The following is a 57,671-nucleotide window of genomic DNA, read 5'->3' on the forward strand; positions in this document are numbered from 1 at the left end:
CACACCGGGAACACTCTCGACCACCGGCTCGTAATAGCGCTTCTGACACTGGATCACCGTCTCCTTGAGCCGGCGGACGTATCGACGCGCTGAACGCTCCGAGACCTTCAACCCCGGGTCCTTCTGCTGCAGCTTGTACAGCACCTTCGCCGCGCTCAGATTTGGAAACTGCCGAAGCAAGGTCACAATATAATCTCGATAGGCGTCCAGCTGCTTGCACCGTTCCCGGTGGCTTTGCTTCACCTCAATGGCCGCCTCATCCATGCGCAGATATTTCCTGACCGTGTTGCGGGATAGGCCCAGCTGGCGTGCGATGGCCCGAATCTTCTTCTCGTAAGTAGAATGGGTTAGGTGCCGGCGTCCGGGAGCCGATGTCCTTGCTCATTTTTCTTAGGTTCTGGAATCCTCCGTGATAAGGGGTGGGGCGATCCGGGGAGGGAAAGAACGGTTGAGGGCCCCTTCCGGAAGTGGCCGTAAAGGATCCAGAGGAGTGGACTGGGAAAGAGCAGGGGGATCTTCATGACGCAGGCGGGGGTGCCGGCGGGGGATTTTGTGGCCATCGACTTCGAGACAGCGGACCACGGGCGGGACAGCGCCTGCGCGGTGGCCCTGGTGCGGGTGGAGGGCGGGCGGATCGCGGCCCGGGCCTTTCGTCTCATCCGGCCGCCGCGACGGGTCTTCCGATTCACGCACATCCACGGCATCCGCTGGGAGGACGTTCGCCGGGAGCCCACCTTCGGGGAGGTGTGGCCCGATCTGGAGCCCATGCTCGCCGGGGCGAGTTTCCTCGCGGCCCACAACGCTCCCTTCGACAGGGGGGTGCTTTCCGAGTGCTGCCGGTCCCACGGACTGGCGCCGCCCCCGCTTCCCTTCGTCTGCACGGTGCAGCTGGCGCGGCGGGTGTGGCGGCTTCGCCCGGCCAACCTTCCGGCCGTTTGCCGCCATCTGGACATTCCCCTTCGCCACCACGACGCGGCTTCCGACGCGGAAGCCTGCGCCCGCATCGTCCTGTGCGCCCGGGCCGCCCAGGGGTAGCTGCTGCGGCCAGGGTTCGCCCGTCCGGGCAGGCGGGAGTCCAAAAGATCCTCTCGAGCTGGACAGGTTTTTCATGCTGTGGTCCTGACGGGCGGGCGTAAAGCCCGCCCCTACAAGTACGGGTCGGGATTTTGCGTAGGGGCGGGGTTTATCCCCGCCCGTCTGGACTGCCCGCGGCCTCAAGGATCGTGACTGCCGGTTTTGAAAAAGGGGGGGAGACAATCCCCTTGAGAGGGAAGTTGTGAGATATGCGGCGGGCGGGTGAACTTTTCCGTGACATCCGCTGCGCAAATTGCTATAGGAGGCGCTTGCGCGGCCGCCGTGCCGGCCGTTCGGAAGGATACAAAAAGGCAGGAGAGATCAAAGGAGGAAAGACCATGCCGTCCAATACGCACAAGACCCGCCTGATCCGAAAGAAGAAGGACCGCCCCAACAAGGAGAACCAGAAGGCGGACCAGAAGCGCATGAAGAAGAACCTGGAAGTGCTGGCCAAGGCCGCCGAGAAGTAGCCTGGCGCCCCGGTCGCCCTGTGAGCTTGGGGAGGGCGAGACGCCGGGCCGGCGCCTCCCCTTACAGCTCGATCACCTTCACCATGTTGGTGGTGCCCGGAACCCCGATGGGCACTCCCGCCGTCAGAACGATCCTGTTTCCCTTCCTCGCGATTCCCTGTTCCAACACCCAGCGACGGGCCATGTCGTACATGGAGTCCGTGTCTTCATAGGTGGGCACCAGCACCGGGGTCACCCCCCACGAAAGGGACAGCTGCCGAAAGGTGCTCAGGGTGTGGGTGAACCCCAGGATGGGGCTCTGAGGCCGAAGGCGGCTCACGAGCCGTGCCGTGCTCCCCGAAGAGGTGGAGGCCACGATGGCGGCGGCTTCCAGCGCGGCCGCCAGGTCCACCACGGCATGGCTGATGGCCGCCGCCGTTCCCGGAAGGTGCGACGACAGGGTCTCCATGCGCCGGTCGTTTTCAAAAAGATAACTTTCCGTGGCCACGGCGATCCGATCCAGAACCCGCACGGACTCCACGGGATAGGCTCCCATGGCCGTTTCGTCGGAAAGCATCACCGCATCGGTGCCGTCCAGGATGGCGTTGGCCACATCGGTGGTTTCCGCCCGGGTGGGACGCGGGCTGGAGATCATGGACCGGAGCATCTGGGTGGCCGTGATGACCGGCTTGGCCGCCTCGCGGGCGCTGCGGATGATGCGCTTCTGGATGATGGGCACCTCGTGAAGCGGCGTCTCCACGCCCAGATCGCCCCGGGCCACCATGACCCCGTCCACGGCCTGGAGAATGGCGTCGAAGCGCTGCAGGGCCTGGGGCTTTTCGATCTTGGCGATGCAGAGCGGCCGCTGGGGGCTTTCCTGGAGCATGGCGATCACGGGCGCCACGTCCCGTTCGTGGCGCACGAAGGAAAGGGCCACGAAATCCACCCCTTTCCCCAGCCCGAAGGTGAGGTCCGCCTTGTCCTTTTCCGTAAAGGCGGGAACCCGCAGCGTGCTGGAAGGAAGGTTCACCCCCTTGTGGGAATGGATCTTGCCGCCCACCAGCACCTGGCAGACCAGCTCCTGGGAGCTTTTGGACACCACGCTGAGTTCCACCAGGCCGTCGGCCAGGAGGATGCGATCCCCTTCGTTCACGTCTTCCGTGAGATGGGGATAGTTGACGGGAAGCCGCTCGTCGCTCGTCTCTTCCCCGGCGAAGAGCCGCACCGTCTCGCCGGCCGTCAGGGTGCGTTCCCGTTCGGCCAACGTCCCCAGGCGGATCTTGGGGCCTCCCAGGTCCTGCAGGATCCCGATCTCCCGGCCTTCCTCCTCCGCCACGCGGCGGATGAGGTCGATCATGCGCCCGTGTCCCTCATGGTCGCCATGGGAGAAGTTGAGCCGGGCCACGTCCATGCCGGCCCGGATCAGTTCACGGATCCGGTCTTCCGAATCGCACGCCGGGCCGATGGTGCAAACGATTTTGGTGCGTCTTTCCCGTATCATCGAATCACCACGCAAATGAGGTCCATGACGTTGGTTCGGGTGGGGCCGGTCCGAAGGAGCCCTCCCGTCCTTTCGAAAAACCCATAGGCATCGTTTCGATCCAAGTAGTGGCGGGGCTCGATCCCGAGCCTCCGGGCTTCGGCCGCGGTGGTTCCGTCGGCGAAGGCGCCCGCGGCATCCGTGGGCCCGTCCGTTCCGTCGGTTCCGGCGCTCAGGACGCAGATGCGGTCCCAGCCTTCCAGGGCCAGGGCGCACGCCAGGGCGAGTTCCTGATTGCGTCCGCCCTTGCCGTCGCCGCGGAGGGTCACCGTGGTTTCCCCGCCGAAGAGAAGGCACGCCGGCGGTTTCACCGGTCGACCCGTGGCAGCGCACTCCTTGGCGATGGCGGCCACGGCCTTGGCCGCTTCCCGCGCTTCCCCTTCCAGGCGGGACGTGAGGACAAGGCCCTTGTAGCCCCGGCGTTCGGCTTCATCCTTGGCCGCCAGGAGGGCCATGAGGTTGTTTCCCACGATGAGGTTTTCCACCCGGTCGAAGACAGGGTCGCCCGGCTTGGGGGTTTCCGGGCGGCCCCCGTCCCGGCCTTCCCGGAGAACGGAGACGACCCGGGGCGGCGCCTGGTCCAGAAGGCGGTACCGTTCCAGGATGTCCAGGCAGTCCTGGAAGGTGGTGGGATCGGGAGCGGTGGGGCCCGAGGCGATCACGTCCAGGGGGTCTCCGATCACATCGGAGAGGATGAGCGAAAAGGTGCGGGCCGGATGGGCGGCGCGGGCCAGCCCTCCGCCCTTGATCCGCGAAAGGTGCTTTCGGATGGCGTTGATTTCCTGGATGGTGGCCCCGCAGGCCAGAAGGAGGCGGGTCACGTCCTGCTTTTCCTGCAGGGTGAGCGGCGGGACGGGCGCGGGCGTAAGCGCGCTTCCCCCGCCGGAAAAGGCGGCCAGGACCAGGTCCTTTTCACCGGCCTTTTCGGCCACCTCCAGCAATCTTCGAGTGGCCGCCACGCCGGCCTGGTCGGGAACGGGATGGGCGGCTTCCATCACCTGCACCTTCCGAAGCGGCAGGCCGTGTCCCGTCTTGACCGTGACCGCCCCTTCCCGGATGCGGTCCTCCAGAAGGTCTTCCAGGGCCTTGGCCATGGGCGCCGTGCCCTTGCCGGCCCCCACCACGTAGACGTGGCGGACCGCGTCCAGATCCACGGACCGGCTCCCCAGCCGAAGCTCCGAGCCGTCTCGCTTCACGTGGCGAAGCACCGCGGCTTCCGGATCCACGGCCGCCAGGCCCGCCCGAAAGATGGCTTCCAGGTCTTTGCGGGGATTGTCCACGTTCAGCCTCGATCTCTGAAGTCAGAACGGAAGTGGGGGTGCATTCCGTCCGTTAGTCGGCAATTCGACCATCACGTACGGCATCAATATAGTCCATACAGTATTCGTCCCGGCCGAGCAACATGTTGGAGGTGATCAGCGTGGCCATGAGCGATGCGTCCAGTGGATCCAGAATGGCCGCGTCCAGACCCGCGGCCATCATTAAAGAAAGGAAGGCGCGGTTGACGGCCCGCCGTTTGGGAAGCCCGAACGACACGTTGGAAAGGCCGCAGACCGTGTGCACCCCCTCTAGTTCGGTCATGATCTTCCGCACGGCGGTGATGGCCTGCGGTCCGTGCTCGGTGCGGGTGCTCACCGGCTGAACCAGGGGATCGATGTAGATGCGGTGACGGGGCATTCCGATGCCTTCCAGCTTCTCCACCAGTTGACGAGCCCTGTCCAGCACCTCGTCGGCGTCTTTGGGAAGGCCGGAATCGTCCATGCACAGGGCCACCACGCCGCAATCCTTCCCTCGGAGAAAAGGGATCAGGTTGTTCAGCCGCTCCTTTTCCAAACTGATGGAATTGATCAGGGGAGGCCGTTCGACCCGCTCATAGGCCGCCTCCAGGACCCTCGGGTCCGGGCTGTCCAGGCACAAGGGGATGGAAACCTCCTCCTGGATCACATCCAGCAGCCATTCCATGTCTTCCCGTTCACGGCCGACACGGGCCCCTGCGTTCACGTCGATATAGTGGGCTCCGGCGTCCTGTTGCCGCTTCACGTCGGCTTGGATGAAGGCGGCGTCCCTTGCTTCCACCGCCTGGCGTACAGGCTTTCGTGTGGTGTTGATCCGTTCTCCGATGACTGTAAACATTTTTTTCTCCGTTTCACCGCCTCCTGCGCTCGGCCGAATGCCCCCGGCTCTTGCGGGCTGTGCTAAAAAAATTCGCCCGGAAGGGAATGCCTTCCTGCTTTGAGCCTCAACTGAGCGGTTCTTCCTTCGGCTGTCTTTTACACCCTGTGATTAGCGGGCGGGGATAAACCCCGCCCCTACCCAATAGGTCCGTCTGCTTTTGTAGGGGCGGGCTTTACGCCCGCCCGCCAGATCCTCACGATGGAAAGGGATCGCCCGATTTGGGTTCGGGCCCGTGGGGGGCGATCCTCAGGCCACCTCCACCAGCTTCTTGCACAGGGCCACGGCCTGGGCCGCGTCGGCTCCATACCCGTCCGCCCCGATCCGCAGGGCGAAGGCTTCGTCCACCGGCGCCCCGCCCACGATCACCTTCACCTGATCGCGCAGTCCCTCCGCCTCGAGAGTTTCAATGACCCTTTTCATTTCCGGCATGGTGGTGGTGAGAAGCGCCGAAAGTCCCAGGATCTGAGGACGGCTTTCCCGGACCTTCTCCACCAGGGCCTCCACCGTCACGTCCACCCCCAGGTCCATGACCTGAAAGCCGGCTCCCTCCAGCATCATGACCACCAGGTTTTTTCCTATGTCGTGAATGTCTCCCTTGACCGTGCAGATCAGCACGGTGCCGCGCGAAACGTTCTGGCTCGCCGTGAGCAGCGGCTTGATAAGGGACAGGCCCTTCTTCATGGCCATGGCCGAAGCCAACATCTCGGGAACGAAGATCTCCTGGGCGGTGAAGCGCCTTCCCACTTCGTCCATGGCGTCGATCATGGCCTCATGGATGAGCCGGTCCAGAGGAACGCCCGCCTCGATCGCCCGTTGGATCGGGGCCTCCACTTCCTTGGGACGGCCGGAGATGATGACGGAACGGATCTCTTGAAAGAGTTCGTGCATCTTTCTTCCTCCATGGGTTCGCGTTGTTCCCGCGGGATGGGTTTTCAGTATCCTTCGTGGGCGGCCGCCACGATGGCTTTCAGGTTTTCCAGGGGAGTTGCCAAAGGAACGGCGCATTCCGGAGCGATGATGTGGACTCCCGATGCAATGGCGTACCGGGCCTGTTTGTAGACGTCCTCAGGCGTTCCCTGGTAGAGCGTCTGGGGGTTGTTGATGTTTCCGATAAGTGAGATGAGGTGACCCACTCGCGCGACGGCGTCCTTGGCGTCCACTTGCCATTCCATGTGGTAGGCGTCCACGCCCGAGGCGGCGAAGAGCTCCAGTCGGTCGGAACAGTTGCCGCACACATGCAGGATAACCGGCCCGTGGATCTGAGACGTCAGCTCCCGGTGGAGCGGCAGAAGAAACTTTTCGTACTGCGCGGGGCTCACCAGATTGCCGGTGGCGTGATCGGCCAGGACCACCGCATCGGCGCCGGCCTGGAACATGGCGTTGGCGAACCGAATGGGTACCGGCATGAGTTGGCGCAGCATGCGATGCACCACTTCGTCCTCGCCCAATCCGATCTGCAGGAGGAAATTCTGGGTTCCCGCCATGTGATAGGCCAAGGTCCAAGGGCCCATCACCTTGCCGATGATGGCCGCGCGCCCGCCCACGTGCCTTCGCAGGATGGAGATGGCGTCCAAAACCACCCGCATGGACGGCCTTTCCAGCAGATTTTCGGGGATGTGGATGGGTGAGAAGTCTTCGTAGGGGAAGTTTTTGGCGTCCGGCATGGCGTTCCGGTTCCCCCAATCCACCTGGCAGCCCAGGGCGGCCGCCTCCTGGTGAACGGAAAACTCCGGCATCACTGCATCGAATCCCACCACCTCATGGCCTGCCAGTGCCAGTTCGGCCATGGCCTGCGCGTTGAGGTGGGCCTCCGGAAAGCCGACTCCGACCCGATCCATTAGTTCGTGGCAGACGATGGACGTGGGATTGGCCACGGGGGGACGGGATCCTTTGCGGCCGTTGAAAAGCGCGGACATGAACAGACTATAGCTCGATTCCTTCACGGTTGATCCTCCAGGTTTTGATCCACGAGAGTTCGGTTACTGCACGTAGCCCAGCATGCGAGGCACCCACAGGGTCAGGGCGGGGACGTAGGTGAGCAGGAGCAGGACGGCCAGTTCCACCAAGAGGAAGGGCAGGGTGGCCTTCACGACCTGTTCCATCTTGAGCCGGGTGATGCCGCAGACGGTGAAGATGCACTGGCCCAGCGGAGGCGTGATGAGCCCGATGTTCAAGTTCACCAACATGATCAGGGCGAAGTGGAGCGGGTGGATCCCGGCGGACTGGGCGATGGGGGCCAAGATGGGGGCCAGGAGCACGATGGAGGCGGAAATCTCCATGAACATCCCCACGATGAGCAGCAACACGTTCATGAGCAGGAGCAGCAAGTAGGGATTGTCCGAGACGCTCAAAAAGGCCTCGGCCAGCATCTCCGGGATGCGCTGGTAGGCCAGAAGCCATCCCATGATGTTGGCGCTTCCAATGATGAGCAGAACCACCGAGCTGGTGATGGCGGTCCGCTTGAGCATGAGCGGAAAATCGCTCCATTTGAGCGTTCGGAAAAAGAACATGCCCGTCACGATACCGTAAACTACGGCCACGGCCGCCGCTTCCGTGGGAGTGAAGACCCCGGTGAGGATGCCGCCCAAGATGATGATGGGGATCATGAGCCCCACCAGGGCATTCTTGGCTTCCAGGGCGATCTCTCGGAGTCCCGCGCGTTCCCTTCGGCCGTAGCCCCGCTTGCGGGCGAAGACGTAGCTTACCGCCATGAGGGCCAACCCGATGAGAAGTCCGGGGACGAATCCCGATGCGAAGAGCGCGGCGATGGATTCCTTCATGGTGACGCCGTAGATCACCATGACGATGCTCGGAGGGATGATGGGCCCGATGATGGACGAGGAGATGGTCACCGCGGCACTGAAGTCCTCCTCGTACTTTTCCTTGGTCATGGCCGGAATCAGGATGGTGCCCAGGGCGGCGGTGTCCGCCACGGCGGCACCGGTGATGCCGGCGAAGAAGATGCTGGAGACGATGTTCACATGGGCCAGGGCTCCCCGGATATGCCCCACCAGCACGTTGGCGAAACGAATGAGCACCTGGGTGATCTGGGACTTGTTCATGATTTCGCCGGCGAGGATAAAGAACGGAATGGCCATGAGGGAAAACATGCTCATGCCCTGGAAAACCATCTGCGGCACCAGTCGCAGGAACATGGGATTGTCCAGGGTGAACAAACCCGCCAGCGAGGCCAGGCCCAGACAGAAGGCGATGGGAACGCCCAGCGCCATGGTGGAAAAGAAGACACCGGTCACAATGGCAATCGTCATGAGAGTCACCTTTGCGGGGGAAAGGGCCTATTCATCCATGTAACAGCACGCATCCTCGACCAGCGTCTGCCGTCCCGCCGCGGCGAGCGCAATCTGAACCGCCAGCTGGCAGATGCAGGCGGCCGAACCGACCAGAAGGCCGAAATAGGGCCAGGACATGGGGATCATGAGGGCCGGGGAACGCTGGGCGTGTGCGAAGAGGGCCAGGGCGTATCCTTGACGCAGGAGCAGGACCAGAAAGGCCGACATCATGAGGTTGTTCAGCATCTGAATCCAGCGGCTGTGGCGGTTCAAAAAGCCCAACTTCTCCACCACATAGGACACCCCCACGTGACGGCCGCGCCGGATGCCCATGGCCGCCCCCAGCATGGCGAACCACACCATCATGAAGGTGGAAAGCTCTTCGGACCATTCCAAAGGGGCGTTGAAAACGTAGCGGAAGATGACGGCCACGAAGACCACCGCCGTCATGAAGGCTCCGAGAACGACACAGATCCATCCGGTGAGACGGTCCAGCCAAAACCCGAAACGCTCCACCGCATCGAAAACCGCTTTTCCAGTCATGGCTTCTGTCCTCGAAAAGGTTGAAGGGTGCGGTCGAAAGGGGCGGTGCCTCCGGGATGACCGGAGGCACCCGGGCTCCGGGGACTATCGGAATTCCCACTTCTGCTCCACTTCGGTCGTGGCCGCCATGAGCCGGTCGATCCAGGGTTCGGAGCCCTTGACGTTTTCCTTCAGCCACTGGATCACCACCGGCTGGGAAAGCTTGCGGAATTCCGCCAGCTGTTCGCCGGTCGGGGTGTAAACCTCCATGCCCGCCTGTTGGATCTTTTCGAGGCCCACGGCATCCTGGAGCCTGGAAACACCGCGTCCCACGGTGGTGGCCGCGCGGCCGGCATCGAGCACCACCCGCTGGTATTCGGGGGGAAGGGATTTGAACCAGGCGTCGTTCAGGAACATGAAGCTGGTGCTGTAAACGTGGCCGTCCAAGGTGAGGTATTTCTGCACTTCATAGAGTTTGCCGGATACGATGACGCCCACGGGGTTTTCCTGTCCGTCTACCACCCCGGTCTGGAGCGCCGAATAGACTTCCGACCACGAAATGGGGGCGGCGGCGGCTCCCAGGGCCTTGACCATGGCCATATGGGCCGGAACCTGCATGGTGCGGAACTTCATCCCCTTCATGTCCTCGGGGCTGCGGATCGGGTGCCGGCTGTTGGTGAAGTTACGAAAGGCGCCCCGGCCCGTGGCCACCACACGAAGGCCCGTGGTCTTTCGCAGGTCCTCGAAAAGCTCCTGGCCGAAAGGCCCGTCCATGACGGCCCACCCCACGCTTTCCGTGGCGAAGAGGTAGGGAATGCTGAAGACCTGAATCATGGGATAGAAAGTAGGAACGGTCCCCTCGGCAATGATGCAGCCCTGGATGACGCCCATCTGAGTGGATTCCATCATCTGACGTTCCTTGCCCAGGGTGCTGGACGGATGGATCTCCACCTTGATGGCGCCGTTGGTGCGGGCTTCCACGATGGATTTGAAGACCACCGCCATGGGGTGCTCAATGGTGTTCTGAATGTCGGGCGGCTCGAAGTGGCCGAGGGTCAGCACGATGGGCTTGTTCTCGGAGGCCGCCGTTGCGGTCGCTGCGCTCGCAAGGACGAACGCGATCAAAAGGCACACTACCAGTAAGGGGTTCCTGCGCATCTTTTCCTCCATGTCGCTGCTGCCGTGTTGGTTCCAACCGACATGGGCTCGGTTGGACTCCCATATGGGACCGGCGCCTGCGCCGGTCCCCCTCCGGGACGATCCATATCAAGGGTGTGCTGCCAAAACCTGTGGGTGCGTTTTTCACCTCCCTTCCCTCGAGGATGGTGTTCGCAGGCCCCGAACCTTCCGGAGGACCAGGGAGGCTTCTAACGCAACTCCAAGCCTACGCTCGGATCTCCAGGTCGAACCGGTAGTGCCTGCGAACGGCGGCAACGATGTCGTTGAGGTGCTCCAGCATCTCCCTTTCGGCACCCTCCACGTCCCGTGCCGCCACGGCATCGAGGATGCGGCGGTGATAGGCCAAGGCCCGTTCCACGGCCCCCTCGGTGCGCGAAAAATCCTTCAAAAACTGCAGGTTCAGATCCCGGATGGTGTCCACGATCCGTGCGAAGATGCGGTTTCGGGACACCACGGCCAGATAGTGGTGGAAGGCGAAGTCCTCGCGGGAAAAGGAGTCGATGTCGCCCCGCTTGGCCGCTTCCATGGCAGCCTCCCACAATTGCTCCAGATGAGCCGCATCGGTTTGCGTGCAGCGCCTGGCCGCCAACCGCACGATCACCAGTTCCAGGTGGTAGCGGCACTCGATGAGCTCCCGGGTCGAGGTCTCGTCGATGTGCAGGCTGTAGAGCATGGGCTTGAGGATCTGACTGGGATCGGGCTTGGTGACGAAGGTGCCGCGCCCCTGATCGATGCGGACCAGTCCCAACGAGGCCAGCTTGCTTTGGGCTTCACGGATAACCGTCCGGGACACGTTGTATTCCCGTGCCAAAACATCCTGGGGCGGCAGGCGTTCCTCGGAGGCAAAGCGTCCCGAAAGGATGTCGCTCCGCATCTGCTCGAAGACCTGTTCCGCCAATTTGGATCGGGGAGTGGGCATGGGCTCCTCCATTCATCATACGTATGACGTATGATGTCTTATGAGTTGAGGTTCGTCAAACGAAAAATCACACCCGGGCCCGAAGCCCTTCGACCGTGCGCAGGAAGGCGGCCGAAGGGCTCCGGGCCGAAACCACGGCAGCACCGCCATGGTAGCGGGTTCCTGGGTCTTGTGGAAGGCGTAGGGCAAAGGTGTTGTCAGCGAAAAGGGCGCGGGCTATGGTGCGGAAAAATCCATCCCTGTGTGTCCATGCCGAAATGGTCCTGAAAACGTGAGGGATTTTCGATGCTCGAAGAAGGCGTGATCCAGGATTTGATCGACGGTGTTCCCATGCTCCCCGACACCGTCTACCGTGTGATGGACATGATGCAGGACCCCCAGGCGGATCCAAGGAGGCTCGCTAGGATCGTTCAAGAGGACCCGGGCCTGGCGCTCCAGACCCTGCACCTGTGCAATTCCCCCTTCTATTCCCTTCCCGTGGAGGTGACCTCCATCGAGCACGCCGTCCGCCTGCTGGGGATCTCCACCGTGTGCGGCCTGGTGATGGCCGCCCACTTTCACGGGCTGGTGAGCCGCTACACAGGGCCCGCGGCGGAGGTCTGGCTTAAAGGGGCGCGCCGACATTTTCTGGAAGTGGCGGAATGCTGCCGCTTTCTCGTGCGCTCGGCCGGCGCTCCGCAAGCCCAATCGGATGCCTTCACGGTGGGCCTGTTGCACGACATCGGAAAACTGGTCTTGGCGCAGCTCGGGGCCCGGGAGGCCAGGGCCGTGCAGGAGGCGGTGATGCAAGGGGATCTGGCCCTCGTGGATGTCGAGATGGAGGTCCTGGGGACCGATCATGCCCAGGTGGGGGCGCGCCTGGCGGACCGATGGGAGCTGCCCTGGGAGATCGTGGACGTGGTTCGCCACCATCACCTCCCGGAACGAAGCGAGCTGACTCTCGCCTACTTCACGTTCCTGGCGGATGTCCTCTGCCATGCGGGAAAGGACCGCGAGGGGCTGTCCCGGGTGTTGGACAGAATTCGGGTGGAAAAGTGGATCGAAGCTCAGTGCGGGCTGGAGTGGGACGACCTGGAGGATTTGGCCTCCCAGTGGTGGGCGTTGCCGGTGTCCGGAAGTCGCGGCTAGGGTCGCGGGGGTGGCCGGTTGCCCGTGGCTGCTGGGCTTCAGCCTTGCAGGTGCGTGCCCCCTCAAAGCATTGAGAGTTCGCGAAAAATCGCCTGATCCATCCTGGGTTCGGAGGCCCCTTTTCGCAGCCTTGAAGGGCTGCGCTACGGCGTAAAAAGACCGCCCGCAAACGGGCCCGAAAGTCTCTTTCCGTGGAGAGCGGACCTTACGCCCGCATGGGAGGGATGCCAGCCGCCGCCCGCATTTCCGAGACGAACGCAATTAGGGGCGCCATTCCGGGCCCCTATCCGGATGCCGCCTCAGCGGTCTCCGGCTCCTCCAATCTCCCCTGCAGGAAGAGCCGAACGTGTTCGGGCAGTGCCGCCGCCTTCTTTTCCAAAGCCGGGCGCACGTGGTTTTCCGTGAGGCTTTCCACCGTCCTGTGGGGAATTCTCAGAATCTTCAGATAGTCCGTAGTGAAAGGGGTCCTGGCAACTTCCTCGGCGTTCCCCTCAATGAGCTTGGCGCATTGATGGGCCGCATGAAGCACGGCGATGCCACGTCGCACATCCTCCGGGAGATTCTCCGGAGGGCTGAATTCCGCATATTCCTGCATTTCCACCGTGCGGCATACATTTTCCGGAATGTTCCATTCGCTCAACAGCATGGCCCCGATCTTCGCGGAGTCCAGAATGTCGATGAGCACCGAGAGTTTCGGATTCTGTCGCTTGAGCAGGAGGATCACGCTCTTTCCGATGTCGTGAAGCAGGGCGAGCGTGCTCATCACCGACGCCTGCTGGCGGTCGGTCAAGAGGCCTATTTCGTAAGCAATGTGGGAAATGACCACCGAATGGTTGTGGAGTTTTCGGAAAGGGGGCGTGTTGGGCATGGTGCGCCGGAGGCCCTCGGAGACGACCAGCTGGTAGACCTGATTGAAGCCGAGGAGGATGACCGCATGCTGGAAGTCGGAGATCCTCTTTTGCCAGTTGTAGTAGGAGGAATTGACCCGTTTCAGCACGGCGCTCACCAGGGATGGATCGTCCTTGGCCAGTGATGCCACCTGTTTGGCCGATACGTTTTCGTCCAAGAGCATCTGGGTCAGTTTGCTGGCGTACATGGGCAGCTGCGGCACCTTCTTCAGCATCCCCACGATGAGGTCGGATTGCGTGTAATCCTGGGTTCGCTGAACCAGGCTGTGCCGGACATAGCGGCTCAGGTGATCGCAGCGGGCCGCCAGCAGCGCCTCCGTTTCCTCGCTGCGCAGGAGGCGGCGCACGTGGGTGTCGTTCAGTTTCTTGGCCAAGTGGAGATGGAGGCCGTTGTCCAGGGCACGGAGCATGGATTCGCTGAAGACGAGGACAATGGTCGGTCGGGCCGCCACCGCCGAGGTCAATCGGTGGCCGGGACTGAGCAAGGGGGCGTCGCAAACGGCGTCGCCGGGATGAAGGACGGCCACTTCGTGAAGGGTCCCGCGGGCGCGTCGCACCAACCGAAGCCGGCCCTTAAGAAGGACTGCCAGAGAGTGGCCTTGTTCTCCTTCGCGAAAGAGGAATTCGCCGGTGTCCAGGGTTCGCACCTGGCCCATGTTGTACAGACCGATGAATTCCTTTTCGTCCAGACCTTTAAATGCCGCCCGTACATCCGCGTTGGTCAGCGTGTTCGGCGATCCGTCCATGCGCATATTGCCTTTCCTTGTGGACTTGGCTGGGGTTGTCTACCTCGGTAGAAGATTCGGCAGGTCTCGGGAAAAGGATGAATGAAAATTGACATGACCCGGAGATCGCACTACTTTTCGGAGCTTCGGTGCCGGGGTGGTGCCGGCTTATGGAAAAATGTTGATCCGTGTTCGGAACGAAAGGTGTGCTGGAAATGGATCGGGAAAAAAAAGTAGCCGTTCTGGCAGGGGATGGGATCGGGCCGGAAATCATGGCCGAGGCTGTCAAGGTCCTCAAGGCGGCGGAAGCCGCCTTCGGGTTCCGCTTGAAATATGAATACGCCGACGTGGGTGGGTGCGCCATCGACTGCCACGGCCATGCCCTGCCCCCGGAAACGCTGGCGCTGTGCGAAGCGAGTGACGCGATCCTCTTTGGGGCGGTGGGAGGCCCCAAGTGGGAATGCCTGCCGCCGGACCAGCAGCCCGAGCGGGCCGCACTCCTTCCCCTTCGAAAACACTTCGACCTCTTCTGCAACCTGCGGCCGTCCCGAGTGTTTCCAGCCCTGGTGGAAGCCAGTCCGCTTCGTCCTGATATCGTGGGCGACGGGTTCGACATCCTGTGCATCCGGGAACTCACCAGCGGCATCTATTTCGGCCGGCCCAAAGGCAGGGAAGGGCAGGGGGCCGACGAACGGGCTTTCGACACCATGAGCTACACCCGCCGGGAGATCGAACGCATTGCGCGGAAGGCCTTCGAGATCGCCCGCCTTCGAAGGAAAAAGGTGACCTCCATCGACAAGGCCAACGTGCTCACCACCATGGTGCTCTGGCGGCAGGTGGTGACCGAGGTGAGCCGGGACTATCCCGACGTTCAGTTGAACCACATGTACATCGACAACGCATCCATGCAGCTCATCCGGGATCCCCACCAGTTCGATGTGTTGCTGTGCGGCAACATGTTCGGGGACATCCTTTCCGACCAGTGCGCCATGATGACCGGGTCCATGGGATTGCTGGCTTCGGCGAGCATCAACGAATCCAACTTCGGGCTCTACGAACCCGCGGGCGGTTCCGCTCCGGACATCGCCGGAAAGGGGATCGCCAATCCCATCGCCCAGATCTTGTCGGCGGCCATGATGTTACGCCACAGCTTCGGCCTTGAGGCCGCGGCCCTGGCCATCGAGAGGGCCGTGGAGGAGACCATCGCGGCGGGCGTCCTGACCCGCGACATCGCCCGGGATCCCCGGAAGGCCGTGGGAACCGCCCAGATGGGCGACGCGGTGGCCTCACGCATACGCGCGTAGACAGGGATAGAGGGATACGGGGCAGAGGGATATGGGATAAAGGGGTAAGGGGTAGAGGGCGGAGCACGACGAACAGACAATGCGCCTCCCCCCTTTAACCTTTTCCCTTTCACCTTATCCCATATCCCCTACCCCATATCCCTCACATGGCCTACGCATGATTTCGCAGCTTCAGTTCCACCGGATGGGGATTCAGGTAAACCTGGCGCTTGAGATAAGGCTGGTCGTATTTTCTCACGAAGTGGTTGATGAGGGTGATGGGAACGATGAGGGGGTAGAGTCCCTTACGGTAGGCTTCGATGATCTCCCGAAGTTCGGCCTTTTCGTCAGCCGTCAGCTGTTTCTTGAAATAGCCCATGAGGTGGTAGAGCACGTTGGCGTTCTTGGCGGCGGTGGCCTTGAGTTTCAGGGCCTCCGTCATCAGGCCTTCGTAAGCGTCGTAGAGCTCCCGGAGGTCCATCTTCCTGCCTTCGGCCACCAGCTTGCCCAAGGCCCGGTAGTGCTTGGGGCTGTGGGCCATGTAAAGGAGCTTGTGGTCGGTGTGGAAATCCACCAGGCGCCCCAGGCTCCTGCCCCCTTCCAGGTGCTCCTTCCAGCGTTTGAAGTGAAAGATCCGTTCCACGAAGTTTTCCCTCAAGACCGCATCGTGCAGCCGGCCTTCCTCTTCCACCGGAAGGCGGGGAAAGGCCTTCATGAAAAGGCCGGCGAAGATGCCCACGCCGATCTTCCGCGGCATGCCCTTGGTATCGAAGATCTTCACCCGCTCCATGCCGCTGCTGGGCGAGTTGCTCTTGAAGACGAACCCGCAGAGGTTTTCCCCCTTGAGCTCCTCCAGGCGCTTTTGGGCCCAGCGCACCATCTGTTCCGTCAGATCCCGCCGGGTGCGGGTGGTGATCAGCCTGGGATTCTCGGGATCGCCTTCCAGGTGCATGGATTCCCGGGGAATGCCCATGCCGCATTCCACCTCCGGGCAGACCGGGACGAACTCCACGTAGGCCCCCAGGATGTCCGTGAGGTACCGGTCGTGCTTGTGGCTGCCGTCGTAGCGCACCGGCTCTCCCAGCAGGCAAGCGCTCGCGCCCAGCCGGATCTTGTTCGCGGGCATTTAGAATCCTCCCTCCACGCTCATGCCGCCTTCCTGGGAGAAGGTACTGCCCACCTCCCCCAGACCCACCAGCATCAAGGCAAAGATGACTTCCCGCTCTTCCGCTTCCTCGCGGTAGCCGAAACGAAGCCCCCAACATCCGTGGCGGTAGGCCAAGCTGTAGGTCTGCTCGAAGACCTCCTGCTTGTCGAAGGAATAGTCGTAGTAGGAGGAAAAGGTCAGGTTGGGAAGGATCTTCAGGTGAAAGGACGCGATGAGCTCATCGATGGTGGTGTCCTGCCGGTAACGGTAGGTGAGGCGCAGGGCGTCGTCCCGGTCCGAGCGGAACCCCAGCGACAGATCGTGCAGGGTGGGGGTCTGGTCGTGGGGCGAATAGAGGAGGTCGTAGGAAAGGGTCACGTACCGGCCCGGGGTTAAGTCCACTTCCATGTCGATATCGGAAAACCGTTCGCCCGCCTTGGTTTCGATGAGGGGGTCCGTCACGTCCTCGTCCAGGAGGTACGCCTGTGAGACTTTCAACCGGGCCCATTCCCGGTAGGTGCTGTAGGGTTCCCCCTCTTCCGGCTGCACCTCCTTCTTGACGACCCAAAAGGAGGAAAACCCGTATCGGATGGCGTGTTGTTTGCTGATCCGGTCCACGCCGTCGAAGCTCGGGAGATCGTCTTGATCCACGTCCGGCACCAGGGTGTAGAGGACTTCGGGTCGGATCACGTGCTGGACGGCTGTGGAAGGAAAGCGATAAACCCGCTCCAGCCGACTGGAAGCTTCCAGTTGGAAGTCGGGTACCCAGCGGGATTGGAAGGACGACCTGTCTTCATCCTGCCAGTCCACCTGGTAGAAGGTGGCGCGCAGGCCCGCCGACGGTTCCACGGCCAGGTACGGCCACACCTGGAGGGGGGCGTGGAGACGGGGCAGGAAGTCGGCGCGCACTCCCGTGTCGCCTTCCGGGCGCCAGTAGTTCACCGCCGAAGAGTCCACGCTGTAGTAAAGCGGCCAGGAACCCATGGGGGACGGCACCACGGACGCGCGCAACTGCGGCAGTTGCTGCAGGGTCGTTTCGTCCAGGGCCCGGTTGAGCTGGTCCCAGTAGTGGACGTCCAGGCTGGCCACGGCCGATTCTCCCCGCTTGAGGAGGTAGAGGCTGGATTCCCGAGCCGTGACCGTCTCGTCGTTCAGAAGCTCCCTTCGGCTGACTCTTCGAAAAGTCCGGTTGGTGGATTCCAAGGCCGCGGATCCCGACTGGAATTCCTTCAAGAAGTTCTTGTCGCTTACGAAGTCCAGATCCAGGTACCCCTCCACGCCGTAGGGAAGCTCCAGGCTGTGGCGGGCCCGCAGCCAGTAGCGCTCCTTTCCCTGGTATGTGTAACCGTGATCGGCCAGATCCTGCTCGTCGGCCTGGTCCTGGAGGTAGTGGAAGAGCCAGGCTCCCCGCCCCAGGGAGTTGTGGTGGATCTGGTATTCCACCCCTCCCAAAAGGCCTCTCTTTTCCAGATAGTTGGCGTAGAAAGTCAGGTCCATGTCGGGCCGGAACGCCCAGAAATAAGGCTGTTCATAGTAGGTGCCGTGCAGGTTGCTGGAGCCGAAGGTGGGAAGGAGAAATCCTGACTGCCGGTCGCGGTTCACGGGAAAATAGGCAAAAGGCGTGTAGAAGACGGGGATTTTCCACAGACGCAGCGTGCTGTGCTTGGCCCAGCCCATGCCGTTGACCTTAACGTCCAGATCCCGGCAGGAGATGGACCAGTCGGGTGAGGCCGGGTCGCACGTGGTGATCACTCCCTGGGCCACGTGGTATTGGGACGGGCCTCTCTTGGAGATGTTCCTTCCGGTCAGGTAGAAGCCGTTATCGGAAAAGTAGACGGTGCCGCCGTCCACCCAGCCCGTTTCCGTGTCCAGGTTCCAGATCACCCTTTGGCCGGTGAGCCAGTCGGCCCCGTAGCGGATGCGCACGTTTCCCTGGAGCGTGGCCTGCCGCTCGGAGAGGTTCACCTGGGCCCACTCGGAGGTGATAAGGCGGTCTCCCGACGCGATGCGGACGTTTCCTTCCGCCTCGTAGGTTCTTGTCTTGGCGTCGTAGGTGAGCCTGTCGGCCTGGATCGTCCAAGGCGTTTCGCCGTCTCCCAGGAACCCCGCTCCCGATTCCGTGCCGTCCAGGAGCGACTGGGCGGGAAGGGGCCCGGCCAAGACAAGGGTCCCGAAGAGGAGGGCGACGAACAACCTCCAGCGAAAAACATGGGCGCGGTCTTTTTTCATGGGACGTCAAGCCAACAGTTGATCGTGCAGTTGGAAGGGTTCTCCGTAGAGCTCCTTCACCTCGCCGACGAAATAGAGCGATCCCGTAATGCAGATGAGATCTTCCGGGGTGGCCATGTCCTTGGCTTGGGCGATGGCGTCCGCGGGGTTGGGAACCACGTAGTGGCGCTGGATGTAGGGCTTGGCCAGCCGGCGGAGTAGTTCCGGATCGGCGGCGCGTCCGTACCGCGGGCGCGTGAAGAAGACCGTTTCCGCCAGGGGAAGCAGCCGCCGAAAGATTCCGCGGATGTCCTTGTCCGCCATGATCCCCATGACCAGATGGAGTTTCCGGTATCGGAAAAGGTGAGTCAAGGAGGTTCTCAGGGATTCGGCACCATTGGGGTTGTGGGCGCCGTCCACCATGACGATGGGATCCCGTTCCAGGATCTCCATCCGACCCGGCCAGTGCACGCCGGTCAGCCCTTCCCGCACGCGTTCCGGGTCCAGGCGGAGGACCCCTTGTCCTTCCAGGAGTTCCAAAACGGCCAAGGCCAGGGCCGCGTTGGTGTGTTGATGTTCTCCAAGGAGTCCGAGGGGGAGATTGGCCCAGCGGTGGTGAAGGCCGTGATAGGAAAAGTTTTGGGGGCCGTTGCGCCGCACCCGAAAATGGGTGCCCAACCGGTACAGAGGGGCACGTTTCTTGAGACATCGGGTCTTCAGGGTGCTTTGCACCACCGGCTGACGGGCTCCCGTGACCACCGGCGTGCGCTCCTTGATGATGCCCGCCTTTTCCCGGGCCACGGCCGACAGGGTGGATCCCAGGAACTCTTGGTGGTCCAAGGCCACGTTGGTGATCACCGACACCCTGGGCTCCAGAACGTTGGTGGCGTCCAGACGACCGCCCATCCCCGTCTCCACCACCGCCCAGTCGACCCCTTCCGCGGCGAAAAGCTGGAAGGCCATGGCCGTCACCGCCTCGAAAAAGGTGGGTAGCTGGTCGCCGTCCACCACGTCCATCACGTCCTGAAAGGCGCGAAAGACCTTGTCGGCGGAGACTTCCCTGTCGTCGATTCGAAACCGTTCCGTGAAACGAACTAAATGGGGCGAAGTGTAGAGCCCCACCCGGAACCCGTGGCGATGGAGGATGGCGGAAAGCATGGCGGCCGTGGAGCCTTTACCGTTGGTACCGGCGATGTGGATGGCGGAAAAGGCGCCGTGGGGATCTCCCAGGCGCGCGAGAAGCCGTTCCGTTCGGTTCAGCCCGAACTTGATGCCCATCTTTTGAAGGCTGAATAAGAACTGAACCGCCTTATCGTAATCGTCCACCGACTGTCCCCCCTCCTGGAAAGAAAACGGGCCGCCTCGGAGTATCTTCCGCCGAGCCTTCTACCACAGGCGAGAGGGAAAATGAAAGGGGGTCGCCATCCGAGTCCAGAGCCTGTTCGGGTAGGCTGGGTCCGCAAACCGCCCCTGCAGCCAGGTGGGGCGGGGCAAGATTGTCGCAACAGTCGAAGAGCCGGCGAGTTCCAGGTGATTCCATGAGGGGCGGCGATGAGTCGTCGGCAAATGCAAACTGTAGGGGCGAAGGATCATTCGCCCCTGTCGGGAGGCCGGCAGGGGCCTCAGGGGCTGGGGCTGTAGAGTACGGCCACGGCCTTGGCGGGTTTTTCGCTCAGGCACCGGAAACTGTGGCTCACTTCGGAATCGAAATAGATGCTGTCACCCGGGCGCAGGATCTCCACGCGGTCCACGGTCCGGAACTCCAGCTCGCCCTCCAAAATGTAGAGGAATTCTTCGCCCGAATGGCTCTGGAAAACCATCCGATCCGCATCCTGGATGCGGAATTCCACCAGGAAGGGCTCCATGTGCTTGGAACGCTTGCGGAACTCGAGGGATTCGTAGATGTAATTCACTTCTCCCTTGCTTTGGTGAGGCCGCCGCTCCACCTTGGAGCGTTCCTGGGGGCGGGTGATGGAAATCTTTTCGTCCGATTCTTCGTCTTGGAAAAAATGCGCCAGACCCACGTTGAGGGCCCGGGCCAGCTTCATGAGGGTGGCGATGGGGGGCACCACGTGGTCGTTTTCGATCTGTGAGAGGAATGGCTTGGACAGCCCGGTTTTCTGCGCCAGATCCTGCAGGGTGTACTTGTATTGTTGTCGAAGCTCGCGAACCTTCTGACCGATCTTCAGAGCCTTCACCGCCAGTTGGATGTCGTCTTGACCTGCCATCGTGCCTCCTTGTCTTGGGGGTTCCTTCCGGCTGTGGGCTCGGCCCGGTCGCCACGGCGGAAAGAAAATCTGAGCAGGGAAGGGGAGAGAGCGCGGGAAAAGGGGCCACAGACCACTCGGCCCCTCATATTACCCAAAGAGGTATTTGATGGGAACAAATAATTTGTTGCCCGGCCAAGACCTGCCGTCTCAGATGGGCGGAGCGATGGTCACCAGGATCCGCATGGCGGTCTGCGCCCGCACCCCGTGGGGTTCGGCGATGTCGCACACCACGATGTCCCCGGTGCGGGCGGGCAGGGCCCGATCGTCCTTGAGCAGGAACCAGCCCTCACCTTCCAAGACCACGATGCTCACCTGGCCTTCGATATCGTGGGCGTGTAGGGGGAGCTCCTGGCCCGGCTGGAAATTGAAGTTGAGGATCTTGAAGTACGGGGAGTCATGGATCAGGAGCCTCTTGAACCCCTTGTCCGCGAAATCGTTGGATTCAATGATGTTGAGATGCTTCATGGATCACTCCTTTCGGGGGCTCAGGCGGCCACCGTGCGCCTTTCCAGGATGTCGCCTCGGGTGCTGATGACCACTTCCTCCAGGGGAATGCTGGCCTGCGCCTTTTCCATGGCCTTGGCCACGATGGCCAGAAGCGCCGAACAACAGGGGACTTCCATGGAGACCACCGTGACGGATTTCAGCCGATTCCGCCGGAAGACCTCGGCAAACTTTTCCACGTATTCCATGGGGTTGTCGAACTTGGGACACCCGATCATCACGGCGCGGCCCTGTAGGAACTCCTGGTGAAACCCGGCGTAGGCCACCGGCACACAGTCGGCCGCAACCAGGAGGTGCGCATCGTTCAGGAAGGGAGCCTTGGGTGGGACCAGCTTGATCTGCACGGGCCAGTGGCCCAGTTCCGACGGGGTCTCCCCACGGACGGCCTCTCTTGGGGCGGACGGTGCCGGTCTCGGACCGGAAAAGACATGGACCTGACGGGACGGGCATCCGGAAGCCTGCGGAAGCGGTTCCGCCGATGGCGGGCCGTGGCCTTTCTTCTTCGCTTCCAGGAAGGCTTCCACCGCTTCGGGATCGAACTCTTCCGCTTCCCTTTCCACGATGTGCAAAGCGTCCTGGGGACACTCCCCGATGCAGGCCCCCAGGCCGTCGCAATAGACGTCCGATACCAGCCTGGCCTTGCCGTCGATGATCTCGATGGCGCCTTCGGCGCAGGCCAGAACGCACTGCCCGCAGCCGTCGCAGCGTTCCTCGTCGATCTCGATGATCTTTCGGATAGTTTTCATCTCTCTTGTCTCCTTGCTCGTCCGGAGTGGTTTCATTTTCTCAGTATTCCTTGTGGATCAGGACCTTTCGGGCCAGTTCCTTTCCCGCGTCCGTAAGAAAGCTGCCTTCCATCTCTTGGGGCAGGGATCGGCCGGCATCCGGCGTGGACTCCCGGGCCGCCTCCAGGTTGACCAGCGTGTCTGCATCGAAGACGCACCGGAAATTGAGGGAGGCGTCCAGAGGAGGCTCGTGGTGGTGTTCGATGATGGCGCACACCTCCTCGATCAGCTCTTCCCGGGCTCCCAAATTGGTGAGGATCTCCCGGGCGATGCGGGCGCCCTCCCGGGCATGATCTGCAGGGGAGGCATCGCGCAGTCCCACATCATGAAGATACGCGGCGCTCAGCACCACCGCCGGATCCGCTCCCAGCTCGAAGGCCAGCTTTTCCGCATAGCGCGCCACCTTGGACGCATGGGCGATCCGCTTGAAATCCCTTCCGAAGTGTTTTTTCATCTCCAGGGCCACACGGTCCTTCAGTAAGCTTTCCCGCTCGGCCAGAAGCTCCGGGGGCAAATCCCCCAGGCACTGCTCGGCGAATTTGCAATAGGCGGCGCATCCGAAGTCCATCTTGGGATTGACGAACTTGTGACCGCAGGCGGGGCACTTGCGGCTGGATTCATCCTTGAAGAATTCCACCGGCTGCCCGCATTCCGGGCATTTGGCCTCGAAGATGGCCCCCGGCCTCCAAAATCGGCTGTCTTGTCCGGGACATCTCATGGGGTTTCGGCTCCTTTGGGCTTCTGCTTTTGCTTTTCGTTCTCATCCTGGTTCCAATATAGGCACGGAAAGCCCGTCGGGCATTGACCTAGGTCAAACCGAGGGTATTGCCGAGGAACTTTTCCCAGCCCGTGCGGTTGAGGAACTCACCGAACCGAAGAAACCCGTCGGTCTGCTGCATGTAGGCATCCACGCACCGGTCCACCACGCGAGCCACGCCTTCCTCGTCCAGGAGGACGGGGAGCTCCCGCCCGAGCTGGGGGTGTCGGCCCAGCTTGCCGCCCAGCAACACGCGATAGCCCGCGGCATGGGTTCGGAGGGCTTCCGAAGGGCAGGCGGAAAGGCATTGTCCGCACAGAACGCAGCGTTCACGGAGGAAGGTCACCGCCGCTTCCCCTGATGGAACATCCAACGCGTCTTCCTGACAGACGTCCGCACAGGCGCCGCAGCCCGTGCAGGCATCGGAAAGGAGCACCGGCTGAACGGCGCCGATGATGCCGATGTCCACGATTTGGGGTCGCGAACAGGCGTTGGGGCAATCGGCGAGAACGACCCGGAATTCATGGTGGAACTTGAGGGGCCCCTCCACGTGGTTTTTCAAGAAACTGGGAAAGTCTTTTTCGTCCAGGATGCGCTGTAGCCTGTCCAGGAGGGGCGCACTGTCCTGCGTTCGGTTGGGGCAGCCCCCTTGGCCGAAGCAACCTTCCAGGCGATACCCCTTGACCTCATGCTCCATGGACTGGAGATACTTTTGCTGGGTGGCCCGCACGTGGGCCAGGGTCACCTGCCCGGCGCCCTGCCGGCGCGCTTCCTCTTCCACCCTCTTTCGGATCCGCTTTCGCACGAAGAAGGGAGCGCGTGAAACCGCTTCCGATGCTTCCCGACTCCATTCCATGCTGTCTCCTCCCAACTCTTTTGCCGGCATCGGGCCGGGTCCGGTTGAATGTCCGTGCCTCTGATGTTAAGAGCTCAGGGACGCCGCGGCATTGACATGGGTCAAAAAAGTTATCCGTTCGTTCTTTTGAACGCCCGGGAGGGTGTCGGAACTTTTGGGAGTGAACGCTTTTCTCGTAGCGCAGCCCTTCAGGGCTACGCAAGAACTCCCAGGTGCCGCATAGGCCTTCGGGTAAGGTCCGGTGCTTCATGGGGTTGCAATGGGCCTTTCCCGCGGGGCTGAAGCCCCGCGGCTACGATGTGAAGAGAATGGTAATTCTCCGGCTCTCGAGGCCGGTCCTGGTCGCGCGGTTTCCCGGGCTCCCCGCCGGGAAGACTTCCATCGGGGGGACGAAAGCGGGTGTTGCCATTGGAAAAAAGCTTCGGCCGCATTGCGGAATTCCTGGAGGAGATTTACCATCGTTTCAACACTCGGAGCCATGTTCCGCCGGACCCGCTCATGTTCGTCTACCGCTACCGGGAATGGGCGGACCGGGAAGTGGTGGCCCTGATCGCCTCGTCTGTGGCAGTGGGGCGCGTGGAGGCCATCGCATCCTGCCTGGAACGGGTATTGGGGTGGTTGGGCCCCGCCCCGGCGGAGTTTCTGCGAAGTGCCCGTGACTCCGAGCTGGACCGGCTGGTCCGGGGATTCCGCTACCGGTTTTTCGGTGAGCGGGAAATGCGGGGGTTGCTGGAGGGGGTGGGACGGGTTCTTCGCTGCCACGGGTCGCTGGAAGACGGCATGCGGTGGGCCTTGCTGCAGAAGAGCGGAAACGTTTCGGATGCCCTGGACCTTTTTGTGGGCACACTGCGAGGGGATGAGAAGCACGGGGGGGCCGGCCGGCTTCTCCCTCAGCCGTCCCGGGGAAGCGCCTGCAAGCGACTCCACCTCTTCCTGAGGTGGATGGTGCGGCGTGACAATGTGGACCCCGGAGACTGGAGTTGCATCAAGCCCGCACAGTTGCTGGTGCCTCTCGACACCCACATGTTCCGGGTCGCGAGGCATCTGGGGCTCACCGCTCGGAGACAGGCCGATGCCCGAGCCGCCCGGGAGATCACCCGGGGGTTCGCCCGGTGGGCGCCCGAGGATCCGGTGCGCTACGATTTCGCGCTCACGCGCCTGTCCATGCGGGATCCAACCTGGTTGGAAACGGTAGCGAAAGTTTTGTGTGCGAACAACAGCGAAGGAGGTGACCCATGAAGGCGATTCGATTCTTCGGAGTTATGGCCTTGGCGATCTGCCTCGGCTGGATGTCGGCGGGAGGGAAGGCCCAGGCCCTCACCACCCACGACATCTTCCAGGCCAGCACGCTCAACCAGGTGCTTCAGAGAAACAAGCTAATCGTGGGCATGGAAGTGGAGTACTTTCCCTTTGAATACGCCGACGAGAAGGGGCAGCCCATGGGGTTTGACGTGGACATCGCGCGCCTCATGGCCCAAGAGCTGGGGGTGGAACTGGAAATCAAGGACATCGAATGGACCGGACTCATCCCATCCCTTCAGAGCGGCAAGGTAGATCTGGTCATTTCCGGCATGACGCGTACCCTGGCCCGGGCACGCGCGGTGAGCTTCACGGACCCCTATTTCGTCACCGGCTTGTGCGCCCTGCTCAGTGCCAAGAAGGCTTCGGGCGTCACCCATGTGGACCAGCTGAACGCGCCGGGGCGCGTGCTGGCCGTCAAAACGGGTACCACCGGGGATCTGGTGGCGTCCAAGCGCTTTCCCAAGGCCACCATCAACCGGTTCAAGGATGAGACGGCATGCGTGCGGGAGGTGGTCACAGGCCGAGCGGACGCCTTCTTCTACGATCAAATTTCCATCGCCAAGCACCACAAGCAGAACCCGGACAGCACCATCGCTCTGCTGGAGCCGTTCACCTATGAACCCTTTGCCATCGCCATCCGAAAAGGGGATGCCGACTTCCTGCAGTGGCTCAACCTTTTCCTGGAAACCATCAAGGCGGACGGACGCTACGACGAGATTTTCCAGAAGCACTTGGGGGACATCATCCAAAAATGACGAGACCTTACCTGGTGAGGATCCTGATCGGGGCCGGTGTCCTGGGGGCATTGGCCCTTTTTATGGCCACCCTGGACTATCCCTGGAACTGGTGGGTGCCCTGGCGGTATCGCAGCCTCTTTCTGTGGGGGTTTGTGAACACCATGGTGGTGTCCGTGGGGGCTATCTGCATGGGGTTTGTGATCGGCGTGCTGGGGGGGCTCGCCCGGGTTTCCAAAAGCGTGGTGATCCGAACGCTGGCCGGATACTACGTGGAGCTTTTCCGGGGCACGCCGTTGCTGGTCCAGATCTACATCTTCTATTTTTGTCTGGCGGCCGTGATCCATTACGACAATCCCATGATAATCGGAATGGTGACGCTGGCCTTCTTTTCGGGGGCATACATCACCGAAATGGTCCGGGCGGGCATCGAATCCATCGACCCCGGCCAGGTGGAGGCGGCCAAATCCACGGGGTTGAACGAGCGCCAGACCATGCGCTATGTGATCTTCCCCCAGGCCTTTCGCCGGATCATTCCGCCCGTCACCGGCCAGTTTGTCTCCCTGATCAAGGACTCTTCGCTCCTGTCGGTCATCTCCGTGCGGGAGCTCACCAAGGCGTCGGAAGTGGTCAACGCCACCACCTACAAGACCTTTGAAGCCTATCTTCCCCTGGCGGTGCTCTATCTGGTGCTGACCTATCCGTTGTCCTACATGACCCAGCGCCTGGAACAGAAATTGAGCAACGGCCGGAAGTGAGCGGGCGTCGCCGGCGTCGGTTTGCTCCCGGTCCGGCTATATTGGGGGGCGAATGCGGGACAGCCTCCTTGTTTCTTCCATGGGAAGGCCTTATTAAGTCTAGAGACCAAAGGGCAGACAGGGGAAGTGAAAGTGTTGGTTGAAAATGACGGAAGGAGAAACAGATGGCTGAAAATATCAGGCTCTATGCTCTGACCACCTGTATTCATTGTCGAAATACCAAAGAGTACCTCAAGGAATGCGGAGTGGAATACGATTGCGTGGATGTGGACGCCTTGCAGGGAGAAGATCGGGAAAAGGTCCTGGAGGAAGTGAAAAAGCTCAATCCCAGTTGCACCTTTCCCACTCTCGTCATCGGGGACAGGGTGATCGTGGGATTTCGAAAGGACGAGATCGAGGAGGCCCTGAAAGGATGACCGCTCGAGAGCTTTATGAAAAACTGAAGCCCATCCAGGAGGCCAAGGGGTACCAGTTCAACAAGGACCTGGAGGGGACGACCCTGCCCCTGCTGGAAAGCCTTCTGGTCAACAAGGAACGATACGGCTACATGGTCTGCCCGTGCCGGCTCGCTTCCGGGGACCGGGAAAAGGACCGGGACATTATCTGTCCGTGTGTCTATCGTGAACCCGACGTGGCGGAATACGGGAGCTGCTACTGCGGCTTGTACGTCTCTGCTGCATGGAATGCGGGTACCGTACCTCACGTGGTTGTTCCCGAACGCAGACCGGCGGATAGATTCGTGTAAAACAACTGGGAAGGGCGGCCCTTAGCCGCGCCGATGAGCCATGACTCCCTTGGAGATAGCCGGACTCAGGATTGACCCCCCGTTTGTGCTTGCACCCATGGCGGGCCTGACCCACGCGGCCTTTCGGGAGCTCGTGGCCCATTACGGAGGGTGCGGCCTTTTCTATACCGAGATGCTCAACTCCCGTGCGCTCTGCACCAACGATCCGGCCCGGGATCCCTACTGTCTGACGGGGTCCCGGGACCGTCCTCTGGCCGCCCAGGTGGCGGGCAACGAGCCGGAGAAGATCTGCCGGGCGTTCCAACGGCTCCAGGCAACGGGCCGCTATGACCTCTTCGATTTCAATCTGGGCTGCCCCCGAGGAGCGATCCAGCGCTACGGATGGGGGGCGAGATTACTGGTACGGATCGATTTGTGCCGGGAGATCCTCCATGAGTCCCGGAAAGTGCTTGAAAAACCATTTATGGTCAAGATGAGGACGCCCGGTCGGGGCGATGAGGGCCTGTGGCACCGATGGGTGGAGATCCTCGAGCAGGCCGGGGTGGACGGGGTTACGTTGCATCCCCGGACCCCCCAGGACCTCTTCAAGCGCCCCGCCCGTTGGGAGGAGATCGGGTTCTTGGCCCGTCATACTCGGCTGCCGGTGGTGGGCAACGGCGATGTGTTTTCGCCGCATGATGCACTCCGCATGATGGAGCGCACGGGATGCCGGGCCGTCATGGTGGGACGGGCTGCCGTCATGAGGCCGTGGATCTTTCGGGATATGGCGAGCTGCCTGCAAGGTGGGACCGTCCTCCCCGCTCCGGATCCCGTGGAAGTGGTTGACCTCTACTGGGCTCTGGTGCAGCAATGGCTTCCGGAGAAACTCCACGAGGACCGTGTCCGGCTCTTTCTCTTTTGGCTGTGCCAGAACTTTCCTTACGGTGTCCACTATTTCAACCGGATCCGTCGCCGGAAGACTCCGTCAGCAATGGTGGAGAAGGCACGCGAACTGTTGGCAAAGGAGAAGTTTCCCGGCTATCCGGTCCGCCCCCTGATGAGTTAGCTATTTCATACTAAATCTCTAGACTTGACATGCCGATTAGGCTAATGGGACAGGGGCGGTTGCCGCGGACGCCCGAAGCGACTTTCGATGACCGGTTCATTCGGCAAGTCCGATAAGGAAAGGCGGAGAGCAGGAGTGCCAGCAAGCACGACAGGGATGTCACCCAACACGCAAAACGATTCGAACTCACAGACCTACAAAGGGCCCAATTACTGGTTTCGCCAGATCGGGCGTCAGGAGTTCCCCGTTTTCCGACAGACGGTGCTGTCCGTGGCCCGTGTTCTGTCACAGATAAAGAGTTCATCTACGGAGATGGCCCAGGCGGTCGCCAGGGATCCGTTCTTGGCGGTTCGAGTCGTCCGCATGGCGAATAGTGCCTTTTATTCCGCCGGCATTCAAAGGGTCAGTTCAGTTCACCGTGCGGTCATTGTCGTGGGGTTTGATGCTTTGCGGCATTTGTGCGCGTCGGTGGATTTCGTGGAGGATTCTTTCCGCGGCATACGGCTCAAAAGCATTCAACGCCATGTACTTCTTTCGTACCATCAGGCACTTCTGGCGCAATGGTTCGCCGAGAGCATTCGGGACGGTGCTCCGGAAGAGGTCTATTCGGCGGGCCTCCTGGCCGACATCGGCCTGATCCACTTATTGGGGATGATTCCCGTGTCTTCCGTCTTGGCCCTCTCCACAAATCTGGAAAGGCACGGCCTGGAAAGCCAGGAGGATGTTGAGAGGCAGGTGCTGGGATTTGCCAGTCGCTTTGTGACCGCCAAGATGGCTTCGGATTGGAAGCTCGGTGATCTCCTGGAGAAAGTGGCTCGAGATCACGATGTCGGGGATCCCCGGGTGAAGTGTGTCCGTTATGCACGTGCTCTGACGCGGGCCCTCGCTCAGGATCCGGAAGGCAGGAGCGTGCTGGCCGCCCGGGAGGCCATCGGCGACGAACTGAAGATGTCCCAGATGTCGCTGCGTCGGATGATCGACGCCGCAGCCCGCTGGGCCCGCCGGTGGGGGTGCGATTACGGCCTGGACGAGGAGGAGTTGGCTCTCTTTTCCTCGGAGGGTGCCGCGGCTGCAGAGCCGGAGGCGGAGCCTGAGATTCCGCTCCTGGAGATCCTGAGCGAGGAGCAGGGCAGTTCCCATGCCGTTCCGGCGGCGCGCGAACCCGATGATAGCCGCCAGCTGGAAATCATCGACGCGATCCACGCCTTGCTCATGGACAGGAACAGGAGAAACTCCCAAGAGCTCTGGGACCTTGTCGCGGATGGTATGAGAAACGGCGCGGGATTTGACCGGGTGGCCGTGATGCGCCTCGCGTCGGGCGGGCGATTTCTGGAGGTTCGAGGCCTGTACGGAGATTTCGATCCCGGCCTTGAAGGACTCATGGTGCCCGTCACCAGCTATCGCAATCTTTTTACCTACTGTTTGGACTGCCCGGAGCCCCTCTGGGTGAGAGACGAGAGCCCGGACGAGATCAGGAATCTGCTAGGTCCTGAGGTCTTGCAGTTTTTCGGCAGCCGGGACTTCATCCTTGCCAGGGTCATGGGCCGAGGCGGCCCAGTAGGCCTTATCGGAGCGGATCGGCGGGAGACGGACCGCACCCTGGACGAAGAGGCCCTCCGGGGTTTCCGGCGGTTTTGGCGCTGTGCTTCAGTGGCCGTGGAAGTGCTCGAAATTTAGCCGCTCGTTTCATGAAAGGGCATCCCCCGTCCATGATCCGAAATGTCTTGCGTAGGTCGGGTCCTGGTCTCCTGGGGCGGGGGCCGCGGATCATGTCTTGCGGGCGGTATCACCCAACCCTTCGGCACAATCCCTGATCCATGTCGGATGCAAGCGATCCGAGCAAAGGTCCCCCCTTCCTCCGTTCAAGCCGGGCAAATTCGCCAACCCCTGGTGAGGTCCTCCACAAAGGGGGTCTTTCCTTCCTCAAGGATTCGATGTCCATGTTCCTTATGACCACGTCTCCGTGTCTTGTGCCTTGTCCTGTCCATGCGCTGTCCAACCACGCTGAGAACTCCGGGGCCGGCATCAACCGCTCGACGAGGTTCCGGCCCGTTCGCTTGTTATTATTGACAGAAACCGGACGGGATGCCATGATGATACCAAGCGCCTGATCGACAATTCCAAAGGTGCTGCTCTGACTTCGGACAACCGCGATCCCGCTGACGGTGTCGACTCTGGAAGCGAGATAATCTCTCAAACGGACACCCCCTCGTTGAGCTAACCCTGCAATCTGGAGCGCAACAAGTTTGACGCCTTTTTCCCGGAGGTTCCTCCTCGAGGACCTCTGTGCGGCCCTTGAGCCCGGCGGATGCTACGCCTTCAGCCCGTGCAGGGATGGCCTTATGAGCTCGTGGGAACATCTTTTCGATGGCCTGTCGGAAGGGCTCTTCGTCGCCGACCACCGGCTGCGTCTTCTCTATGCCAACCTGGCCGCGCGAAGGCTGGTGCGCGTGCTCCCGGAGGGCGGATCCAACCAAAGCGTGGCGGCCTGTCTCCGGGCGGCGGGTTTTTCCACTAGTGAAGAGGAACTTGTGCGGCATGTGAAGAAGGCCGCCCGAAACGCTTTGGTGCTCCAAAGGGATGGGGCATCGGGAAGGCCGCCCGGGGAGGTCATAGTGAGTGTCCTTCCGGGGACGAACCCGCCCCTCCTGCTGGGAGTGGTGAGGGATGCGGAAGGCGGCAGGGCACGAGCGGACTTCCACGCGGAACGTGGGCTCTGCGAGGCCCTGATCGAAGCCGTTCCAGACGGACTCTTTGTCGTGGAGCCCCAAACCCGGATCATCATTTATGCCAATGAGGCCTTCCATCGCAGGCGCCGGCTTCGCCTTCCCCTGGGCATCGGCCAGCCCTGCTACCGCCTGTTGGCCCGCGAAGACCGGCCGTGCGAAGAGAGGGGTCGGGCGTGTCCCATCCCGGACTTGATCGCGGGCCAAAAGGCCGTCTATTGCGTCCTCAACGGAAACGGGGCATCCGGAGGCCCTGCGGCGCGCCTTTCCTGCCTGGTGATGGAAGGCGGAAGGCTTCTGGTGGTGGGGGTTGAACCTGATCTCCCGTCGGGGCAGCCAGGACGGGGAGATCCGCACGAACCGCTCACTTCCGGTAAACCCCCCCGGTCGCCTTCGTACCAGGAATTTCACGACATGGTGGCACAAGCTCGAAAGACGCACTCCCTGGTGGATCTGGCCACTACCCTTTCCAGGGATCTTCAGCGTCTTCTCAACTGTTCCGATGTGTGGCTTCTCCTGCTGGATCCCACCGGGCACGTCATTTTCCCCGTGAGCGGGGAAGAAGGAAGCGGTGCGGGGGATCTGGACAAGGTGGTGAAGACCCTGGGTTCCCCGGAAAACCTTTCCGCCTTGGGGCGGGAACTGGACCGGCTGCGGAAGAGGGGGGCTTCGTCCCGTCGCGGGCGCGTTCGGGAGGACGTGGAATGGGTGACGGCGCCCTTTCGCACAGCCGCCTTGGGCTGGGCCGGCCCTTCCAAGGATGCTTCGTGCGGTTATCTTCTTCTGTCAGGCCGCAAGACCCCCCTTCCCGACGACCTGCCCTACCTGGTGGAAACCCTCTTTGCCCAGCTGATGGACCACCTGCGACATCTCCTCCTGGAAGAAACCGTTCCGGACAGCAAGAGTCTCAAGAACATGGCCTTGACCCATCCCGATGGGATCATCGGCCGAAGCAAGCGGATGCAGGAGGTCTACGAGCTCATCGATCTGGTGGCCGCCTCCGACGCCACCGTGCTCATCACGGGCGAAAACGGTACGGGCAAGGAACTGGTGGCCCAGGCGATCCACAACCGGAGCCACCGCCGGAAAGGGCCCTTCATCGTGGCCCATTGCAATGCCTATTCGCCCACATTGCTGGAAAGCGAGCTGTTCGGACACGAAAAAGGGGCCTTTACGGGGGCCATCCGCCGCAAGATGGGACGCATTGAGCGGGCCCAGGGCGGCACCCTCTTTCTGGACGAGATCGGCGACATCGCCCCGGCCACCCAGGTGCTCCTGCTGCGGTTTCTCCAGGACCACCGCTTCGAGCGGGTGGGGGGGGAAAAGACCCTGGAAGCGGACGTGCGGGTACTGGCCGCCACCAACCGGAACCTGGTGGAAGAGGTGGAATCGGGCCGGTTCCGCGATGATCTCTACTACCGGCTGAACGTCATCTCCATCCACCTGCCGCCTCTGCGGGAGCGCAAGGAAGACATCCCTCTGCTCAGCCAGTATTTCCTGAACAAATACAGCGAGAAGGAAGGCAAGAAGGTGGCCGGCTTTTCGTCCGCCGCCCTGCAGGCGTTGATGGATTACGACTGGCCCGGCAACGTGCGGCAGCTGGAAAACGCCGTGAGCCATGCGGTGATTCTGGCTCAGGATGCCACCATCCGCCGCCAGCATCTGCCCCGGTTCCTGCAGGACGTGCACGAGCTGCCCACCACCGCCTCCCTGGTGGAAAACGAAAAGCGCCTGATCCTGAAGGTGCTTCGCCAGACCCGCTGGAACAAGCACGAAGCGGCCCGGAAGCTCCAGGTGAGCCGAAGCACGCTTTATAGCAAGATCCAACGCTACGGGCTGCGCCCCGACCAGGCCGTCTAGGATCCGAACACACCAGTCGGATACAGGACACTCGGTGTCTCCATCGTATAAACAAACCCTTAAAATTATATGCACCGCCATGGGGTCGCAGGTCGGTCACCCCGGGTTGGTCACCCGCCCCGAAAGGAGGCCCGGCGGGGAGGTGCGGTGAACTTCGTTGTCTCGTCAAGGGCCTCAAACCTCATAGGAAATGGGGATGTGAAAGGAAACACAAAACGAGGCCGGTCATCTGGCGTACTTTTTGACATATTAGAAGATAAGCTGTTTTCCCCTGATCGAGGGTGAATTCTGCCGATCTTTTTGTGCTCCCGGTTCATGCGCCCGTGAGGTGGATCCATCTGGGTGCGTATCCGATCTCCCGGTGCACGCTCTTCTCCGGTGCGGTTCTTCCCAAAGCTGTTTCTATCTAGAGATTCCAATCGTTTGAGTTTTGAGCGCTGGGCCCGTTTCGGGCACGTTCGTCTGCGGGCCTCACGCCCGGGACCAAAACCCGGCGGGAACCGATGAGGGCGGAGGAGCCCCGGCCGTTCACATGTTTGCTTCCAACCGGCGGTTCCGTGTGACGGTGCCGCGTGCCGGGGTTTTTGTCCGTTCGGAAGTGGGTCGGTGCCCGGCGGCGGATCTATCCGGGCACGCCAGACCAAGAGGAAAGGAGGTGGGAGAAGGCGGACAAATTCCAGGATGGCCCGCGCCGCGGGTGACGCCCGGTTACGGGCGCGGGGCGTACGACGAGTGGTAGGCGGGTATGGATGGAAATGGGACCACGGGAGGTCAAAACATGGCGCAGAAAATCCGGGAAGTGGAAATCAACAGTCGGGAGGACACCCTTCCATTGATGGGGCCCGATGTGCGGCCTTGGCCGGTGACCCCGCCGCCTTCCCAAGAAGAGGTCATGGCAGTCTATGCCAGGAGGAAGGCGGAGGAGTTCGGTAAGTGGTGCGAGGACAATCTTCGCATCGACTACGCCAAGGACAAGCCCGAAGCCCTGCAGGGGGTTCGGGTTTTGTCTTGCGGACTGTGGCGCATGGGCCACAAGTTTGCCGCGGGACTTTTGAGTGAGCTGGGGGCGGAGCTGATCAATGTGGAGCCGCCCGAGGGGGACCCGCTCCGGAAACTCACCCCCTTCGGCCGTGAAGAGTACATGCTGGAGGACAAAAACGGCGACAAGTGCGGTCTGGACTTCATCCATGAACTCCGCAACGCCTATTCGGTCACCATCAATCTGGAAACCGAAAAGGGCCGGGAGCTCTACACCAAGCTTGCCGAGCACGCCGATATCCTCATCGAAGAGTATCCGCCCGGCTACATGGACGAGCGGGGCATCGGCTATCGGCAGCTTTCCCAGATCAATCCCAAGCTCATCTATTGTTGGGTGGGCGAGCACGGTCAATGGGGCCCCATGAAGGACAAAGTGTCCAAGTTCGGCCAGTGGATGCTCGATCCCTTCGGCCAGGCGGCCTGTTCCTTCATTCACAACACGGGTTTTCCCGAGGACCTGCTGCCGCGCGGCAAGGGCGGCGACCCCACCCGCTCCGGCGTGTGGTTCGCCGATTATGTGGCCGGCGAGCAGACGGCGGTAAACGCCCTGGCGGCCCTTTTCTGGCGGGATGAATTCAGCGGCGAAGGTCAGTTCATCGAGACCACGGCCGCCGAAGCCCTCATGGACATCCTGGACTTCGACATCACCTGGTACGGGTTCAACAAGAGCATCAAGGCCCGCACGGGCGGTTGGGATCCCAACCTGAACCAGTATGCCTGGAACCCCTGTAAAGACGGCTACATGATGATCGGCGGCCAGACGGACCGCCTCTGGTACCGGATCGGTATGTGCATTGAGCGCGAGCTGCCCATCTTCGGCCGTCTGATCCACGAAGACCCGCTCCTCAAGGAAATGGCCGCCCGCAATGCCCTCCAGGCGCTCACCAAGACCTACACCATGACCACCATGTGGCTCCGGAACATCAACCGCGTGGAAGCCGAAGAAAAGCTCATGCAGTATGAAATCGCGGCCGGCCCGCTCCTCTACATCGACGAAGTGGCGGAGTTTCCGCACTTCAAGTATCGGCCTTGGGTGAACGTGCTGGAGGACGAGCAGTACGGGACCCTCATGTATGCCGAGTCCACCAATGCCTACCAGATGCGGACCCCGGCGCGGGTCAAGTGGCTCGGGCGGCCCCTCGGCTACGACAACCCCGAAGTGTTCATGAAGTACCTCGGCATCGGCCAGAGCGAACTGAGGGAACTCAAGGAACAAGGAGTGGTCTAAGATGAAAGATCAGAGAGTGACGCGAATCGAAGATCTGCCAGGGCCCAAAAGCCAGGGGGAACTGGAAGAGATGAAGATGCCCTATGAGGAGTGGTGCCGCAAGGTCTTCGCCCCCGGACAGGAGAAGACCAAGCCGGAGTCCCTCAAGGGTATTCGGTGGTTGAGCACCACCATGTACATCTTCACGCCCCACTCCGTGGCCAACCTGGCCGAGCTGGGGGCCGAGTGCATCAAGGTGGAGATGCCCCGCATGGGCGACCCCATGCGCCACACCTCGCCTTTCAACGAGTGCTATCTCTATCCGCTGCACGACAGTCGCCCCATGACGGGAACGGGCCTGGGGTTCACCAACGCCAATTCCAATGAGTACTACATCACCATGGACTACCATGTGGATGAGATGAAGGAGGCCTTCTACCGGCTGGTGAAGCTCTCCGACGGTCTCACCGAGTGCTACCGGCCCGGCACCTTCGACCGGTGGAAACAGAGCTACCGGTACCTCCAGGAGCTCAATCCCCGGTTCATCTACGTGTGGGGCGGCGGCTTCGGCTACGGTCCCAAGGTCTTCGGCGGTTCCTACGACATCCTGGGTCAGGCCCACGCAGGCCTTGCCAGCGTCACGGGCTTCCATGAAGACTTCGGCGGCCACTGTACCAAGCACTCCAACTGGTGCATCGACTGGTATTCGGGCACCCAGATCACCGTGGCCATTCTGGCGGCCCTTTACTGGCGCCGCAAGACGGGGCTCGGCACCATGATCGAGTTTTCCCAGGTGCAGGCGGCCACCCGCGCCCTGGGCTACACCGTTCCGCTCTACGGCCGGTTCGGCATCGTGCGCCAGCGCTGGGGCAACTGGGACACCCAGCTGTGCGTCCACGGGATCATCCTGTGCGGCAAGAGCGACTATCCCGACGAGCCCAACCCGCAGCTCAAGTACGAGGCCCGCTACGCCGTGGTGAGCGCCTTCAACGATGCGGACTTCAAGGAGCTGTGCGCCATCGTGGGCCGAAACGACCTGTACGACCAGTACAAGACCCTCCAGGATCGCGTGAAGCCCGAAGCCCAGATGGTCATCTACAAGGCCCTGGAAGACTGGGCCGCCGACAAGACCCGCTCGGAAGTGGTGAAGACCCTCACCGACGCGGGCCTTCTGGCCATGCCCGTCATGAACGACAAGGAAGTCTACGAGTGCGAGCACTTCCGTCAGAGGGGCACCATCCGGTGGCTGGATGATCCGGTCTTCGGCGACGTGCTCATCCAGAGCGGCTACAGCTGCGGTCTCATGAGCAAGACGCCGCGCCGTGTCAACTGGATCTGGCGGCCGGTGGGGGCCGACAACGTGAAGATCTATCACGAGATGCTCGGCTACCCCATGAGCAAGATCGAGCAATGGTACGAAAAGAACCTCATCTAGAGGGAGGAACGGCCGATGTGTGACATCATTTGGTGCAAGGATTGCGACACGGTGAACTACCTCGACCCCTACTACTTTTGGAATTGGGAGGGGAAGATCAAGTGCGCCGGGTGTGAAAACGTCTACTATGTCTACATGATCCAGGGCCACATGTACAAAGGCCCGGACAAGAAGCCGGGGGAAAAGGAGGACATCCTGCCCGTCTATGCCGACAAGCCCAACCAGGGCTACGAGCAGATTCTTCCCGGCACCGAGGGCAAGACCCGGCCCTACAACTGTCTTCCCCGCCACATCTATCTGGGAAGGGCGGACATGGTGAAGTTCAGCGCGCGAGGTCGCCCGGTCCGCGGCTGGCGCCCGCAGCCCCCGTCCACGGGAGTGGCGGGATCCTGCGGCTTTACCTGGGACATTCAGAAGCTTTCGCCCGAGGTATGGGAGGAGTTCCAGGAGAAGCTCAAGAAGGGCGAAGTGAGTGACTGGTAAAAGAAAGGAGTGGTGCGACCATGGCAGAGCTGACTCCAAGACAGTTCCTGGACACCGTCCTGGTGCCGGAAAAGCAAAGCGACCATATCTGCTGGCAGTGCGCGCATTTGAAACCCGTTCTCAAGGGTTCCAAGTTCCCGCCGGCGGACATCATCGGCTGGTGCAAGAAGATCCACTGGCCCCACTATTGGTGCGTGGCGGACTTCAACGTGGTGAAGAAATGCTATGCCTTTGAATCCAAAAAGTAGGGCGGCCATGCAACAAGTGACTTTGGAACAGGCACGGATCATGGCGACGCAGGAACTGGAGCACCTGAAGTCCATGGTGCTCACCTGGAAGGCCAGCTACCAGGGCATGGCCGGCGACGAGGGGGACAACGACTTCCTGGTCCTGGAGTTCGTCCAGGAGATCGAGGAGTACATGGTTCCCTTCGTCCGGCGGATGCACGTGACCGAGCAGTTGACCGACCAACAGGTGAGCGACTTTCTGGACTTCTGCTACATGCAAGCCAAGGACCTGCGGGCGTCTTTCAACAAGGAGGGTTAGCATGCCCGAAAAATGCCGAGTGAGTGTGTGCGGATTCGACCCCATGCTGGTCAGGGGTTACGTGAAGACGGGCTACCGGGCCCTTTGGTGGTACCTGCCCGATGATGTGTACAATGATTTCAAGGTCAAGCCCGGCGACAAGGTGATCGGGCGGCTCTTGGCCGTCTACAACCCCAAGGGGGAGAAGACGGCGGAGCCCAACGAGGACTTCCGCTGGGAAACCTCCAAGGAAACGGGTTACGCGGTGGTGCTTCCTCCCGAGGTGATCACCAAGTACGAACTCACCGAGTTCCATTTCATCGAGCTGGTGATCAACAAGATCAACGAGCAGGATGTGTATCCCGGTGAGGAAAAGAAGACCAAGTGGTGGCCCACGGAAAAGATGAAACTCAGCTACTTCCTGCCCTATGCGGCGCCCTAAGCGCGCGAACGCGGGCCCTCCATCATCGGCTCCGGCCGGATGGTGGAGGGCCGTTTCCGTTGCGTCCCGCCATCAATCACTTCGCGCCCGCCGTGTGCATAGGAAACGAACCGGACGATTCCTGCACCCCAAGGAGCGAAAGGATCCCATGATGCACCCCATGCCCCAGATCCCCAAGGACGACAACCTGAAATGCACCCCCTATGATCTGGAAAAACCGACGCAAGCCTGGACCCGACTGTCCGAGCTTTTCGAGCTTGAAGATCCGCTTTTGGAACGAACGTTTTTTCTGGAAGGCTATGACTTTTCGTCCAATGTGTACGTCGTGGAAGACGACGGCTTCACCATCATCGACCCGGGAAACGATTACACGGCTTTTTTGCAATTTTTTGATCTGGGGTTCGATCCGGCGCAGGCGAAACGCGTCTGGGTGACCCACGGTCATTTCGATCACGCCATGGGGGTCCTGGAGCTCGCCAAGTACAAGGCGATCCGGGAAAAGGCCGCCATGGAGGTGGTGATGCACGAGGCGGGCCCCGAGGAGCTCAAGAAGAATCTTGAGGAACTGGGCTTTCCGGTGCGCCTTGTTCGCGGAGGAGAAACCTTGTCCACGGGACGGTTTCAGCTGGAAGTGATTTACACCCCGGGGCATACCGCGGACGGAGTCTGTTTTTTCCACCGGGATTCGGGCGTCCTTTTCAGTGGGGACGCCGTGTTGCCCCACGGCCTTTCCGCGCCCGACAAGCACGGAGGCGGGCGGCTCGATCATCTTCTCTTTGCCTTACGGGAACTCTTGGAACTTCCCGTCACCCATCTTCTGCCCGGCCACGGATGGCCGGTCAAGGACCTGGGCAAGAGGGTGGTGGAGGCCAGCTATGAGGAGATGATCAAGCACATGATCGGAGCCGAGGCGGAAGTGTCGTGCGAGGTGGCGGCTCGACACCTGATCGGAAAGGGCCTGCTGGTGGAGGCCTTGTATTGCGCGGACAAGGCCTTGCGGTTCCAGCCCGGGGATGCCCGGGCCCTTCGCATCAAGGTCATGTGTCTCAATGATATGGGACGTTTCGAGGAGTCCCTGGTCGCCGTCTCCGAGCTGGAGGCCCTGGTGGGGACATCGGAGGATGCGGACCCGGTTTTCGTAAAGACCGCCCGCGGCTACGCCCTCATGGGCGTGGGGCGATACGCCGAGGCGTTGGATCACTTTGACGCGCTGCTCCAGGAGAACCCGGAACTCAAGGATGTGCAAATGTACAAGGGAATGGCGCTCTACCTTTCGGGGCGTCAGGAAGAGGCTCTGGATATCGAGGTTTTTCAAGAAGAATTCGTGGGTCGATTCAAGGAAGAGTTTCTCAAGAAAGCAGAGGCCCGGAAGGAGTCGGCCCAAAACCCGTCCCGCTAGAACCCACAACCGGCACAGGGATCTGAGGGTGCCGGGACGAAAGATATTCGAGTCCGATGGCTTTAAACAGGGAGCCGCCCACTATAGTTGTGTGGATATCCCAGCCGGAGACGCGCGACCATGTGCTCGGGGTCCTGGCTCGCAATGAGTATCGGGCGCGGGCCGTGGAATCGGAAGCGGACCTCTTGCAGGAGCTTTCACCGGCCAGGCGCGGGATCGTGTTTCTGGACAGCGGGATCATCCAACACTACGGACCCACGCTCTACAGCCGGATTCGGCGGGCGTGTGCGGGCTGCCGCATGATTTTGCTCTGCAGCCGCGAAAGCCGCACGCTCATCCGGGAAGCCATGGAGGCGGGCGTCTACGGGTGTGTGGTGGAACCCTACGCGCCGTGGGAGATGGAAACCATGGTGCGTCACATCCTGGCGGACTTTCCCGAAGATGCGGCTAGGCCCACCGATTCGAACCGGCCGGAAAAGGAGGACGCCGGACGCCCCTCCTGACCTATTCCCCTCCTTGCAAAAAAGAACCCGCCGTAACTGAAGCGCTACGCCTGTCGGATCAACGAATCTGTCTTGGAGTCCCGGATGGCTAGGAGCTTGTCCGACAATGGCTCTCCGGCTCGAGATGCCGGAGATTTGGGTTGCCTTCGTAGCCGCGGGGCTTCAGCACCGCGGAAAGGGGACATCGTAACCCCATGAAGTCATAGGGAATACCCGAAGGTCTGCCCGAAGTTCGAGGATTGCTCCGCAGCCCTAAAGGGCTGCGCTACGAAAAAAGCGGTCATGCCCGGAGTTCTCAGACGGGCTCCAGGGATGGTGATACGGGGGATAGGAGCGAAAGATCCTTCGCTCCTATTCAGTGTTCGCCCGTCATCGTCCATGAAGCGGTGATCCGGGTCTTACAGCAAATTATAGGCTCCCGCTTGCGCGGGAGTGACGGTTTCGGGAGTTGTTGGAGAGCCTCCGCGGGAATTTCAGTGGGCAATGCGGAGGAATCGACACCGATGGCTTCGTCCTCTTGGGCGGGAACTCTCCCCCTTTTCAAAGGTGCACGGGGGAACGCCGTTGGCTGCAGCGGGGAGACCCACGACTAAAAGGGGCGGTTGGGGAACCGCCCCTTTTTCGTGCGGCTACCAGTTGAAGACTTGATCCAGATCTTCGTCCGGAACGTCGAAGGTCACGTTGTGCGGCGGGATGGGTTCGTTCTTGAAGTAGTCCGGCAGGCGATCGTGCTTGGACGTGAAGCCGGCCTTCAGGTTGAATTCCCGTTCCATGGCCAGTACCTTCTTGCCCAGCTCGGTCACATCATCCGCCGTCATGTTCAGACCGTAGAAGGCGTTGATCATGTCGATCAAAGCCTGGAAGGTTTCGGGCTGGTCCATGATGGCGAAGGCGATGAACAGGCACATGCCCGTGGAATCGATGGCCGCCGTGGCGATCTGAAGGTTCCGGGAAAGCTCCACCTGGCCTTGCGGGGAGAGGGGATCCACGTCGCCGCCCACCTTCAGGATGTTGGTGGCGACGGCGTAACCCGCCGTGTGGTCGGCCCCCATGGTGCTGGTGGCGTAGGTGACGCCGATGCCCTTGACGGCCCGGGGATCGTAGGCGGGCATGGCCTGGCCCTTGACCACCGGCACGCGTTCCACGCCGAAGACCTTGCCGGTGACCGCCGCGCCGCTTCCCAGGATGCGTCCCAGGGGCGTGCCCTTGCCCACTTCTTTCACCAGCTCGATGGCCGCCTGGGCGTCTCCGAACTTGGCCAGTCCGGCGTCCATGGCCACGGCGATGGTGGCGCCCATTTCGATGGTGTCCAGCCCGATGTCGTCATCCAGAAAGTCCAGCTGGGCGATGGCGTCCAGATCGTCGATGCCGCAGTTGCCGCCGTGGGCCCAGACGGTCTCGTATTCGGGCTGCTTGGTCACGTAGTTGCCGTCCTTGTCCACGTAGACGCCCGAGCAGCGGATGACGCAGCCTCGGTGGCAGCCGTGGGTGGGGTTGCCGCCCCGGGCCTTTTCCGTTTCCGCCTGGGTCTCGCCGCTGATCTTGGCGGCTCCGGCGAAACGGCCTTCCTTGAAGTTGAAGGTGGGGTAGGCGCCGGCTTCGTTGATCACGTTGGTGAGGACGTTGGTCCCGTAGGCGGGGAGTCCTTCGCCCGTCACCGGGTGTTTGCGAAGCCCTTCCACGAAGCGCTTGTTGGCGTCCTTGAAGGCTTCCGGGTCCTTGGGCGAGCGCATCTTCATGCCCGTATCGTCCAGGACGATGAGCTTCACGCCCTTGGATCCCATGACGGCTCCCACGCCCCCGCGGCCCGCGTGGCGCGTGGGCCGAAGTTCCGGATCCGTGCAGGCGATGGAGGCGGCGCCCAGCTTCATCTCGCCCGCCTGGCCGATGGAGATGCAGGCGATCTTGTCACCGAACTCTTCCTTGGCCTTTTCCACCGTCTTGTAGTTGCCCAGCCCCTTGAGGTCGTTGGCGGGAAGGACCTTTACGCCGTCCTTGTTGATGAAGACCTTGTAGAGCGTGTCATCCTTGGGTTTGCCTTCCAACACGATGGCCGCATAGCCCAATCGTCCCAGGACCTGCGCCGCCTGACCGCCCGCGTTGGCTTCCTTGATGCCGCCGGTGAGGGGGCTCTTGCAGCCCACGGAAATGCGGCCGCTCATGGCACCGGCGCTCCCGCTCAGGAGTCCCGGGGCGATCACCAGCTTGTTCTGGGCGCTCAGGGGATGACAGGTGGGCGGCACCTCCTTGGACACGATGGCCGACGTGAGGGCACGCCCCCCCCAGCCCCGCATAGTCTCCAACAGGTTCCACCGAAACCTTGGGGCCTCCCTCGGCTCCCATGTCGATACGCAAGATCTTGTCCATGGCATCCTCCTTTAAGGTAAGGGACATGATGAAAGGGTCCGGAACCACTTGCCGTCTCAAAGACTCATCGCCGGGACCGTGGCAGGGCCCGATACATGAACATCAAACGCTGCGCGGTACCAGAAGCCGGACTTTCCGCGCATTGTCTGTAGGATCGCCCGAAGGCACTGATACTATGTAACGATTTTCGGATACGCTGTAAATCTGCCAAAAAAGGCATAACGCCCTCTTCCCGTCGGCTTTTTGTCCCGACGAGAACACAAGAAGAAGCATAAGGGAAAGAAGATCCCCGATTCCCAAGCGGGAATCGGGGATGCGGACCCCGCCAATCTGAAAGTCCAAAGGTGCCTGTCCGACAATGACTGATTTGCACCGGTTAACGGCCATTCGTCATCCCTGCGAAGCTTGTCCCCGGCCTGAACGGGGAGCGGGGATCCAAAATGTTCAGAACGTTATGGACACCCGCTTGCGCGGGAGTGACGGTTGGAGGAGTTGTCAGACAGGCCCAAGAGCGCACGTGCGTTGCGCGCAGATTCAGACAGCAAACTTACAAGGCATTCTTGTAAATTTGAATCACATCCTCCAAAGTGGGGCACCTGGGGTTGGTCAAGCCGCAAGCATCCTTTTGGGCGTTTTCCGCCATGGTGGGAATGTCCTCTTCCTTGACCCCCAGTTCGCTCAGCCCGCGAGGAATCCCCACATCTTGAGATAGGACCGTAATGGCCTCCAGGGCCTTTTCGGCTGCGGAGCGCGTGGACAGTCCGGTGACGTTTTCCCCCATGGCGACAGCTATGTCGACAAACCGGTCCATCTTGGCGATCAGGTTGAACCGCTGCACGTGGGGCAACAAGATGGCGTTGCAAACGCCGTGGGGCAGATCGTAGAAGCCGCCCAATTGATGGGCCATGGCATGCACATGGCCCAGGCTCGCGTTGTTAAAGGCCATGCCGGCCAGGTATTCCGCATAAGCCATCTTGTCTCGCGCTTCCACATCGGATCCGTTGGCTACCGCGGCTCGAAGATTGTCTGCGATCAACTCAATGGCCTTGAGGGCGCAGGCGTCGGTGACGGGAGTGGCGATGGTGGACACATACGCTTCCACCGCGTGAGTGAGGGCATCCATGCCGGTGGCGGCTGTGAGAGCTGGAGGCATGCCCATCATGAGCAGCGGGTCGTTGATGGCCACATTGGGGGTGACCCTCCAGTCCACGATGGCCATTTTGACCTTCGTGTCCGTGTTGGTGATGATGCAAAAGCGGGTCATTTCGCTGGCCGTTCCCGCTGTGGTGTTCACTGCAATGAAGGGCGGCATGGGTTTGCTCGATTTGTCGATGCCTTCATAATCCCGAATGTGCCCGCCGTTGGTGGCGACGATGCCGATTCCTTTGGCGCAATCGTGGGCGCTTCCGCCTCCCAGTGAGATAATCAGGTCGCAGCCGTTTTCCTGAAAAATCTTGAGCCCGTCGTGGACGTTGACGTCGGTGGGGTTGGGCACCGTCTCGTCAAAAACCACCACATCCAGCCCCGTGTCTTTCTTGATGATCTGAGTGATCTCATCGGCGATGCCTGCTGAAACGATTCCTTGGTCTGTACACAGAAAGGGCTTCTTTCCGCCCAACACCTTGATCTGATTGCCGATTTCCTTGTGAGCTCCAATGCCCATCAGAGTGACCGTGGGAATGTAGAATCCGTAAACCTGTTCTTTGACCGCCATGATCTGTACCTCCCTGCAACATCTTTCAAACACCTGGGACGCGCACCTTCCCTGTGAAGGGCGCGCTGGCAGGGAGATCAAGATCAGTGCCAAGCGAATAAAACCATTTGAAACAAGTGGTTACGTGATCAGGTCCGGAAAGGCCGTCCCCGTGCCTGGTCAGCATGACACAGGGAATGGGCTCCCGTCCCTTATGGAACTTCGCACCGTGCTCCTGCCCCTTCCCCCATGTCCCGGCGGAAAAGACGGTCCTATCGGCCTTGAGCAAGGGGGCCTCAGCGTCGCATGAGATTTATCGACGCAGATTCTCGGGCTGTATCCTTTTGTCCGGCGATCTCCGCGGGGTGTGCCAGAAAGTCACACGGGGTCTTGTCCCAGCAGGATCAGTCTTCCAGCTTGTACTCTTTGATTTTTCGATAGAGGGTGCGGCGGCTGATCCCCAGGGCTCGGGCCGTTTCCGCCTTGTTTCCACCGAAAAGGGCCAGAATCTTTTGAATATGAAGACGTTCCATGTCCTGAAGGGAAAGGCATTGGAAGGGATGGGCGCCGGCGGGGTGCAGGTCGCCTGTCAGTTCCCGGGGGAGGCTGTTGGGCAGGATGAGTCGGTTTTCGCTCAGAATGACGCATCGCTCCAGAACATTCCTCAGTTCCCGCACATTCCCCGGCCAGTGGTAGGCCATGAGATGGGCCAACGTCTCGTCCGCAACCCGGTAGGGTGTCCTCGGCCCGCTGAGAAGGCCCAGGAGATGCTCCACAAGCAGAGGGATGTCCTCTCGCCGGTCCCGCAATGGAGGCAGGTGAATGTGGAAAATGTTCAGCCGATGATAAAGCGCTTCATGGAACCGCCCGGCATCCACTTCGGCCTTGAGGTCCCGATGGGTGGCGAAAAGGAATCGTACGTCCACGCGGCGTTCCTGCTGTTCCCCGACGCGCCGGTACCTCTTGGTCTCCAGTAGCCGAAGCAAAGCCCCTTGCAAGTCCAACGGCATATCGCCGATTTCGTCCAGAAAGAGCGTTCCCCCATCGGCCAGAGCGACCAGCCCGTCACGCGTTTCCACGGCACCGGTGAAGGCCCCCTTGGCGTAGCCGAAAAGCTCGCTTCGAAGCAGATCTTTTTGGAGTGCCGCGCAGTTCTTGACCACGAAGGGACGATCGCAGCGGCGACTGAGAGCGTGGATGGTGCGGGCCACCACGTCTTTTCCCGTGCCGGATTCACCTGTAATGAGCACGGACGTGTCATGGGGGGCGACTTTTTCGGCGAGCCGGGCCACCTGACGCATGGCGGCCGATCGGCCCACGAGACGCGGGGCTTCCGTTTCCCTACGCCCTTGCTGCAGGCGGCGGTTCTCTCTTTTGAGACATACCCTCTCAAAGGCCTTGTCCAAGACCACTTCCAGCCGTTCCAGCTCGAAGGGCTTGGTAATGTAGTCATAGGCTCCCAGCTTCACGGCCTTGAGAGCACTCTCAATAGTGCCGTATCCTGTGATCAGGATGACTTCCACGTCCGGGAGTGTTTGTCGAAAGGTGCTCAAAAGGTCCAATCCGTCGCCGTCGGGGAGTCGGATGTCGGCGACGATCACATCGAAGGTTTCCTCTCGCACCAGCTTCTTGGCTGCAGCCACGCTATCGGCTGTCAGAACGGTGCGGTGAGGAGCGGCCAATTCCCGCTCCGCCAGCTTTCGGATCGATACCTCATCGTCAATGACCAATACGCGCATGGGCTTCATGGCATTTTCCTGAAAACCACCCGGAATGCGGATCCTTGGCCCGGTTCGCTTTCCACTTCCATGGAGGCCTGATGAGCCTCGGCGATGGAATAGCACATGGAAAGACCCATGCCGGTCCCCCTGCCCACGGGCTTGGTGCTGTAAAAGGGTGCGAAAATCTTGTCGAGACTTTCCGGATCGATCCCACATCCGGTGTCTCGAACTTCCAGGCATACCATCTGATCGCCGCGCACGTACGTGCGCACGAGCACGGTTCCCCCCGAATCGTGGAGAGCATCCAGGGCGTTGAGCAAGAGGTTGAGAAGGAGCTGTTTGAGTTCCGAGGGCGCGCCACGGATTGCCGGCAGATCTTCGGCAAGCTCTTGTTCGAGACGAACGTTGGGCATCTCCTTGAGGCGGTGACGGACGAGCTTCAGCGTCTCCCCGACGCACTGGTTCAGATTGAGGGCCGAAAGGGTCCCGGAATACGGCCGACTGAAGCTGAGCAGGCCCTGGACGATTTCCCGGCAGCGTCCGCATTCCTCCACGATAATCTCCGTGTATTCCTCCAGACTGGCGCGGAAATCGTCGGGCAGCCGGTCTCGAACGTCCGGAAGGCGTTTTCGGATGGCCTGGGCGAATCCCAGGATGGCCGTCAACGGATTGTTGATTTCGTGGGCCACTCCGGCGGCCAGCAGTCCCACGGTGGACATCTTTTCGGCGTGGTTCAGTTGAGCCTGGTACTGGCGTTCCACCGTCACGTCTCTTTTGAGCAATAAAATGTGACAGGGCCGACCTTGAGGGTCTCTCAAGGGCGAAGCCGTGATTTCGAAATGACGGGTGACGCCGGCAATGGTCACCATGTGTTCCTGCCGACACAGGCGATTGCTTTGCAAGGCGATGTGGGCCGGACACGGGGTGCATGGAGCCTCGGCGCCTCGAAAGACGTTGTGGCAGATGCGCCCGACCGGCGAACTGCCTCCGAACACGTCGTAAAAGGCGCGGTTGACCGAGGTGATTCGTCCTTCGGGGGTGATTACCGCCATAACATCCGTAATACCATCGAGAATGGCCTGGATTTGCTGGCGTCGTCGTTCCAACTCCCGGGTGGAGGCATGGAGTTGGGCGATCTTTTCCTGGGCTTCGCGGAAAAAACCCAATTTGGAGTACTCAATGCCGATCAGATCTTCAAGGGAGGGGGGAGCTTTCATCACCAAGCCTCTTCGCAAATGCCCAGAAGGTCCGCCCAAGTGGCGGGTCTGGGGTTGGTTAACAGACAGGCATCGTTGGCTGCCATGCGGCACAAATCCGGCAATTGGGACGGTTCCGGCACCAAATCCCGAAGTCGATGTTTCATCCCCAAAGAGGCGAAAAGGGTTTCCAGTCTGTCGATGCCCGCAAGGGCCGCCTTGCGGTCGTTTCGAAGGTCTTTGCCGGTCAAAACTCTTCCTATCTGAGCCATCTTGGGCAGCGTGGCTTCCAGATTGTACCTCATAACGCTGGGGAGCAGTACCGGATGGACCTCGCCATGAAGTACATCGAACATGCCTCCCAGGGAATGGGCCAAAGCGTGGTCCGCGCCCAGGCTGGCGTTGCTGAAGGCCATGCCTGCGGCGGTGCTGGCGATGCTCAGGGCTTCCAAGACTTCCGGGGAGGGATCCCGGGCGGCCAAGGGGAGTTGCCTGCCGATGATTTCAATGGCCTTCAAGGACTGGAGCTCCGTAAAAGGCGAAGCAATTACGGATACGTACGATTCGACGGCATGGGCCAAAGCGTCCACGGCGGCGGCCAGAATCAGATGACGGGGTTTGGTGGCCAACACGTTGGGGTCGATGATGGAGATGTTGGGGACCAAAGTGCGGCTGACAATGGTCATCTTGAGGTGTCGGTGGGTGTCGGTGATGATGGCGAACTGGGAGATGTCCGATCCGCTGCCTGCGGTGGAAGGAAGGAAGACCATGGGGGGGAGCGGCCGATGGACCCGATTGGCTCCCTCGTAGTCGTGAATCGTTCCGCCGTTTCCCACCACCACGGCGATGCCTTTGGCGGCGTCCATGGGGCTGCCGCCACCCAGGGCGATGATCACATCGGCCTTGTGTTCGGCGTAGAAGAGAGCCCCGTGCGCCACCTGAGTGTCGCGGGGATTGCTGACCACGTCTTCAAAATAGCACCATTCCAAGCCTTCCCGGGCCAGCACATCAAAAAGGGTCGATACCCATCCGGCCTCTCGAAGCCCCGGATCACTGACCACCATGGGCTTTTCCGCTCCCAGGCGCTTGGCGCAGAGCCCGGCGTACTTGAGAGCGCCCCGGCCGAAGATGATTTCAGGGATGGAAAATTTGGTGATCTCCATGGTCTTTTCCTTTTGGGAGAAAGGTTCTGATCGGAAGGGCCCGGCCCTTGTAGTAGCGTTGATAGAGGGTGGCGTTGGAAAGGCCCAGGAAGTGGGCGAAGAGCGTCAGGTGGTTGCTGATCGATGCGCGCAGGATCCCGCGGTCCAGGTAGCGGCGCGGAGAGGTGAAAATCGTTTCCGGCAGGAAAAGCAGGCGTCCGTGGCTCCGGCAGGCCCTGGCGAAGTCCACGTCTTCCATGAGAAAGGGCCGGGCGAAGCCCCCGACGGCATCGAAGACGTCTCTTCGGCAGAAAAGCCCCTGATCTCCATAAGGCAGCCGAAAGATCCGGGTCCTTCCATTGGCCCAGGCGGCGATGGCGTCCAGCGCCCGGTTCGTGGGAGAAAAGCCCAACCGGAAGCAGCCCAGGGAAAAGCGCACATCCAGCATGATCTTTCGCACCTGGTAGGCGGCGGAAGGGCCGGGAAGGCAGTCGTCGTGCAGGAACCAGAGGATATTTCCCGAGGTGGTCCGGGCGCCGTGGTTCAACTGCCGGCCGCGCCCCGGAGGACTTTCCAGCCAGAGAACCCCGTCGCTTCGCCGGGGCGGCGCCTGGGCTCCGGAAACGCCTCGGACCACGCACAGTTCGTCTCCCGGCCAGAGGATCTTCCGGAGGCCTTGGATCCACGGCATGAGTTGATGACGGGGGGCCAGGGTGGGAACGACCACCGAGACGGTGGAAGAAAAGGCCCAGTGGCGCCTCAGGGCCGAAAGATCCTCCGGCCGGTCCACATCCCGGCGAGCGGGCAGGAGCCTCGTGGCGAGCCCTTCCGATTTCAGGGCTTTCAGGGTCCTCTCCAGCACGTCGGAAGTGCCCCATTGCGGGTCTTGGAAGGCCGCGGGGCAGGGGCGTCGCAGTCCCACGGCATAGAACCCGCCGTCTTCGGCCGGTCCCAGCACCGCCTCGGCCCCATCCAGAGCCCGAAAGGCGCCTTGCAGGTCTTGCGCGTTCACATCCGCGAGATCCGATCCCAGCAGGAGAACCCGGTCGTAGCCTCGGAGGAAAAGTTTCCGGAAAGCGAGGGCCATGCGTTCACCCAAATGGTCGCCTTCCTGGGGAAACACCGCCCAGGGGATGGAAAAACGGTCCCGGAAGGTCGGGACGCTTTCCGCCGGCGTCACCGCCGCGAAGACGTCCGTTCGGGGGGCGGTTGTTCGGAAATCCTCGATCAAGCCCAAGGCGAAACGAAGGAGCCTTTCGTAGAGATTGCAGGCGGCCCGATCTCCGATGTGCTTGGCCAGCCGTGTTTTGACTCGACCCGGTTCGGGGTTGCGCGCGAAGAGAATGAGAGCGTTTCGGTTCATCAGTAGGCCAGGCTTCCCAAAGAGCGCATGATGAGTGTGAAACCCATGGCGAGCATGCCCATGAGGCCCATACCGCAGGAGAATCCCGCCAGGAGCACCGGGGCGTACTGGCGCCAGGCGAGGCCGTATTTCTTCACGAAGTAGTAGCGCCCCAGCAGGGCTCCGATCACTTCCAGGAAGATCCCGTGCGGAGTGGACTGGCCCAGCCCCCGCACCACGCCGTAGATGAGAAGAATGGGCCATCCCAAGGCGCTCAAGGCCCAGTAAGCCACACTTCCCAGTCCCAGACCCCAGAGCACGTAATCGACCTTGAGGGCCTCGAAGAAGGGGGAATAGCCTTCCAGGGTGGCGCTTTGCAGCAGCAGGGTGTTCAACGCCTGCAGATGCCACAATTCCTGGGCGTAGGGGTACTGGTTGGAAGGGATGGGCGCGAGCCTCCAGATGTATTGGGAAAAGAGGAGGCTTGCAATCATCACCACGGGAAAGACCAGGATTTCCGCCTTGATGATGCTCCGAAAGCTGGTGCCCGTGAGCTCAATTTCGCGCCACCGCACCGTGGCCTTTCCGTAGTTGTGGAACGGAATGGGGGCGTACCAGATGCCGATCCCGTGGTAGCCGAAGAACTTGGAGGCCGCGATGAAACTCACCTCCCGCACCATGGGAAGACTCACGAACTGGCCGGCGATGCCTTCCATCCGGGCGGACACGTAGCTGATGAAGGGGGTGTAGATGAATCCGTAGGCGACCAGGAAAATCCAGGGGAATCCGGGCACCAGGATGGAGGAGACGACCACGTAGGCCGTGGTGGAGGCCACGTAGATGCCGATGGCGATCCAGATGTTGAAGTCCCCTCGGCCCGGCGGCGGGGTGAAGATCCTTTTCACGCGCTCGCGAAACGGCGCCATTTCGGAACTGCGGAGGCTCTGAACCACCTGAAAGATTCCGATGAAGGCGATGGCCAAGCCGATTCCGATGCCGAAGCTCATGTAGAAGTCGAAGTTGTTGGCAAAGACCGTATCCACGGTTCCCATGCCCTTGTGCCACCGGTGGAGGATCCCGGCGCGGTAGAGGATCGGATTGGCCACCAGGGTGATGAAAAAGCCCACCAGACCGCCTATGACGGCCCAGAAGGGCAGGACCATGCCCACGAAAAGAAGCCCCAGGTCCAGCTGGATGCCTGTGGCCACGGCCGGCAGGATGTCCTCGGTCACGGGCGTCAGCTCGATCCAGGGAATGGGAAGGATCCTCAGGGGCTCCGATAGAAAGACCCCCGATGCCGCGGGAACCAGCACGTAGAGGGCCCCGAAGGCCAGCCCGATCATCCCGCCCACGGAAAAGAGCCGCCATTTCCAGCCCGTTTCCTTCTTCTCGGCCGATTCCGCCAGGGCCATGTTGCCCAAGGCGCCCACGGGGGCCATGGGGAAGGGCAGTTTTTCCACATCCGAGGTGAGTCGATACAGCGCATAACCCAACCCGAAATGGTCCACCGCCTGGATCAGTTCGAAGCCCACCATGAGCAGGATGGGAATGAGCCAGTCCCGGTGGAAAAAGGTTCGTTCCACCAGGGATTCGGACCCCGGCTGGGGGGCCACCCAGGTGGGGATGTACTGGGTGAGGCCCAGCATGCGGGCCGCTTCCGACTGCACCAGGTACTGGTTCCAGAGAAGCCCCGAAAAAGGGGAGGCCATGGCCGCTCCGGCCATGTAGTAGAGCACGAAGATTTCCTGCTGGCTCAGTTTCGTGTAGGCCCGCTTGGCCACCTCGGCAAAGAGGATGATGGTGACCCACCGGGCCGCCGGGCCGATGCCCGTTCCGATGACCAGCCCCAGGTACATGGATCCGGGCATCATCAGAAAGCCTATGAAGATGGCGCCTAGGACCGATTTCCAGCCGAACCCGTCTTCGAATTTTTCGGGAGGCTGCAAGAGGTCTCGGTATTCTTTGAGTTCCTTGTCTTCAACCATCGGCATCCTCGCCTTGGGCTGTCCTGACCGAGTGATATTTCCTCCGGGTTTATCTGCCCCCGTGCGCTTACCGGGCGGGGATAAACCCCGCCCCTACTCAACAGGTCCATCTGTCATTGTAGGGGCGGGCTTTACGCCCGCCCTTCAGAACCTGTCCATGAAAAAGAATCGTCCACTTGAGGTCGAAATCATGCTGGCCGCGCAACAATCCGAGAGCACGTTTCTTTCACATTAACGACCATGGCGTGGCACGCCACCCCGCCGGGATGAAAGAGTGGGCCGGAGCAAGGGGCCTTTGTGGGAGCGCCGCAAGGCGCGATTTGCTTTGCGTGATCGCGCGGCTGTTGAATGGCCGCCCACCCTCATCGCGGCTTTCGCCGCTCCCACACACCAGACTTTCACATTTGCGTCTATTTGCGTTCATTCGCGGTTCTCTTTAGTCCGTCAAAGCGGCAGAACGTGGTAGCTGAACGGCATGAAAAGCCCGGCCGCCATCCACACCACGGCCATGAGCATGTCGCCCACGATCAAACCGATAAAGAGCCGCCGCACTTCCTTGAACTGGCGCACACCTCCGTAGCGGAGCACCAGCGTGTTGCAAAGCCAGCCGATGAGGAAGCTGAACCACAGGATGCGCATGGCGGAGCTGTACGTCGTGAGATACCCGATGGGATGCAGCGGCCACCAGATGAACCGTCGAAATCCCAGGACCAGTAGACCCATGACCACCGCTCCGCTGAAGGCGAAGACCAGGCTCCATCTCTTGGGGGCTTCCGGATAATTGATGAGCTGGAAGACGTTTTCATGAACCCGCCGGGCCGTCTCCACCGCCCAGTCGTCGGGAAGCAGGTTGAGCCCGGTCTTGTAGGCCAGGATCAGCATGGTCAAACAGGAGACCGCCACGCCGATGACCATGGCGGCCACCACCCCCGCAAGAAAGCGAACTCGGGGTGAGGCGTCCTCCGAGAGTTTGGACGCGTGGAACAGGCTGGGCGTCAGCGATTCGCGCATGTCCACGAAGGTGACCTTCTGGACGACCATGGCCAGGTAGAGGGTGAGGGGCGCGATGGTCTTGGTGTGGAGAGCGGCCAGGAACCCGTCGGAAGGGGCGGCGGTGAGGGTGAAGTAGGGAAGCCCGCCCTGGCAGATGAGTCGGGCCGATACCAGCTGGAGCATGAAGCACGCCCCCAGGAAGAGGAACGCGGGCAGAAGGTCCATTCCGAAATAGCGCATCCACGCCAGGGTGCCCGCGAAGCCTCCCACAAAGAGATAGAAGGCCTTTTTCGGGTCCACCAGCGCGCGGTGGGGTTCGTCGGGCAGCGCGGACCGGCCCAGCACCCTTCGGACGATCTCCATCAGGTGATTTCTGGAAAGCCACACGATGAAGAAAAAGAAGACCCCGAAGGCTCCCACCATCTGCATTTCTTCCACATTGGCCAGAACCGGCCCGAACGTGGTGCCCAGGGCGGCGGAAGGAAGGCGCCAACCGAAGAGCTGCAAAAGGCCGGGAAGCAGACCGCCCAGGACGAAAAAGAACCACAGGCTGAAGGAAACCTGCTTGGATGTCAGATAGGCAAAGCCGATGAAGGCCGGATAGAGATAGATCTTGGCCTTGTGGAATCCCGAAAGGAGGCCTTCCTTGGGAACATAGGGCTGGGCCAGGAAGAGGGTCGGGATCTGCGGCACGTGGGGATAGAAGGTGTGAAGGCCGTTCATGAGGTGAAGAAAGACGGGAACCGCCAGCCCCAAGAGGAAGTACTTGTGCCCCAGGAAGTTCCGGAGCGTCCCCTTTTCCGATTCCGTGCTCAGGACCTGAGGCACGCGAAGGAGGGGGAAGTTCATCTTTTCGTTTTCGATCCATTGGTGGCTGAAGAGGCCCACCATGCCGAAGAGAGCCGCATAGACAAACAGGATGAAAAGGGCCCAGCATGCCAGCGGCATCACCCAGGCCGCCCAGGGAATGTGGAAGGGGACCTGCCACCACGCCAGTTCCCGGCCGTTTTCCAGTCCGCGGTAGAGCGTCTGGACGGCGTCGGGATCCAGGGGAAAGAGCCGGGGTGAGACCAGGGGAAGCAGGGTCTTGGCCTGGGGTGATCCGGTGGATTCCAGCCAGGCGGGGGTGGTGATGTTGACGAGAAAGGTTCGAAAGAGACCCGTATAGGCGATGCCCGTGGAGATGCCGATCATGGCCCAGATGAGAAAGAGTTCCTGGGCGCTGAGCGCCGCCCGCGGGTGGAGCTTCCGGGCCAGTGGGTTGTAGAGGACGGCGAAGACGAAGAGGGCGGCGAAGGCGACCACCGGGAAATGGCCGCCCGCCAGGGGGCTGTTTTGAAGCTGTACGTTGTTGTAGGGGGTCACGGCGCAAAAGAAAGCGGCCAGAAGGGCCCCCAGCCCCAGTGCTGTGAGTCGAACCTTTCCCACGCTCTGATCCGATCCTTTGTCAAATGGCCGAAGTCACAAGAACGGTCTCCGCTTCCTCACCGGCGTCCGAATCCGGATCCGCCTGCGAATACCGGCGTTTGGCCTCGTCGTCCAACAGGCGCCACAGGAGCATCTGCTTTCGCAACACCCGGATGAAGTTCTTGTTGGCCCTTTCCCAGGCCGATCTTTCCCCGGAAAGGCGAATCATCTGAACGGCCACCTCCATGTAGCCCGGGTTCTCTTCGGACGGGCAGCAGTGGAGCTGAAGCCTTTGCTTGATGCCGAAATCGAAGGGGGCGAGCCACACATTGGCGCGCAGGGTGAGACACACCGGATAGGGCATGCGGGCCGGCCGCGCAATGGTGTCGTCCGGCACCAGGCTGGCTTCGTCCACGATGAAGGCTCCGTGGGCCACATCCTGATGATCCCGGATGAAGGCTTCCAGAAAACGGATGATGCCCAATTCCTCTTCCGGCTTCAGAAGGAACGGAAGGCGCAGTTCCAGGAGATCCCCCTGGGCTTCGGGAAGCGTCCAGCTGCGGGTCACGTCCGGCATGGCCATTTCGGCGGCCATGCGGGCCGGGTAGAGGGAGGCCAGGAACACCACGGAAAAGACGAGGACCATGCAAGCCACGCTGGCCAGGGAGGAATAGTTGAACGTGAGTTCGGCGAACATGGGCCAGGTGCCCACCAGTTTCGCCGTGATCTGGGCCAGGATGTAGCCGATCACGGTGGAGAGGACCGCCAGCGAGAGCGCCTCCACGATGAAAAGAAAGCCCACGTGGGTCGGCGCCAGCCCCACGGAAGTGTAGACGCCGATTTCCGTCTTTCGCTCATGTACGTGCCCGATCATGGTGTTCAGGCAGATGAAGACCACGATGAGAATAGGCACCAGAAGGTTGGCCACGCCCTGGTAGCGGATGGCCTTGGCCGCCGTGTGGTACCAGGTCTGTTGGGCTCCCACGAAAAGCGGATAGGAAAACCATCGGGACAGGTCTTCGGCGATCTTGCGGGCCGTATCGGGGCTTTCCGTGACCAGGGAGACGGCCCGAAGACTTCCCCCCAGCGCTCGGCACGTTTCGAAGGGCATGATGACCAGGGAGTCGGCGCGGGCGAAACGGAAGCGCTGGGTCATGGGCAGGATCTCTTCGCCCGATTCCATGGCCTCCACTTCCACCTCGCTGATCTCCTCGTCCGGGGCGATTTCCAGGTAGGCCGGCTGGACCCGATGGCCGTCCAGATCCCGGTAGGTTTCCAGCCGCTTGGGATCGAAAAAGCCGATCACCTTGTAGGACTGCTCCCATATTCTCACGGTGGCGCCGCCGTCCGAATCGGCCTCCAGCCCCAGCTCTTCCGCCAGGTTGACCGGCAGGAGCACGGCCTTTTCATCCTCCGCCTGGAACCAACGGCCGCGGACAACGATCTGGCGAAAACTCCGGGGGGCGTCGATTCCCAGGCCCAGCAAGCCTTCCACGGCCGTTTCCCGAAGATCCCTCGCAACGGGGGCCACCGATCGTTGGGACGGATGAGCCGGGTCGATCCAGGCCCTGGGCCAGATGAGGGCCTCATGGCCGTAACGGCCCTTCATGTCCGAGAGGGTCAGCGAGGTGAGGGGGCGCCAGATGGTGTGGTGGATCAGCACGCCGCTGTAGGGAGCCGAATCGGCGATCCGGGACAGGGTGGTCTTGGTGAGACTCTTCACGTTGGTAAAAGACATCACCGTGAAGGTGAGGATGATCAGGGTCACGCAGGTGAGCGCCGTCCGAAGCCTTCGGCGATGAAGGTTGGAGGCCCCGATGGCGAAGCCGGCTCCGAAGGCCTGCCATTTGTTGACGTTTTCCCGGCCCGCCGCCGACCCCTCCGGGCCCTTCTGGACCGCTTCCATTTCCCGTTCGAAGCGGACGAAAATGATCCAGGAGACCAGCACCGAAAGTCCCACGATGAAGAAGGCGATGATCACCACCATGGGGCTGTAGGTGAGCTGAAAGGCGGGATGAAGCGCCTTGATGGTGAAGATGGTGGCGAGCAGGATGACGAAAAACGCCGTAATTTGCTTGTAGATGTTTCGAAAGCAGAAGAGGTAGCGTTCCAGGCAGTAGGCGAAGGGGACGAAGAGCGCCACGAAGAACATGACGCCGCCCAGGATGTCCCGCTGGGTGTTTTCGATCTCGGCGTACACCACGTTCAGCTTGGCCCACGCCGATACGGTCTTGTCCCACATGCGGGCGTATCGGTTCGCCCCGGCTGCCTCGTCCGCGGCCTTCAAGTCCCCGGCGGCCTCCCGGTACAAATCCTCCAGGTACTTGTTGCTGATCCCCCTGCGATCCAGGTTGTCCAGGCGATGGGCCACCAGGGTGCGAAGATCGTGGGCCACCCGGGAGAAGGTGCGGGAGAGGATGGGCGGAGATCCGATGAGGTATCCCTGTCCCAAAGGATTCCGGGGGTTGGCGTTGATAAGGAGGAATTCCTTTCGGAGCAGGGTGTCGGCCAGGATCAACTTGAACCGGGTGCCTTTTTCCAGAAAGAGCGAGATGCCGAAGGTGTCCCGTCCGTCCACCCGGCTGTACCAATACTTGAGAGGGCGGGCGCCCGTGACGCCGTCCAGGAGAGTGACCTTGGTCAGGTGGCTCAGCTGTTGGGGATCGAAGACTCCGATCACGTCCGTCTGGTCACAATGGAACATGATGAGAGTGGTGCTGCCCACCTGTCCCTTGATCTTGAGCCGGTAATTGTCCTTGCCGGTCTGCACCTTGTCGGCCGTCCAGGCGATTCGGCCCGTGGCGGGATCGATCCCGTAGGGTTCCAGGATGACCTTCTGAAAGGCCACGCGATTGTTGGCCACCCCGGGCAGAAAGAAGGTGCCGTCTCGAAAGGCCATGGTCCGAAAGATGGTGTCGCCCTGGATGGCGCAGACGATGGTGCCGGGAGCGGGCTGGTCGGCAAAGAGTTCCCCCTGGCGGATGAACATGGTCTTGCCCTTGATGGCCGCGAGGCCCTGGATGCCCGTGCGACAGCTGGCCTGCAGATCCGGATGGGACAGCACGCGACTGAGAAAGGGGGGGAGGAACTTCTGGAGGATGTCGAGATTCTCCCAATGGATGCGTTCCACCGTGTCGTTGGGAGTGCCCCACGCCAGGCGCCGGTTGTTGAGGGTGGTGAGCGTCACCGCCGAACAGTCCGAAAGGGCTCCGATGTCGCACGCCAGGCAATGCAGGCCGGGGTTTTCCACCGCCGTGGAGGCGAATCCTGCCCCATAACGGTCCGTTTTCGTGAAGATCTGAGGCGTGCCCGACGCGCCGGCCGCTTCCTCCGCCGCTTCCTCCATGATCTCCGCAAGCCGGAGACTCCGCACCACGCGCCGCACCTGCTCCCGGAGCGGAAAGGTGCCGCCCCATTCGCTGAGAGCGACGGGCAGGGATTGGGAAGACAGGTTGAGGCTCAGGTGGAGGATGGTTTCGTGATCATCCAGTAGGTTGCGCAGGGTTCTCCACGATCGGATGACACGCCATCGCTTGTCCAGTTCGCGTTTCTCCTTGTCCAGCAGCTTTCGGGCTCCGGCCAGGAGTTCCAGTGCCAGCCGCTCTTGCTCCGAATCCAGGTTGGAGGGATCGTCCTGCCAGCTCAACCTTCGGCACCGGCGGGCTTGGGCGGCCGTGGCATCGATGTCGGTGACGCTCGCATCCTCCGCTTTTCCCGCCGCGTTTCGATATTGGATCAGACGGGTAAGACGGTCCGCTTCGTCCTTGGCCCGTTCCACCACTTCCCGCCAGACCAGTCGGTCCCGTTGGGGATCTCCCGTGTTCCACGGTACGGGGTGCTGGAAGGAAGAGAGCAGGGCTTTCAGGTCTTTCCTTCGGTCCCGGATGGTTCGCCGTTCCTCACG

At 61.4% G+C, this 57,671-nt stretch carries 46 protein-coding genes and 2 pseudogenes (1 of these 48 running past the window's edge); 20 read left to right on the forward strand and 28 right to left on the reverse strand.

All coding sequences use genetic code 11. From position 1 onward, the window contains the following. Positions 1–264: pseudogene (locus BUB04_RS09850) on the reverse strand (hypothetical protein); the annotation flags it as partial. A 255-nt stretch (positions 265–519) separates the two neighbouring features. Between BUB04_RS09850 and BUB04_RS09855 the strand changes: the two are divergent. Both BUB04_RS09855 and BUB04_RS20090 read left to right on the forward strand, forming a co-directional pair. Beyond that, entirely contained in the window at positions 520–1,035 is a 516-nt protein-coding gene (locus BUB04_RS09855; protein WP_073038868.1) for a 3'-5' exonuclease, read from the forward strand. 377 nt (positions 1,036–1,412) lie between these two features. Then, positions 1,413–1,544 (forward strand): hypothetical protein, encoded by a 132-nt coding sequence (locus BUB04_RS20090; RefSeq protein ID WP_281246587.1) that lies wholly within the window; start codon positions 1,413–1,415, stop codon positions 1,542–1,544. Positions 1,545–1,605: 61 nt separating this feature from the next. Here the strand turns inward: BUB04_RS20090 and pyk are convergent, their stop codons facing one another. From pyk to BUB04_RS09905, 9 genes are all read right to left on the reverse strand, one after another. Then, positions 1,606–3,024: a pyruvate kinase gene (gene pyk, locus BUB04_RS09865; protein WP_073038872.1), complete on the reverse strand. Its 1,419-nt coding sequence runs from the start codon at positions 3,022–3,024 to the stop codon at positions 1,606–1,608. Beyond that, entirely contained in the window at positions 3,021–4,343 is a 1,323-nt protein-coding gene (locus BUB04_RS09870) for a glycerate kinase type-2 family protein (protein ID WP_073038873.1), read from the reverse strand. The genes pyk and BUB04_RS09870 overlap by 4 nt, the downstream gene beginning before the upstream one ends. 52 nt (positions 4,344–4,395) lie before the next feature. Further along, entirely contained in the window at positions 4,396–5,196 is an 801-nt protein-coding gene (locus tag BUB04_RS09875) for a methyltetrahydrofolate cobalamin methyltransferase (RefSeq protein ID WP_073038876.1), read from the reverse strand. Between the two features lie 288 nt (positions 5,197–5,484). Further along, entirely contained in the window at positions 5,485–6,126 is a 642-nt protein-coding gene (locus BUB04_RS09880) for a corrinoid protein (RefSeq protein WP_073038878.1), read from the reverse strand. A gap of 44 nt (positions 6,127–6,170) precedes the next feature. Next, positions 6,171–7,181, reverse strand: a complete 1,011-nt coding sequence (locus tag BUB04_RS09885) for an MtaA/CmuA family methyltransferase (protein ID WP_218588421.1) — start codon at positions 7,179–7,181, stop codon at positions 6,171–6,173. 36 nt (positions 7,182–7,217) lie between these two features. Continuing rightward, positions 7,218–8,507 carry a TRAP transporter large permease gene (locus BUB04_RS09890; RefSeq protein WP_073038881.1) on the reverse strand — a complete coding sequence of 430 codons (1,290 nt, stop codon included), beginning with the start codon at positions 8,505–8,507 and terminating at the stop codon, positions 7,218–7,220. Between the two features lie 27 nt (positions 8,508–8,534). Next, on the reverse strand, positions 8,535–9,071 hold the full coding sequence (locus BUB04_RS09895) for a TRAP transporter small permease (RefSeq protein WP_073038883.1): 537 nt from the start codon (positions 9,069–9,071) through the stop codon (positions 8,535–8,537). A gap of 84 nt (positions 9,072–9,155) precedes the next feature. Next, positions 9,156–10,208 (reverse strand): TRAP transporter substrate-binding protein, encoded by a 1,053-nt coding sequence (locus tag BUB04_RS09900; protein ID WP_073038885.1) that lies wholly within the window; start codon positions 10,206–10,208, stop codon positions 9,156–9,158. A gap of 226 nt (positions 10,209–10,434) precedes the next feature. Further along, positions 10,435–11,148 carry a FadR/GntR family transcriptional regulator gene (locus BUB04_RS09905; RefSeq protein WP_073038887.1) on the reverse strand — a complete coding sequence of 238 codons (714 nt, stop codon included), beginning with the start codon at positions 11,146–11,148 and terminating at the stop codon, positions 10,435–10,437. Positions 11,149–11,433: 285 nt separating this feature from the next. Between BUB04_RS09905 and BUB04_RS09910 the strand changes: the two genes are divergently transcribed. Continuing rightward, on the forward strand, positions 11,434–12,276 hold the full coding sequence (locus tag BUB04_RS09910; RefSeq protein WP_073038889.1) for an HDOD domain-containing protein: 843 nt from the start codon (positions 11,434–11,436) through the stop codon (positions 12,274–12,276). A 283-nt stretch (positions 12,277–12,559) separates the two neighbouring features. On the opposite strand, the gene BUB04_RS09915 is transcribed toward BUB04_RS09910, so the two are convergent. Then, entirely contained in the window at positions 12,560–13,930 is a 1,371-nt protein-coding gene (locus BUB04_RS09915; protein ID WP_178371957.1) for an HDOD domain-containing protein, read from the reverse strand. 194 nt (positions 13,931–14,124) lie between these two features. Between BUB04_RS09915 and leuB the strand changes: the two genes are divergently transcribed. Beyond that, entirely contained in the window at positions 14,125–15,213 is a 1,089-nt protein-coding gene (gene leuB / locus BUB04_RS09920; RefSeq protein ID WP_073039028.1) for a 3-isopropylmalate dehydrogenase, read from the forward strand. Positions 15,214–15,364: 151 nt separating this feature from the next. Here the strand turns inward: leuB and BUB04_RS09925 are convergent, their stop codons facing one another. From BUB04_RS09925 to BUB04_RS09960, 8 genes are all read right to left on the reverse strand, one after another. Next, positions 15,365–16,318 (reverse strand): YbgA family protein, encoded by a 954-nt coding sequence (locus BUB04_RS09925; protein ID WP_073038893.1) that lies wholly within the window; start codon positions 16,316–16,318, stop codon positions 15,365–15,367. After that, complete coding sequence (locus tag BUB04_RS09930; protein WP_073038895.1) at positions 16,319–18,568, reverse strand: LPS-assembly protein LptD; 2,250 nt, start codon at positions 18,566–18,568, stop codon at positions 16,319–16,321. A 6-nt stretch (positions 18,569–18,574) separates the two neighbouring features. Then, positions 18,575–19,873: a bifunctional folylpolyglutamate synthase/dihydrofolate synthase gene (locus BUB04_RS09935; protein WP_084076377.1), complete on the reverse strand. Its 1,299-nt coding sequence runs from the start codon at positions 19,871–19,873 to the stop codon at positions 18,575–18,577. A gap of 296 nt (positions 19,874–20,169) precedes the next feature. Then, positions 20,170–20,775, reverse strand: coding sequence for a helix-turn-helix domain-containing protein (locus BUB04_RS09940; RefSeq protein WP_073038897.1), 606 nt, complete (start codon positions 20,773–20,775; stop codon positions 20,170–20,172). Between the two features lie 189 nt (positions 20,776–20,964). Next, positions 20,965–21,282: a cupin domain-containing protein gene (locus BUB04_RS09945; protein WP_073038899.1), complete on the reverse strand. Its 318-nt coding sequence runs from the start codon at positions 21,280–21,282 to the stop codon at positions 20,965–20,967. Between the two features lie 20 nt (positions 21,283–21,302). Continuing rightward, positions 21,303–22,067 carry an ATP-binding protein gene (locus BUB04_RS09950; protein WP_073038901.1) on the reverse strand — a complete coding sequence of 255 codons (765 nt, stop codon included), beginning with the start codon at positions 22,065–22,067 and terminating at the stop codon, positions 21,303–21,305. A 40-nt stretch (positions 22,068–22,107) separates the two neighbouring features. Continuing rightward, positions 22,108–22,824: an HD domain-containing protein gene (locus BUB04_RS09955; RefSeq protein ID WP_073038903.1), complete on the reverse strand. Its 717-nt coding sequence runs from the start codon at positions 22,822–22,824 to the stop codon at positions 22,108–22,110. Positions 22,825–22,912: 88 nt separating this feature from the next. Then, complete coding sequence (locus BUB04_RS09960; protein WP_073038905.1) at positions 22,913–23,719, reverse strand: 4Fe-4S binding protein; 807 nt, start codon at positions 23,717–23,719, stop codon at positions 22,913–22,915. A 399-nt stretch (positions 23,720–24,118) separates the two neighbouring features. On the opposite strand from BUB04_RS09960, the gene BUB04_RS09965 reads away from it, so the two are divergent. From BUB04_RS09965 to BUB04_RS10040, 16 genes are all read left to right on the forward strand, one after another. Next, positions 24,119–24,958, forward strand: a complete 840-nt coding sequence (locus BUB04_RS09965) for a TIGR02757 family protein (RefSeq protein WP_143156440.1) — start codon at positions 24,119–24,121, stop codon at positions 24,956–24,958. Next, on the forward strand, positions 24,955–25,776 hold the full coding sequence (locus BUB04_RS09970; protein WP_073038909.1) for a transporter substrate-binding domain-containing protein: 822 nt from the start codon (positions 24,955–24,957) through the stop codon (positions 25,774–25,776). The genes BUB04_RS09965 and BUB04_RS09970 overlap by 4 nt, the downstream gene beginning before the upstream one ends. Then, on the forward strand, positions 25,773–26,513 hold the full coding sequence (locus BUB04_RS09975) for an amino acid ABC transporter permease (RefSeq protein ID WP_073038910.1): 741 nt from the start codon (positions 25,773–25,775) through the stop codon (positions 26,511–26,513). The genes BUB04_RS09970 and BUB04_RS09975 overlap by 4 nt, the downstream gene beginning before the upstream one ends. 164 nt (positions 26,514–26,677) lie before the next feature. Continuing rightward, positions 26,678–26,929, forward strand: a complete 252-nt coding sequence (locus tag BUB04_RS09980) for a glutaredoxin family protein (protein ID WP_073038913.1) — start codon at positions 26,678–26,680, stop codon at positions 26,927–26,929. Then, positions 26,926–27,258: a ferredoxin-thioredoxin reductase catalytic domain-containing protein gene (locus tag BUB04_RS09985; RefSeq protein ID WP_073038915.1), complete on the forward strand. Its 333-nt coding sequence runs from the start codon at positions 26,926–26,928 to the stop codon at positions 27,256–27,258. Before BUB04_RS09980 ends, BUB04_RS09985 begins: the two co-directional genes overlap by 4 nt. 85 nt (positions 27,259–27,343) lie before the next feature. Further along, a complete protein-coding gene (locus tag BUB04_RS09990) occupies positions 27,344–28,303 on the forward strand; it encodes a tRNA dihydrouridine synthase (protein WP_178371958.1) in 960 nt (319 codons plus the stop codon). A gap of 156 nt (positions 28,304–28,459) precedes the next feature. Then, positions 28,460–29,980 carry an HDOD domain-containing protein gene (locus BUB04_RS09995; RefSeq protein WP_073038919.1) on the forward strand — a complete coding sequence of 507 codons (1,521 nt, stop codon included), beginning with the start codon at positions 28,460–28,462 and terminating at the stop codon, positions 29,978–29,980. A 665-nt stretch (positions 29,981–30,645) separates the two neighbouring features. Next, on the forward strand, positions 30,646–32,889 hold the full coding sequence (locus BUB04_RS10000) for a sigma-54-dependent Fis family transcriptional regulator (RefSeq protein ID WP_073038921.1): 2,244 nt from the start codon (positions 30,646–30,648) through the stop codon (positions 32,887–32,889). Positions 32,890–33,667: 778 nt separating this feature from the next. Then, positions 33,668–35,155 (forward strand): CaiB/BaiF CoA transferase family protein, encoded by a 1,488-nt coding sequence (locus BUB04_RS10005; protein ID WP_073038923.1) that lies wholly within the window; start codon positions 33,668–33,670, stop codon positions 35,153–35,155. A gap of 1 nt (position 35,156) precedes the next feature. Next, entirely contained in the window at positions 35,157–36,569 is a 1,413-nt protein-coding gene (locus BUB04_RS10010) for a CaiB/BaiF CoA transferase family protein (protein WP_073038925.1), read from the forward strand. Between the two features lie 15 nt (positions 36,570–36,584). Next, positions 36,585–37,052 carry a hypothetical protein gene (locus BUB04_RS10015; protein WP_073038927.1) on the forward strand — a complete coding sequence of 156 codons (468 nt, stop codon included), beginning with the start codon at positions 36,585–36,587 and terminating at the stop codon, positions 37,050–37,052. A gap of 20 nt (positions 37,053–37,072) precedes the next feature. Beyond that, a complete protein-coding gene (locus tag BUB04_RS10020; protein WP_073038928.1) occupies positions 37,073–37,300 on the forward strand; it encodes a hypothetical protein in 228 nt (75 codons plus the stop codon). 7 nt (positions 37,301–37,307) lie between these two features. Further along, a complete protein-coding gene (locus BUB04_RS10025; protein WP_073038930.1) occupies positions 37,308–37,598 on the forward strand; it encodes a hypothetical protein in 291 nt (96 codons plus the stop codon). 1 nt (position 37,599) lies between these two features. Continuing rightward, positions 37,600–38,019: a hypothetical protein gene (locus tag BUB04_RS10030; RefSeq protein ID WP_073038932.1), complete on the forward strand. Its 420-nt coding sequence runs from the start codon at positions 37,600–37,602 to the stop codon at positions 38,017–38,019. A 148-nt stretch (positions 38,020–38,167) separates the two neighbouring features. Next, positions 38,168–39,418, forward strand: a complete 1,251-nt coding sequence (locus BUB04_RS10035; RefSeq protein ID WP_073038935.1) for an MBL fold metallo-hydrolase — start codon at positions 38,168–38,170, stop codon at positions 39,416–39,418. Positions 39,419–39,507: 89 nt separating this feature from the next. After that, positions 39,508–39,921 (forward strand): response regulator, encoded by a 414-nt coding sequence (locus tag BUB04_RS10040; RefSeq protein ID WP_073038937.1) that lies wholly within the window; start codon positions 39,508–39,510, stop codon positions 39,919–39,921. 629 nt (positions 39,922–40,550) lie between these two features. Here BUB04_RS10040 and BUB04_RS10045 read toward each other — a convergent pair. The 9 genes and pseudogenes from BUB04_RS10045 to BUB04_RS10085 all read right to left on the reverse strand — a co-directional run. Continuing rightward, positions 40,551–42,288 (reverse strand): annotated as a pseudogene (locus tag BUB04_RS10045) (aldehyde ferredoxin oxidoreductase family protein). Between the two features lie 547 nt (positions 42,289–42,835). Then, positions 42,836–44,002, reverse strand: a complete 1,167-nt coding sequence (locus tag BUB04_RS10050; protein ID WP_073038938.1) for an iron-containing alcohol dehydrogenase — start codon at positions 44,000–44,002, stop codon at positions 42,836–42,838. Positions 44,003–44,385: 383 nt separating this feature from the next. Next, entirely contained in the window at positions 44,386–45,729 is a 1,344-nt protein-coding gene (locus BUB04_RS10055; protein WP_073038940.1) for a sigma-54-dependent transcriptional regulator, read from the reverse strand. Beyond that, positions 45,726–46,919: a two-component system sensor histidine kinase NtrB gene (locus tag BUB04_RS10060; RefSeq protein WP_073038942.1), complete on the reverse strand. Its 1,194-nt coding sequence runs from the start codon at positions 46,917–46,919 to the stop codon at positions 45,726–45,728. The genes BUB04_RS10055 and BUB04_RS10060 overlap by 4 nt, the downstream gene beginning before the upstream one ends. Continuing rightward, positions 46,919–48,061, reverse strand: coding sequence for an iron-containing alcohol dehydrogenase (locus BUB04_RS10065; protein WP_073038944.1), 1,143 nt, complete (start codon positions 48,059–48,061; stop codon positions 46,919–46,921). The genes BUB04_RS10060 and BUB04_RS10065 overlap by 1 nt, the downstream gene beginning before the upstream one ends. Then, positions 48,033–49,403, reverse strand: coding sequence for a TIGR04282 family arsenosugar biosynthesis glycosyltransferase (locus tag BUB04_RS10070; protein ID WP_073038946.1), 1,371 nt, complete (start codon positions 49,401–49,403; stop codon positions 48,033–48,035). The genes BUB04_RS10065 and BUB04_RS10070 overlap by 29 nt, the downstream gene beginning before the upstream one ends. Next, a complete protein-coding gene (locus BUB04_RS10075; RefSeq protein WP_073038948.1) occupies positions 49,403–51,367 on the reverse strand; it encodes an OPT family oligopeptide transporter in 1,965 nt (654 codons plus the stop codon). The genes BUB04_RS10070 and BUB04_RS10075 overlap by 1 nt, the downstream gene beginning before the upstream one ends. A gap of 444 nt (positions 51,368–51,811) precedes the next feature. Beyond that, the gene (locus BUB04_RS10080; RefSeq protein ID WP_073038950.1) at positions 51,812–53,788 is read right to left on the reverse strand and encodes a DUF6785 family protein; all 1,977 of its coding nucleotides are present in this window, start codon (positions 53,786–53,788) and stop codon (positions 51,812–51,814) included. A 19-nt stretch (positions 53,789–53,807) separates the two neighbouring features. Further along, positions 53,808–57,671, reverse strand: partial view of an FtsX-like permease family protein gene (locus BUB04_RS10085; RefSeq protein ID WP_073038952.1) — the 3' portion only. The gene runs 945 nt beyond the window's last position; only the last 3,864 of its 4,809 coding nucleotides appear in the window; the start codon falls outside the window, past its right edge — the gene reads right to left on this strand; it ends in the stop codon at positions 53,808–53,810.

The sequence above is a fragment of the Desulfacinum infernum DSM 9756 genome (assembly GCF_900129305.1).
Taxonomy (GTDB): domain Bacteria; phylum Desulfobacterota; class Syntrophobacteria; order Syntrophobacterales; family DSM-9756; genus Desulfacinum; species Desulfacinum infernum.

Bases quoted from the DNA above. Each gene is read 5' to 3' on its own strand.
- BUB04_RS09855 (WP_073038868.1), top strand. From the start codon at position 520: ATGACGCAGGCGGGGGTGCCGGCGGGGGATTTTGTGGCCATCGACTTC.
- BUB04_RS20090 (WP_281246587.1), top strand. From the start codon at position 1,413: ATGCCGTCCAATACGCACAAGACCCGCCTGATCCGAAAGAAGAAGGAC.
- pyk (WP_073038872.1), bottom strand. From the start codon at position 3,024: ATGATACGGGAAAGACGCACCAAAATCGTTTGCACCATCGGCCCGGCG.
- BUB04_RS09875 (WP_073038876.1), bottom strand. From the start codon at position 5,196: ATGTTTACAGTCATCGGAGAACGGATCAACACCACACGAAAGCCTGTA.
- BUB04_RS09880 (WP_073038878.1), bottom strand. From the start codon at position 6,126: ATGCACGAACTCTTTCAAGAGATCCGTTCCGTCATCATCTCCGGCCGT.
- BUB04_RS09890 (WP_073038881.1), bottom strand. From the start codon at position 8,507: ATGACGATTGCCATTGTGACCGGTGTCTTCTTTTCCACCATGGCGCTG.
- BUB04_RS09895 (WP_073038883.1), bottom strand. From the start codon at position 9,071: ATGACTGGAAAAGCGGTTTTCGATGCGGTGGAGCGTTTCGGGTTTTGG.
- BUB04_RS09900 (WP_073038885.1), bottom strand. From the start codon at position 10,208: ATGCGCAGGAACCCCTTACTGGTAGTGTGCCTTTTGATCGCGTTCGTC.
- BUB04_RS09905 (WP_073038887.1), bottom strand. From the start codon at position 11,148: ATGCCCACTCCCCGATCCAAATTGGCGGAACAGGTCTTCGAGCAGATG.
- BUB04_RS09910 (WP_073038889.1), top strand. From the start codon at position 11,434: ATGCTCGAAGAAGGCGTGATCCAGGATTTGATCGACGGTGTTCCCATG.
- BUB04_RS09915 (WP_178371957.1), bottom strand. From the start codon at position 13,930: ATGGACGGATCGCCGAACACGCTGACCAACGCGGATGTACGGGCGGCA.
- leuB (WP_073039028.1), top strand. From the start codon at position 14,125: ATGGATCGGGAAAAAAAAGTAGCCGTTCTGGCAGGGGATGGGATCGGG.
- BUB04_RS09925 (WP_073038893.1), bottom strand. From the start codon at position 16,318: ATGCCCGCGAACAAGATCCGGCTGGGCGCGAGCGCTTGCCTGCTGGGA.
- BUB04_RS09930 (WP_073038895.1), bottom strand. From the start codon at position 18,568: ATGAAAAAAGACCGCGCCCATGTTTTTCGCTGGAGGTTGTTCGTCGCC.
- BUB04_RS09940 (WP_073038897.1), bottom strand. From the start codon at position 20,775: ATGGCAGGTCAAGACGACATCCAACTGGCGGTGAAGGCTCTGAAGATC.
- BUB04_RS09945 (WP_073038899.1), bottom strand. From the start codon at position 21,282: ATGAAGCATCTCAACATCATTGAATCCAACGATTTCGCGGACAAGGGG.
- BUB04_RS09950 (WP_073038901.1), bottom strand. From the start codon at position 22,067: ATGAAAACTATCCGAAAGATCATCGAGATCGACGAGGAACGCTGCGAC.
- BUB04_RS09955 (WP_073038903.1), bottom strand. From the start codon at position 22,824: ATGAGATGTCCCGGACAAGACAGCCGATTTTGGAGGCCGGGGGCCATC.
- BUB04_RS09960 (WP_073038905.1), bottom strand. From the start codon at position 23,719: ATGGAATGGAGTCGGGAAGCATCGGAAGCGGTTTCACGCGCTCCCTTC.
- BUB04_RS09970 (WP_073038909.1), top strand. From the start codon at position 24,955: ATGAAGGCGATTCGATTCTTCGGAGTTATGGCCTTGGCGATCTGCCTC.
- BUB04_RS09975 (WP_073038910.1), top strand. From the start codon at position 25,773: ATGACGAGACCTTACCTGGTGAGGATCCTGATCGGGGCCGGTGTCCTG.
- BUB04_RS09980 (WP_073038913.1), top strand. From the start codon at position 26,678: ATGGCTGAAAATATCAGGCTCTATGCTCTGACCACCTGTATTCATTGT.
- BUB04_RS09985 (WP_073038915.1), top strand. From the start codon at position 26,926: ATGACCGCTCGAGAGCTTTATGAAAAACTGAAGCCCATCCAGGAGGCC.
- BUB04_RS09995 (WP_073038919.1), top strand. From the start codon at position 28,460: ATGTCACCCAACACGCAAAACGATTCGAACTCACAGACCTACAAAGGG.
- BUB04_RS10000 (WP_073038921.1), top strand. From the start codon at position 30,646: ATGAGCTCGTGGGAACATCTTTTCGATGGCCTGTCGGAAGGGCTCTTC.
- BUB04_RS10005 (WP_073038923.1), top strand. From the start codon at position 33,668: ATGGCGCAGAAAATCCGGGAAGTGGAAATCAACAGTCGGGAGGACACC.
- BUB04_RS10010 (WP_073038925.1), top strand. From the start codon at position 35,157: ATGAAAGATCAGAGAGTGACGCGAATCGAAGATCTGCCAGGGCCCAAA.
- BUB04_RS10015 (WP_073038927.1), top strand. From the start codon at position 36,585: ATGTGTGACATCATTTGGTGCAAGGATTGCGACACGGTGAACTACCTC.
- BUB04_RS10020 (WP_073038928.1), top strand. From the start codon at position 37,073: ATGGCAGAGCTGACTCCAAGACAGTTCCTGGACACCGTCCTGGTGCCG.
- BUB04_RS10025 (WP_073038930.1), top strand. From the start codon at position 37,308: ATGCAACAAGTGACTTTGGAACAGGCACGGATCATGGCGACGCAGGAA.
- BUB04_RS10030 (WP_073038932.1), top strand. From the start codon at position 37,600: ATGCCCGAAAAATGCCGAGTGAGTGTGTGCGGATTCGACCCCATGCTG.
- BUB04_RS10035 (WP_073038935.1), top strand. From the start codon at position 38,168: ATGATGCACCCCATGCCCCAGATCCCCAAGGACGACAACCTGAAATGC.
- BUB04_RS10050 (WP_073038938.1), bottom strand. From the start codon at position 44,002: ATGGCGGTCAAAGAACAGGTTTACGGATTCTACATTCCCACGGTCACT.
- BUB04_RS10055 (WP_073038940.1), bottom strand. From the start codon at position 45,729: ATGAAGCCCATGCGCGTATTGGTCATTGACGATGAGGTATCGATCCGA.
- BUB04_RS10060 (WP_073038942.1), bottom strand. From the start codon at position 46,919: ATGAAAGCTCCCCCCTCCCTTGAAGATCTGATCGGCATTGAGTACTCC.
- BUB04_RS10065 (WP_073038944.1), bottom strand. From the start codon at position 48,061: ATGGAGATCACCAAATTTTCCATCCCTGAAATCATCTTCGGCCGGGGC.
- BUB04_RS10070 (WP_073038946.1), bottom strand. From the start codon at position 49,403: ATGAACCGAAACGCTCTCATTCTCTTCGCGCGCAACCCCGAACCGGGT.
- BUB04_RS10075 (WP_073038948.1), bottom strand. From the start codon at position 51,367: ATGGTTGAAGACAAGGAACTCAAAGAATACCGAGACCTCTTGCAGCCT.